Source organism: Acinetobacter sp. M5A5_2a, from assembly GCF_053345265.1.
In genome coordinates this window covers 173,015-230,685 of record NZ_JBKEZV010000003.1, presented here as the reverse complement: position 1 = coordinate 230,685, position 57,671 = coordinate 173,015, and the positions used below count along the sequence as shown (strand labels likewise).

52 protein-coding genes, 1 tRNA gene and 2 pseudogenes (1 of these 55 cut by a window edge) are annotated in these 57,671 nt (G+C 37.9%); 23 read left to right on the top strand and 32 right to left on the bottom strand.

What is annotated here, in order from left to right; all coding sequences use genetic code 11:
- Positions 1 to 32 precede the first annotated feature (32 nt).
- A complete protein-coding gene (locus ACLBWE_RS05645; RefSeq protein WP_017390055.1) occupies positions 33 to 416 on the bottom strand; it encodes a DUF962 domain-containing protein in 384 nt (127 codons plus the stop codon).
- A gap of 165 nt (positions 417 to 581) precedes the next feature.
- On the opposite strand from ACLBWE_RS05645, the gene ACLBWE_RS05640 reads away from it, so the two are divergent.
- The gene (locus ACLBWE_RS05640; protein ID WP_198495347.1) at positions 582 to 2,045 is read left to right on the top strand and encodes a CYTH and CHAD domain-containing protein; all 1,464 of its coding nucleotides are present in this window, start codon (positions 582 to 584) and stop codon (positions 2,043 to 2,045) included.
- 35 nt (positions 2,046 to 2,080) lie between these two features.
- On the opposite strand, the gene ACLBWE_RS05635 is transcribed toward ACLBWE_RS05640, so the two are convergent.
- The gene (locus ACLBWE_RS05635; protein WP_005038977.1) at positions 2,081 to 2,713 is read right to left on the bottom strand and encodes a hypothetical protein; all 633 of its coding nucleotides are present in this window, start codon (positions 2,711 to 2,713) and stop codon (positions 2,081 to 2,083) included.
- 103 nt (positions 2,714 to 2,816) lie between these two features.
- On the opposite strand from ACLBWE_RS05635, the gene ACLBWE_RS05630 reads away from it, so the two are divergent.
- The gene (locus ACLBWE_RS05630) at positions 2,817 to 3,200 is read left to right on the top strand and encodes a DUF3144 domain-containing protein (RefSeq protein ID WP_004643612.1); all 384 of its coding nucleotides are present in this window, start codon (positions 2,817 to 2,819) and stop codon (positions 3,198 to 3,200) included.
- Between the two features lie 61 nt (positions 3,201 to 3,261).
- Here the strand turns inward: ACLBWE_RS05630 and ACLBWE_RS05625 are convergent, their stop codons facing one another.
- The 4 genes from ACLBWE_RS05625 to ACLBWE_RS05610 all read right to left on the bottom strand — a co-directional run bounded on the left by ACLBWE_RS05625 (position 3,262) and on the right by ACLBWE_RS05610 (position 9,594).
- A complete protein-coding gene (locus ACLBWE_RS05625; RefSeq protein ID WP_447601645.1) occupies positions 3,262 to 6,024 on the bottom strand; it encodes a M16 family metallopeptidase in 2,763 nt (920 codons plus the stop codon).
- A gap of 122 nt (positions 6,025 to 6,146) precedes the next feature.
- Positions 6,147 to 6,965 carry a PhzF family phenazine biosynthesis protein gene (locus tag ACLBWE_RS05620; RefSeq protein ID WP_447601643.1) on the bottom strand — a complete coding sequence of 273 codons (819 nt, stop codon included), beginning with the start codon at positions 6,963 to 6,965 and terminating at the stop codon, positions 6,147 to 6,149.
- A gap of 147 nt (positions 6,966 to 7,112) precedes the next feature.
- Positions 7,113 to 8,504: an L-cystine transporter gene (locus ACLBWE_RS05615; RefSeq protein WP_004643616.1), complete on the bottom strand. Its 1,392-nt coding sequence runs from the start codon at positions 8,502 to 8,504 to the stop codon at positions 7,113 to 7,115.
- A 208-nt stretch (positions 8,505 to 8,712) separates the two neighbouring features.
- On the bottom strand, positions 8,713 to 9,594 hold the full coding sequence (locus tag ACLBWE_RS05610) for a LysR family transcriptional regulator (protein WP_447601640.1): 882 nt from the start codon (positions 9,592 to 9,594) through the stop codon (positions 8,713 to 8,715).
- 48 nt (positions 9,595 to 9,642) lie between these two features.
- Between ACLBWE_RS05610 and ACLBWE_RS05605 the strand changes: the two genes are divergently transcribed.
- Both ACLBWE_RS05605 and ACLBWE_RS05600 read left to right on the top strand, forming a co-directional pair.
- On the top strand, positions 9,643 to 10,869 hold the full coding sequence (locus ACLBWE_RS05605) for a YbfB/YjiJ family MFS transporter (protein WP_447601638.1): 1,227 nt from the start codon (positions 9,643 to 9,645) through the stop codon (positions 10,867 to 10,869).
- On the top strand, positions 10,866 to 10,991 hold the full coding sequence (locus tag ACLBWE_RS05600) for a hypothetical protein (RefSeq protein WP_080758342.1): 126 nt from the start codon (positions 10,866 to 10,868) through the stop codon (positions 10,989 to 10,991). The genes ACLBWE_RS05605 and ACLBWE_RS05600 overlap by 4 nt, the downstream gene beginning before the upstream one ends.
- Before the next feature lie 43 nt (positions 10,992 to 11,034).
- On the opposite strand, the gene ACLBWE_RS05595 is transcribed toward ACLBWE_RS05600, so the two are convergent.
- The gene (locus ACLBWE_RS05595; protein WP_424614144.1) at positions 11,035 to 11,571 is read right to left on the bottom strand and encodes a hypothetical protein; all 537 of its coding nucleotides are present in this window, start codon (positions 11,569 to 11,571) and stop codon (positions 11,035 to 11,037) included.
- A 326-nt stretch (positions 11,572 to 11,897) separates the two neighbouring features.
- Positions 11,898 to 13,154 (bottom strand): NADP-dependent isocitrate dehydrogenase, encoded by a 1,257-nt coding sequence (gene icd / locus ACLBWE_RS05590; RefSeq protein ID WP_042898072.1) that lies wholly within the window; start codon positions 13,152 to 13,154, stop codon positions 11,898 to 11,900.
- Positions 13,155 to 13,350: 196 nt separating this feature from the next.
- Between icd and ACLBWE_RS05585 the strand changes: the two genes are divergently transcribed.
- Complete coding sequence (locus ACLBWE_RS05585) at positions 13,351 to 14,139, top strand: rRNA large subunit pseudouridine synthase E (protein ID WP_003650388.1); 789 nt, start codon at positions 13,351 to 13,353, stop codon at positions 14,137 to 14,139.
- A gap of 117 nt (positions 14,140 to 14,256) precedes the next feature.
- Here ACLBWE_RS05585 and ACLBWE_RS05580 read toward each other — a convergent pair whose 3' ends face one another.
- Both ACLBWE_RS05580 and ACLBWE_RS05575 read right to left on the bottom strand, forming a co-directional pair.
- The gene (locus tag ACLBWE_RS05580) at positions 14,257 to 16,494 is read right to left on the bottom strand and encodes an NADP-dependent isocitrate dehydrogenase (RefSeq protein ID WP_017391874.1); all 2,238 of its coding nucleotides are present in this window, start codon (positions 16,492 to 16,494) and stop codon (positions 14,257 to 14,259) included.
- Positions 16,495 to 16,892: 398 nt separating this feature from the next.
- A complete protein-coding gene (locus ACLBWE_RS05575) occupies positions 16,893 to 18,596 on the bottom strand; it encodes a M61 family metallopeptidase (RefSeq protein ID WP_447601634.1) in 1,704 nt (567 codons plus the stop codon).
- Between the two features lie 171 nt (positions 18,597 to 18,767).
- Here ACLBWE_RS05575 and ACLBWE_RS05570 point away from each other — a divergent pair, with 171 nt between their 5' ends.
- The 9 genes from ACLBWE_RS05570 to ACLBWE_RS05530 all read left to right on the top strand — a co-directional run bounded on the left by ACLBWE_RS05570 (position 18,768) and on the right by ACLBWE_RS05530 (position 29,464).
- The gene (locus tag ACLBWE_RS05570) at positions 18,768 to 20,087 is read left to right on the top strand and encodes a D-alanyl-D-alanine carboxypeptidase PBP6B (protein WP_447601632.1); all 1,320 of its coding nucleotides are present in this window, start codon (positions 18,768 to 18,770) and stop codon (positions 20,085 to 20,087) included.
- A 99-nt stretch (positions 20,088 to 20,186) separates the two neighbouring features.
- Positions 20,187 to 21,473: an NAD(P)/FAD-dependent oxidoreductase gene (locus ACLBWE_RS05565; protein WP_447601630.1), complete on the top strand. Its 1,287-nt coding sequence runs from the start codon at positions 20,187 to 20,189 to the stop codon at positions 21,471 to 21,473.
- Positions 21,474 to 21,609: 136 nt separating this feature from the next.
- A complete protein-coding gene (locus ACLBWE_RS05560) occupies positions 21,610 to 22,092 on the top strand; it encodes an FKBP-type peptidyl-prolyl cis-trans isomerase (protein ID WP_003650377.1) in 483 nt (160 codons plus the stop codon).
- Positions 22,093 to 22,209: 117 nt separating this feature from the next.
- A complete protein-coding gene (locus tag ACLBWE_RS05555) occupies positions 22,210 to 23,652 on the top strand; it encodes a cryptochrome/photolyase family protein (RefSeq protein WP_348949028.1) in 1,443 nt (480 codons plus the stop codon).
- 192 nt (positions 23,653 to 23,844) lie between these two features.
- Complete coding sequence (locus ACLBWE_RS05550; protein ID WP_151744638.1) at positions 23,845 to 24,588, top strand: hypothetical protein; 744 nt, start codon at positions 23,845 to 23,847, stop codon at positions 24,586 to 24,588.
- A complete protein-coding gene (locus ACLBWE_RS05545; RefSeq protein WP_151744637.1) occupies positions 24,588 to 25,484 on the top strand; it encodes a hypothetical protein in 897 nt (298 codons plus the stop codon). The genes ACLBWE_RS05550 and ACLBWE_RS05545 overlap by 1 nt, the downstream gene beginning before the upstream one ends.
- A complete protein-coding gene (locus ACLBWE_RS05540) occupies positions 25,471 to 26,721 on the top strand; it encodes a glycosyltransferase family 2 protein (RefSeq protein WP_045429674.1) in 1,251 nt (416 codons plus the stop codon). Before ACLBWE_RS05545 ends, ACLBWE_RS05540 begins: the two co-directional genes overlap by 14 nt.
- Complete coding sequence (locus ACLBWE_RS05535) at positions 26,722 to 28,566, top strand: hypothetical protein (RefSeq protein WP_347019672.1); 1,845 nt, start codon at positions 26,722 to 26,724, stop codon at positions 28,564 to 28,566.
- Complete coding sequence (locus tag ACLBWE_RS05530) at positions 28,544 to 29,464, top strand: hypothetical protein (protein ID WP_447601626.1); 921 nt, start codon at positions 28,544 to 28,546, stop codon at positions 29,462 to 29,464. Before ACLBWE_RS05535 ends, ACLBWE_RS05530 begins: the two co-directional genes overlap by 23 nt.
- Here ACLBWE_RS05530 and wecB read toward each other — a convergent pair.
- Positions 29,449 to 30,591: a non-hydrolyzing UDP-N-acetylglucosamine 2-epimerase gene (gene wecB, locus ACLBWE_RS05525; RefSeq protein ID WP_198495334.1), complete on the bottom strand. Its 1,143-nt coding sequence runs from the start codon at positions 30,589 to 30,591 to the stop codon at positions 29,449 to 29,451. The two genes, ACLBWE_RS05530 and wecB, sit on opposite strands and share 16 nt — an antisense overlap.
- A gap of 1 nt (position 30,592) precedes the next feature.
- Positions 30,593 to 31,813, bottom strand: coding sequence for a tetratricopeptide repeat protein (locus ACLBWE_RS05520; RefSeq protein ID WP_198495333.1), 1,221 nt, complete (start codon positions 31,811 to 31,813; stop codon positions 30,593 to 30,595).
- A gap of 249 nt (positions 31,814 to 32,062) precedes the next feature.
- Here ACLBWE_RS05520 and ACLBWE_RS05515 point away from each other — a divergent pair, with 249 nt between their 5' ends.
- Entirely contained in the window at positions 32,063 to 32,764 is a 702-nt protein-coding gene (locus tag ACLBWE_RS05515) for a VIT1/CCC1 transporter family protein (RefSeq protein ID WP_133747112.1), read from the top strand.
- Positions 32,765 to 32,881: 117 nt separating this feature from the next.
- Positions 32,882 to 33,928, top strand: coding sequence for an NAD(P)H-dependent flavin oxidoreductase (locus tag ACLBWE_RS05510; RefSeq protein ID WP_447601623.1), 1,047 nt, complete (start codon positions 32,882 to 32,884; stop codon positions 33,926 to 33,928).
- 36 nt (positions 33,929 to 33,964) lie between these two features.
- Here ACLBWE_RS05510 and dusB read toward each other — a convergent pair whose 3' ends face one another.
- Positions 33,965 to 34,990, bottom strand: a complete 1,026-nt coding sequence (gene dusB / locus ACLBWE_RS05505; protein WP_017387890.1) for a tRNA dihydrouridine synthase DusB — start codon at positions 34,988 to 34,990, stop codon at positions 33,965 to 33,967.
- 83 nt (positions 34,991 to 35,073) lie between these two features.
- Between dusB and ACLBWE_RS05500 the strand changes: the two genes are divergently transcribed.
- Together ACLBWE_RS05500 and ACLBWE_RS05495 are read left to right on the top strand one after the other, a co-directional pair.
- Positions 35,074 to 36,282: a DUF1615 domain-containing protein gene (locus tag ACLBWE_RS05500; protein ID WP_198495331.1), complete on the top strand. Its 1,209-nt coding sequence runs from the start codon at positions 35,074 to 35,076 to the stop codon at positions 36,280 to 36,282.
- Complete coding sequence (locus tag ACLBWE_RS05495) at positions 36,249 to 36,905, top strand: HAD-IB family hydrolase (RefSeq protein ID WP_005038925.1); 657 nt, start codon at positions 36,249 to 36,251, stop codon at positions 36,903 to 36,905. Before ACLBWE_RS05500 ends, ACLBWE_RS05495 begins: the two co-directional genes overlap by 34 nt.
- Positions 36,906 to 36,931: 26 nt before the next feature.
- Here ACLBWE_RS05495 and proB read toward each other — a convergent pair whose 3' ends face one another.
- The 8 genes from proB to uvrB all read right to left on the bottom strand — a co-directional run bounded on the left by proB (position 36,932) and on the right by uvrB (position 46,482).
- Positions 36,932 to 38,065 carry a glutamate 5-kinase gene (proB, locus tag ACLBWE_RS05490; RefSeq protein ID WP_004643640.1) on the bottom strand — a complete coding sequence of 378 codons (1,134 nt, stop codon included), beginning with the start codon at positions 38,063 to 38,065 and terminating at the stop codon, positions 36,932 to 36,934.
- Positions 38,066 to 38,080: 15 nt separating this feature from the next.
- Positions 38,081 to 39,304, bottom strand: coding sequence for an Obg family GTPase CgtA (gene cgtA / locus ACLBWE_RS05485; RefSeq protein WP_004643642.1), 1,224 nt, complete (start codon positions 39,302 to 39,304; stop codon positions 38,081 to 38,083).
- A 182-nt stretch (positions 39,305 to 39,486) separates the two neighbouring features.
- On the bottom strand, positions 39,487 to 40,161 hold the full coding sequence (locus tag ACLBWE_RS05480; protein ID WP_447601618.1) for a hypothetical protein: 675 nt from the start codon (positions 40,159 to 40,161) through the stop codon (positions 39,487 to 39,489).
- 11 nt (positions 40,162 to 40,172) lie between these two features.
- On the bottom strand, positions 40,173 to 40,898 hold the full coding sequence (locus ACLBWE_RS05475; RefSeq protein ID WP_004643644.1) for a hypothetical protein: 726 nt from the start codon (positions 40,896 to 40,898) through the stop codon (positions 40,173 to 40,175).
- A gap of 149 nt (positions 40,899 to 41,047) precedes the next feature.
- Complete coding sequence (locus ACLBWE_RS05470) at positions 41,048 to 42,505, bottom strand: glyceraldehyde-3-phosphate dehydrogenase (RefSeq protein ID WP_003650341.1); 1,458 nt, start codon at positions 42,503 to 42,505, stop codon at positions 41,048 to 41,050.
- A 216-nt stretch (positions 42,506 to 42,721) separates the two neighbouring features.
- On the bottom strand, positions 42,722 to 43,669 hold the full coding sequence (rarD, locus tag ACLBWE_RS05465; RefSeq protein ID WP_080027583.1) for an EamA family transporter RarD: 948 nt from the start codon (positions 43,667 to 43,669) through the stop codon (positions 42,722 to 42,724).
- Between the two features lie 110 nt (positions 43,670 to 43,779).
- The gene (locus tag ACLBWE_RS05460; protein ID WP_005038917.1) at positions 43,780 to 44,367 is read right to left on the bottom strand and encodes a lipocalin family protein; all 588 of its coding nucleotides are present in this window, start codon (positions 44,365 to 44,367) and stop codon (positions 43,780 to 43,782) included.
- Between the two features lie 93 nt (positions 44,368 to 44,460).
- On the bottom strand, positions 44,461 to 46,482 hold the full coding sequence (uvrB, locus tag ACLBWE_RS05455; protein WP_005038916.1) for an excinuclease ABC subunit UvrB: 2,022 nt from the start codon (positions 46,480 to 46,482) through the stop codon (positions 44,461 to 44,463).
- 180 nt (positions 46,483 to 46,662) lie between these two features.
- Between uvrB and ACLBWE_RS05450 the strand changes: the two genes are divergently transcribed.
- Entirely contained in the window at positions 46,663 to 47,454 is a 792-nt protein-coding gene (locus ACLBWE_RS05450; protein WP_005038915.1) for an A1S_2505 family phage non-structural protein, read from the top strand.
- A 175-nt stretch (positions 47,455 to 47,629) separates the two neighbouring features.
- Positions 47,630 to 49,066 (top strand): annotated as a pseudogene (locus tag ACLBWE_RS05445) (diguanylate cyclase domain-containing protein); the annotation flags it as partial.
- 32 nt (positions 49,067 to 49,098) lie between these two features.
- Here ACLBWE_RS05445 and ACLBWE_RS05440 read toward each other — a convergent pair.
- Positions 49,099 to 49,278, bottom strand: a complete 180-nt coding sequence (locus ACLBWE_RS05440; protein ID WP_005038911.1) for a hypothetical protein — start codon at positions 49,276 to 49,278, stop codon at positions 49,099 to 49,101.
- A 207-nt stretch (positions 49,279 to 49,485) separates the two neighbouring features.
- Here ACLBWE_RS05440 and ACLBWE_RS05435 point away from each other — a divergent pair, with 207 nt between their 5' ends.
- On the top strand, positions 49,486 to 50,721 hold the full coding sequence (locus tag ACLBWE_RS05435) for a pyridoxal phosphate-dependent aminotransferase (RefSeq protein ID WP_056481413.1): 1,236 nt from the start codon (positions 49,486 to 49,488) through the stop codon (positions 50,719 to 50,721).
- Between the two features lie 86 nt (positions 50,722 to 50,807).
- On the opposite strand, the gene ACLBWE_RS05430 is transcribed toward ACLBWE_RS05435, so the two are convergent.
- Positions 50,808 to 51,224 carry a GFA family protein gene (locus ACLBWE_RS05430; RefSeq protein WP_447601613.1) on the bottom strand — a complete coding sequence of 139 codons (417 nt, stop codon included), beginning with the start codon at positions 51,222 to 51,224 and terminating at the stop codon, positions 50,808 to 50,810.
- A gap of 186 nt (positions 51,225 to 51,410) precedes the next feature.
- Here ACLBWE_RS05430 and ACLBWE_RS05425 point away from each other — a divergent pair, with 186 nt between their 5' ends.
- Entirely contained in the window at positions 51,411 to 51,848 is a 438-nt protein-coding gene (locus tag ACLBWE_RS05425; protein WP_004643655.1) for a PaaI family thioesterase, read from the top strand.
- 15 nt (positions 51,849 to 51,863) lie between these two features.
- Here ACLBWE_RS05425 and ACLBWE_RS05420 read toward each other — a convergent pair whose 3' ends face one another.
- Together ACLBWE_RS05420 and ACLBWE_RS05415 are read right to left on the bottom strand one after the other, a co-directional pair.
- On the bottom strand, positions 51,864 to 52,295 hold the full coding sequence (locus ACLBWE_RS05420; protein WP_348949007.1) for a hypothetical protein: 432 nt from the start codon (positions 52,293 to 52,295) through the stop codon (positions 51,864 to 51,866).
- 41 nt (positions 52,296 to 52,336) lie between these two features.
- A pseudogene (locus ACLBWE_RS05415) lies at positions 52,337 to 52,477 on the bottom strand (hypothetical protein); the annotation flags it as partial.
- A gap of 52 nt (positions 52,478 to 52,529) precedes the next feature.
- Between ACLBWE_RS05415 and ACLBWE_RS05410 the strand changes: the two are divergent.
- Positions 52,530 to 52,605, top strand: a tRNA-Asn gene (locus ACLBWE_RS05410).
- A gap of 187 nt (positions 52,606 to 52,792) precedes the next feature.
- Here the strand turns inward: ACLBWE_RS05410 and ACLBWE_RS05405 are convergent.
- From ACLBWE_RS05405 to rnc, 7 genes are all read right to left on the bottom strand, one after another.
- Positions 52,793 to 53,551 carry an SDR family oxidoreductase gene (locus ACLBWE_RS05405; protein ID WP_151743905.1) on the bottom strand — a complete coding sequence of 253 codons (759 nt, stop codon included), beginning with the start codon at positions 53,549 to 53,551 and terminating at the stop codon, positions 52,793 to 52,795.
- Between the two features lie 298 nt (positions 53,552 to 53,849).
- Positions 53,850 to 54,494 (bottom strand): tRNA-(ms[2]io[6]A)-hydroxylase, encoded by a 645-nt coding sequence (gene miaE / locus ACLBWE_RS05400; RefSeq protein WP_004643658.1) that lies wholly within the window; start codon positions 54,492 to 54,494, stop codon positions 53,850 to 53,852.
- A gap of 6 nt (positions 54,495 to 54,500) precedes the next feature.
- A complete protein-coding gene (pdxJ, locus tag ACLBWE_RS05395) occupies positions 54,501 to 55,226 on the bottom strand; it encodes a pyridoxine 5'-phosphate synthase (protein WP_348949003.1) in 726 nt (241 codons plus the stop codon).
- A gap of 13 nt (positions 55,227 to 55,239) precedes the next feature.
- Positions 55,240 to 55,953 carry a DNA repair protein RecO gene (gene recO / locus ACLBWE_RS05390; protein ID WP_348949001.1) on the bottom strand — a complete coding sequence of 238 codons (714 nt, stop codon included), beginning with the start codon at positions 55,951 to 55,953 and terminating at the stop codon, positions 55,240 to 55,242.
- A gap of 9 nt (positions 55,954 to 55,962) precedes the next feature.
- On the bottom strand, positions 55,963 to 56,160 hold the full coding sequence (locus ACLBWE_RS05385) for an NF038104 family lipoprotein (RefSeq protein WP_004643661.1): 198 nt from the start codon (positions 56,158 to 56,160) through the stop codon (positions 55,963 to 55,965).
- Positions 56,161 to 56,177: 17 nt separating this feature from the next.
- The gene (gene era, locus ACLBWE_RS05380) at positions 56,178 to 57,200 is read right to left on the bottom strand and encodes a GTPase Era (protein ID WP_092706634.1); all 1,023 of its coding nucleotides are present in this window, start codon (positions 57,198 to 57,200) and stop codon (positions 56,178 to 56,180) included.
- A gap of 11 nt (positions 57,201 to 57,211) precedes the next feature.
- On the bottom strand, positions 57,212 to 57,671 hold the 3' portion of the coding sequence (gene rnc / locus ACLBWE_RS05375) for a ribonuclease III (RefSeq protein ID WP_004643662.1). 233 nt of this gene lie beyond the right edge of the window; only the last 460 of its 693 coding nucleotides appear in the window; the start codon falls outside the window, past its right edge — the gene reads right to left on this strand; it ends in the stop codon at positions 57,212 to 57,214.

Below are 57,671 nucleotides of genomic sequence, written 5' to 3'. Positions count from 1 at the left end.
CCAATCGGTCTATTAAAAATAGAAATAAAAAATTAACTCGGGATCTTATCGTGTTTGCGATCAGTCAAACTCAAACGACCACGTGCAACATCAGATAACATTCGCCAATCAGAAATAAAGCTATAAAAAGGTTGCTTAAAACTCGCAGGTTTATTTTTTTCAAATACAAAATGTCCAACCCAAGCGTTTGCGTAACCCGCTACCAAACCATAGAGTACATATTTGGCTTGTTTTTTACGAATGGCTTTTGAAAAAAAGTATATGCCAATACTGCTACCCACCACATGTAAGCGTCTGCTCATAATATTACGGTGTTCAGTTAAGTAAAAACGATAAAATTCCTGATAGTTTTTAATCGGCAATTCAAACTCTGGCTGAGCTTCATGATTAAAGTTTATGGGTGCATTCACGATCATCTTCCTGATTTTTATTTGATCAAAACGTCACCTGATTGTACACCGAAATAAAAGCATAGCGTCATATGTTTGATTGTAACTTTCTCTATCAAAACCATTACTTTTAGTACTAAGCTATTATACTCATTCAAGATAGTTTAAATAACTGATTCAGGGAGATACATTATGGTTGAAGTTGAGCTTAAGTTTCAGTTACCTGAATCGAAGAAAAAATCTGTTCAACAATACTTAAAAAAGCATAAAGCACAGCAGATTCATCTACAGGCAAAATATTACGACACCCCCGATCGATTACTCGCAAAAAATGGCATGGCGCTACGTTTGCGTAAAGAAAATGATCTTTGGGTCCAAACCTTTAAAGCTGCTGGTCAAAGCCATTTACACCGCGTTGAAGAAGAAGTTTTTTTAGGCAAATGTGTCCAAGAACCTGATTTAAACCTTGAGTTATATCAAGACAATAAAGTAGTGACTGATTTACTTAATACAGCCCTAGGCAAAGAAGCTAAAAAATTAAGTTTGCAATTTGAAACGGATGTACAGCGTACTTATCATGTGTTTGAAGCAGACAATACAGCGATTGAAGTTTGCCTTGATGACGGTGTCGTAAAAACTGCAACTGCTCAAAGCATAATTTGCGAAGTTGAATTTGAACTTAAACAAGGCGCAGTTAAAACACTTATTCAGTTTGCACAGCAATGGATTAATCGTTATACCCTTTGGCTCGATGTAAGAAGTAAAGCCGAGCGTGGTAATTTATTAGCGCTGGGGCAAGCGGCTTCACCCGCTGTTCATGCCAAAGCGCTAACATTAAATAAAGATATTACTGCTGAACAGGCCCTCAAAAAGATTGTAGAAAACTGTTTAGGACAATTTTTACCAAATATGGCTGCAATTGCCGATGGCATTGCCGAAGCTGAACATATTCATCAGGCACGTGTAAGTTTGCGCCGTTTACGTAGCGCACTTAAACATTTTTCTAGCTGGTCAAACGAGGTAAATCCTCTTTGGGAAGAACAAATTGCTGAGCTTTTCCGCCAGCTTGGAGACACTCGTGATGAAGATGCTATTCGCACCGAGGTGTTACCAATCATTAAGCAACATGGCTCACCTGAGCTTTTACTACCCGTTTCGGCACAGCCATTAAAAGAGCTCTCAATACTCTTTACATCTTCGGACACGATTAAACTATTACTCGATTTATTAGCATTTGCGTATTCAGAAGAAGATTCAAAGAACAAAAGAGGTGGGTTAAAAAAACATATTAAAAAGAGTTTAGATAAGCTACATCATAAAGTGATCAGCAATGCTGAACATTTCTCTGAGCTTGAAGTCACCCAGCAGCATAAAATACGCAAGACAGCTAAGCAGTTACGTTATTGTGTTGAGTTTATTTCAAGTCTTTATTCTGACCAAAAAGTACAGCAATATTTAAAACAGCTACAACCTGTACAAAATACTTTAGGTCAATATAACGATTTGTTTATTGCTGAAGGTATTTTCAATAAAGCTGTAGAAAATGACTCGTCTTTCTGGTTTGCACTAGGATGGGTAAAAGCCAAACAGCCTCACTTACAAAAGCGGTCCGCCAAAGCTTTACAAACTTTTAGTCAGGCTGAAACGTTCTGGTAATTTATAAAAAGTCGCTGTAAACGTGCAGCGACTTTTTATCGGTACTTACCAAATACTTTCCATACACCGTTATCTGCTAACGGGTCATTATAGCTATCACTACGTTGCTTTCTTGGCTTATCACGGGCATCGACTAATTTAAAATGCGGCTCAACCCCTAACACAATACCATTGGTATAAAAACGTGAACGGGTATATTCACTTTGGCCATGTTGGAATACATAGGTTCTTAAGTCGATAAATTCACGATGAGCCACCAGTGCAGCAGTATCGTCACTCTGCAACCATTCTTGCATTGTAAAAATCTGATCTGTTTCGAACTGCCCACATTTTTCAATAAGACTTGCAACGCCGCGGAAAGTTTTAGACTCTTTCGCACGTGTTTTATTAATCCGAATTCGGTCTACATGAAAAAAGAACAAGGGTAAATTTAAATGACTTGGCAAATGAATGGCATCTGGTAATTCATCTTCCATAAAAGGCTGAAAAAGTTCTTGTGCCCTTTCAATTAAACTTTGCCATTGTTGGTAATAGATTTCGACTTCTTGTTGTAAACCATAATAGATCGGCAGCCCTTCCACATGTTCTAAATATTGAGGCGGGAAAATATGCTGTCGTAATAAAGCGATATCCGTTTTTAAACTTTGAATAGCAATTGCATCTTGCATATTAAACCTCCCGATACTTAGGCTATTTACAGACTAAGGCAAAGGTTTTGTTTCCGCAAGGCTTTGCCTATAATAAGCAGCTCTATTTTTGCGGGAATAAGTCATGTCTCAAAAGATCAATGCAACAGATGTTACTGAAGAAGAAGCTTTAAATGCGGTTTTCTTTGAGCGTGCGGATGAATTTATCAAACAAGCGAATGATTTTTGTCGCCCGCCAAAAGGTGAAAAACCAGATCCAGCCGAGCTGCGTGGTCAAGTGAGTGCAGCAATGTTATTTGCTAGTGCCCGTTTTAACACATGGGTAGCAGCAAATAATTTTAAAGATGGCGATGAAATGCGTGATGCTAAAGATCAAGTCATGTCTTATCTTGTGCAACAATTTCAAATGATGCTTGAAGATAACTTTGATGAGTACTGTGAACAGTTCGAAAATTATTTACGTTTCCGTAAAAATGAAGATTTTCACGCGCATAAACATGATCATTAAAATGATTTAACAACCCAAATAAAAAGCCACAATTGAGTGGCTTTTTATTTAAAAGAAGACTTTATTTTTTTGCTGCCTGACCATATTGATCAGCCATTACCTCAACTAAATGTTCAGGTTTAATATATTTTTTAATTGCTGCATTTACATCAGCAACAGTCAGTTTAGTCAGATTTTGATCGTGTTTTACACGGTCCATTAATGTTTTACCTGACTCAAGCTGGAGATTTAACATCCCATGAATATTACGTTCATCTTCTAATGCCGTAACACGTTTTTTCATGATATCTGCTTTTGCAGCTTCAAGCTCTTGCTCTGTCACACCATTTTTCAACAAGTCATTCAACACTTTATGTATTGATGCAGAAACCTGCGCTGAGCGGCCCGAAGTATAATTAGCGCTAATACTTAAAGCACCTACGTTAGTATCACGATCAAGCTGTAATCCACTTCCAAAACCATACACTAATGCATTTTTCTCACGAAGCTCTTGAGCCAAACGTGATGAAATTTGAGACTCACCTAAAATATAGTTAAGCAAAATGAGAGCAGATGCATCTGGATGGTTTTTCCCAACGGGCAGTGAAAGCACGCTTTGGTAGCTACCAAATTCGCGCTGCTCAGATAAAACATGCACTTGCTGTGCTGGAAAATCGACATGATTAATCAAGATTTTTTGATAAGGCTGTTTACCATTCCAACGACCAAATTCCTGATTAAGTAATTTCTGCATTTTTTTCGCATCAAACTTGCCCGTAATCGCGATTTGAGCATGGTTCATTGCAAAGAAATGCTCGTACAATTCTTTCACTTGTTCTTGAGTGGCATTTTTCAATTGCTGTTTTGCCAACTCTGGTTCAAAGTGGTAACGCAAATCTCCCGGTTGATATTCTTCGAGTAAACGGGAAAGTGTTAAACCTGCTACAACATCCGGTTCAGTATACGGACGATCTAAACTAGATAAGCTCTGCGATTTAATCAAATCAAATTGAGATTGCTCAAATTTCGGATTTTTCATCACATCAAGAACAAACTCGAAAAATTCATCAAATTTTTCTGATTTAGACTGAATATTAATGGTCATGCCATTGCCGTCAGCACTTGCATAAGCCGCGCCGCCCGCATCAATCGATTTATCAGCAATATCTTGCAAACTGTATTTATCGGAACCACGTAGTAATAAATATGAGGTTAAATCGACTACCGTACCTTTATTAAATAAAGATTTCTCTGTTCCGAAATCCATCGTAATTGTGGCATAAGTACGATCATCACGTGTTTCAACTGGGAATAAAGCATACTTCATTCCATTTTTCAGCTTTCCACGAATAATCTTTTTCTCATTACTTTCTACATACTGTTTTGAAGTTTTTAAAAACTCAGTAACTTCTTGTTGATAGGCTTTCGGGTCTTTTAAAGGTTCTGCCTTTGCTTCCACCTGATCTAAGGTTTTAGGCGCATCTTTTGAGTTTTGTTGTTGAGCTTTTTTCTGATCTTCAGGTGTTGGCAAAATATCACCGTCAATACGATGCTCAGCAACAAGGAACTGTTTTAAAGTTTGATTTACTTCATCTAGCTTAACGTTTTCTACTGAATCTAAGTCTTTAAAATATTGATCCCATTGCCCACCAGCGACCGTGTAATCACTCAAACGTGAACCAAGTGCTACCGCATCTTTAGTGATTAAGTCGCCTTGAGTTTTCATTAAACTCTTAACACGATTTAATTCCACTTCAGTAAAAGGCTTTCCTTTTTCAATACCCGCTAGCAAAGAGCTTTCAACTTTTTTAGGGTCATTACTTGGTGCATAAATAGCGCCTAGAAATACCACATTAAAATCTTGGTCTAACCACGTACTCGCATCAACATTTGTGGTAATACCAGTTTCAACCATGTTCTGATATAGATGACCACTTGGTTGCATGGTATATAACAAAGGAGCTAAAGCGAGTGTCGGCTGAATTTTGGTGTTTTTTCCATTCATATAGATATGGAACTTCGCCAGATCGCTCCCCTTTTTCACCACAAACTGACGATTTTTTATTTTTGTAGAATCGAGTACAGGAATCTGTACAGCTTTAGGAACATCACGCGCCGCGATTGGACTAAAATATTGATCAATTGTTTTTAAGACATCTGTTTTATCGAATTTACCCGAAACAACCATGACGGCATTATTCGGTGCATACCAACTACGATAAAAACGGTCTAGCTCAGGCATTTTAATAGATTTAAGCTCAGGTAAATCACCAATCGGTAAACGACCTAAATATTGATTGCCATAAGCCGATTTCCACATTTGATCCATCAGGACAGCAAAAGGCTGATCCATACGAACTTCACGTTCACGCTTTACGATTTCAATTTCGGAAGGAACAAATTTTTCTTGTAGAACCAATTTATCCATACGTTCAGATTCAAGATACAACACTTCATTGAGTGCAGTCTTTTCTGGACGAACGATATTGGTATACTTGGTCGAATAATAATCCGTACTCGCATTCGTCATTAACGTATATTGATCTAAACGGCGCTGGAATTCTTCCCCTTTAACATTTTTTGTCCCCTTAAAAGCCAAGTGCTCAAGCAAATGAGCTAAGCCGCTTTTGCCTTGCGGATCATTTAATGAACCTGTTAAATAAATGGTATTAATAAAGATTTTATTTTCTTTGTCATTCGGTGCAAGTACAACCCGAAAACCGTTATCTAATTTATATTCCTCAATATTTTGCTTGCTTTTTACTAGTGTGGTTTGTGCCCAAGACGCAGCACTTAAACTAAGGATACATAGGGAGAGAGTCAGTTGTTTAAACTGCATAAACATATAAATACCAATTAATTTGAATAATAAAAAATCAATAGTTGTGGGACTATAGTAGGAAATTTAAGCTGACATTAATAGTAAAGTTTTGAAAAAAAAGCCGTTTATTTAAACGGCCTTATATTTTAAAGAAAAATTTCAGCTTGCATATAAAGTTTCCCATATCCTGAAATTTCAATACGTTCTTCAGACAGAATATTGCAATATAAAATGCCTCCGCGGCTAGAAGCCTGATAAGCCACAATATTATTTTTCCCAAGCTTTTCTGCCCATAACGGTGCTATAGCAGTATGAATTGAACCTGTTACGGGGTCTTCATCAATACCCGCGACAGGTGCAAAATAGCGAGAGACACAATCATATTGCTGGTCGGCTTTTGATGTTATTGCAACATCCACATCATTTGCTGTAACAGCAGTACGTAACTTACCTAATTTTTTTAGCAAATTCATGTCTGGTTTTTCATCCAATACATCTTGAACTGACTCATATTCAACGACGTAGGCATAAGGATTTTGATAAACCGCTTTAAAAGGTTTGCTTAAAGCTTGACGTAAAATAGCCGGATAATCTTCAACTTGATGAGCTTTACAAATTGGAAAATTCATTCTAATTTTGCCGTCTTCATCTTGATGAACCACAAAAAGTCCTAAGTTTCGTACATGAAAATTAATCGTCTTTTTCTTAGTAAAATCTTTAAATATTACAAAAGCACTGGCAAGGGTGGCATGCCCACAAAAATCAGCTTCAACTGTTGGAGTAAACCAACGGATTTCATAATTTTCAGAGTCTATGATTTTTACAAAAGCAGTTTCAGACAAGTTATTTTCAAATGCTATCTTCTGCATTAAATCTGCATCTAGCCATTCTTTTTCAACAACAACAGCGGCGGGATTTCCACGAAATAACTCTTTTGTAAAAGCATCGACTTGATACATTTTCATGATATTCAACTCTTTTAAATTAACTCATTGTCTTCAATTTTTTTAAATATAAACAGACACAGATTTTTAAAAATTAGCATTACAGCAATCATTCACACATAAAAAAACGACCCAATCCAATGAGATTGAGTCGTCTCTTACAGTTTATTAGTGATGTGTTAGTTCAATTTCATCTTCACTGTTTAATATTTCTTTATCTGTCTGGCCCATAAATTGACTAGTAACAACACCCGCAGTCATTGAACCATTTACGTTTAACGCAGTACGTCCCATATCAATTAATGGTTCAATTGAAATAAGAAGCGCAACCAAAGTTACAGGTAAGCCCATTGCAGGAAGTACGATCAGTGCAGCGAAAGTTGCACCACCGCCAACACCAGCCACACCAATTGAACTTAAGGTCACAATACCGACTAACGATGCAATCCACATTGGATCTAGCGTGTTAATTCCCATCGTTGGCGCAACCATTACCGCTAGCATTGCTGGATATAAACCAGCACAACCATTTTGGCCAATTGTCGCACCAAAAGAAGCAGAGAAACTTGCAATAGATTCAGGAATACCTAAACGACGAGTTTGCGCTTCGATACTTAGTGGAATGCTGGCAGCACTTGAACGGCTGGTAAATGCAAACGTTAAAACTGGAGCAACTTTCTTAAAGAATTTAAGTGGAGAAACACCGGTAAGCGTCAAAATAATCGCATGTACGACAAACATAATCGCCAAGCCTAAATAAGACGCCACCAAGAAACCGCCTAAGTTTAAGATATCTGCTACGTTAGAACTTGCCACAACTTTGGTCATGAGTGCAAAAACACCATAGGGTGTAAGCGTCATCACTAAACGAACAAGCTTCATTACCCAAGACTGTAAAGTCTGGATTGCAGTTAAAATACGCTGACCTTTTTCTTCATCATCTTTCATTAGGTTGAGCGCTGCTATACCTAAGAAGACGGCAAAGATAACCACACTAATAATTGAAGTTGGGTTGGCACCAGTTAATTCAGCAAATGGATTACTTGGAATAAAGGAAAGAATAAATTGCGGCACACTTAAATCGGTAACTTTGCCTACATAATCTGTATTAATGGCAGTTAAGCGTGCAGTTTCAGCAGCACCTTGCACCAAGCCTTTTGCAGTTAAGCCAAACAGGTTAGTAACAAATACCCCTACGAGTGCAGCAATCAGCGTTGTAAATAGTAAAGTACCAATCGTGTAAAAACTGATTTTGCCTAAAGACGATGCTTGGTGTAATTTTGCAACCGCTCCCAAAATAGACACAAATACCAAAGGCATGACGACCATTTGTAAAAGTTTTACATAGCCATTTCCAACGATATTAAACCAGCTAATAGATTCAGCAAGAATCGGATGGCCACCGCCATAAATCAAATGTAGTCCTAAGCCAAACACCACACCTAGAATTAAGCCAGCCAGAACTTTTTTTGATAAGCTCCAGTCCGTTTTACGTGTTTGGGCGAGTAAAAATATTAACCCGACAAAAACCACAATATTGATGATTAAGGGTATATTCATTCCCAAACTCCAAATTATTGCTTGTGTCATCTTTCAAGAGGGCATATTTGACCATAGCCGGCCTATATAAACTACCCTTTTCAACAATTTTATAGCATCAAGATGATTACAAACCTGCGTGAGAATATAAAATGACTTTTAAATACATATATATCACTTTTAATTTATAAATTACGTAAGATATTTATGTATAAAAATCAGCCTCCACCTAAGCAACCTTTAATTCAAATTGTTGCTCAATAAAATAAATAAATTGCTTTAAATTGGTTCCCCATGTTTCGGGTAACTGGGCAACTAAATATGTAGTGAAAAAAGCAGATTCCGTATTTAGTCCAAAACAATTGACGGACACTTTATCTGCAACTTTTGCCAGATAAGACTTAGGTAATAAAGCAAAACCAACACCCAATTCTACACAACTCACAATACCGTCCAGACTTCCCATTTCCATAATTTGCGAAGGTGGAATACTAAAGTCATTCAAGAAAAGCTCTATTGCATGTCGATATGAACAACCTTGCCGAAATGCTATAAACCTTGTTTTTGCAAGGGTTGCCATATCTGGAAAGCTCTCTTGTTGCTTAGGGCAAACCAGAACCAGCTCTTCATGCCACACTGGAAAACTATATAACTCAGGGATGGAATATTTAGATGCCACAAAAGCACAATCCAATTCCCCCTGATGTACAGCATTTAATAAATAACGTGTCGGATGAGTTTGGAGCTCAATAGGCAAAGTAGGATATTGCTGCATACATTGATTGAGTAACTGTGGCAAACGTATTGCAGCAGTGGTCTCCATACTTCCAAGTCGGATTGATTCAGCAGGATCAATTCCACCGTCTTGAAAGATTTTTTTAGCTTTATGGTGTAGTGCAAGCATTTGAACAGCATAACTATGTAGCTGTTGTCCTGCATTGGTTAGCGTCACTGGGTTATGGCGATTTAATAAAATCACCCCCAACTCTTCTTCAAGTTTTTTTATATGGCTCGTGATATTCGATTGAACGGTATACATTTTTTGTGCAGCCAATGAAAAACTTCCACTCTCTGCGACCGCCAAGAAAAACTCTAGTGACTTTAATAACATTTCACTATCTCAAAATAAGATAACTATCATCTTATTAAATCATTTTTAATGATCACAAAACTAGCTTTTAATAATAAAAAAATTGAGAGCCTTCTCATGTCTACGTTTTATCGAATGAGCTTACTTGTCTTTTTGGCAACTTGTTTGGGTATTGGAGTGTTCAGATTTTCCTATACTGCGCTCATGCCCATCCTGATTGAGCAATATCACTGGACCCATGATTTTGCCAGCTTCTTAGGAAGTGCAAATTTATTGGGATATCTCATTGGTGCCTTATTGGCGTTATTGGGTATTAAAGAAAAGTACATCCCATCCATGATCGTACTCTCAACTATTGCCGGTAGCCTCAGCCTACTATGCTGCTCATTCATGGATATGCCTCTGGCATGGTTCATTTTCTGGCGTACGATTTCTGGTATTGCTGGCGGCTTACTTATGATTTTAGCCCCAAGCTTTGCCATGAAATACATTCCCACCACGCAAAGATTAAAAGTTAATTTTTTAGGATTTAGCGGGATTGGCGTGGGTGTGTTATCTGCCACCATTATTATTCCTGTACTTAAAAATATACCTGTGCATTATGTTTGGGATATTTTTGCGGGCATCTCCATATTAGGAAGCGTACTGCTTTATCAATTATTAAGTCGTAATACGGCTCAGATGATTAAGCCGTATTCTACAAACCTGCAAGCCTCACAAAAATCACGTTTAGGTCTTGTCATTATTATTGCCTATATGTGCAGTGCATTTGCTTATATTCCTCACTCTCTATTCTGGATGGATTATTTATCTGGAACTTTGCATTTTTCATTAGAGCAAAGGAATTTATTTTGGGTTCTCTATGGAGCAGGAAGCTGCATTGGTGCATTTGTCGCTTATTGCTTAAGCAGAATAATGGGATATTTACAAACCATTAAATGGTTATATGCCATTTACTGTCTAGCTGTTGTTTTACCTTTCTTTTCCCAGACCACTTCTTTGCTCGCTTTATCTTCCGTTCTTACAGGATTACTTACTCCCGCAACGGTGTTTATTAGCTCTTATAGTCTGCTACAGATTTATGAACAGCGTTATCAAAAGCTATGGAGTCTGGCCACGATTGGGTTTGCTAGCACTCAGCTTTTAGGTGGTGTCGTCATTAGTACTTTGCATCATTTGCATTGGTCTTATGCACATCTCTTTCTTCTGGGTGGAATCATTCTACTCTTTGCAGTTTGCCTTTTACTTCCTGTACGTCCTACTTACATCTCAACTCTCGGAGAAACCGAATCATGAAATCTCTGTTCTTCCCGCTATTTTTAATTGCCTTTGTTCTTTTTATTCAGGCCCTAGATCAGAGTTATCAAAAGAAAGTCGGCATCACGAATACCACTAAACACCCTGAATTTTTGCAATAAAAAAAGCCCTCAACAGGGCCTTTCTAAACTTGTTTACTAAGGATTAGTTTTCTTTTAAATCATAACCAGCACGGCTTTTATCATAACTAGAACCACAAGGATCACCATTTGAGTTTTTACAAGTAGGTTCTGTATATGTTTTTGTTCCCATGCAGAATGCATAATCTTTAGGTTTGCCTTTCAAATCTGCACATATTTCTTCGCGTGTTGGTGGGTTTTTAAATGTGAAATTGAATTGTATTTTATCTTTTGGATCAACAATAGATTTAGAAGCCTCATCAATCTTTAAAGAATTAGATATTTCTTCAAATTCTTTTCGTTTTTCTCCACTAGAATAATGTGCTTTCTCAATAATTTTACTAGTTACACACATACGGAGAGAAGAAAAATTATCACCTGATTTTGAATGAAAAAATTCAATTCTATAACCTTCAGAATTAAACATCCTTCCACCGTCGTTGTTAGGGTAATAACCATGTGACATTGCACAAGATTCGACTAAACGATCTATATTGGCTGAAGATGTTGTACTAAATGCTAGGCATAAGGTGCTCAGGAGAATGCTAAATATTACCTTCATTAATTATCCTTAATAAGTTTTAAAAATATATTGTTATTGAAACTTTGCCGAAACATAAAATAAGCGACCTAGGTTAACTAAAGGTGCCCCTTTCTATATACAGAAAGTTCTGTATGGAGAATAGTGAGCTAAGAAATTGCAATCAAGGCAAAAAGTGACAAATTGAACACCCGCTAGTTAATGAAATTAATACCCCATATCAGCTCAAAATAACCTTTAGACTAGGCGTTATTCCAGAAGCTGGATTGCCAGATAGTTTTTTTAATAAGTAAGTCATAAAAAATACTAAGCCCTCTTTAAGAGGGCTTTTTTAATAGAGGAATTATTTAATCTTCCATGTGCTTAATAATCGCATCACCAAATTCAGAACAACGTAATAAGGTTGCGCCCGGCATTAAACGCTCAAAATCGTAAGTTACGGTTTTAGCGGCAATCGCTCCTGAAATTCCTTTAATAATCAGATCAGCAGCTTCTGTCCAGCCCATATCACGTAGCATCATTTCCGCAGACAAAATAATAGAACCTGGGTTTACTTTATCTTGACCAGCATATTTAGGCGCAGTGCCGTGAGTTGCTTCATAAACTGCAATTGCACCACCAATATTTGCACCCGGTGCAATACCAATGCCGCCTACTTCTGCTGCGAGCGCATCGGAAATATAGTCACCATTTAAATTAAGCGTTGCAATAACAGAGTAATCAGCTGGGCGCATTAAAATTTGTTGTAAGAAAGCATCTGCAATCACATCTTTAATGATGATATCTTTACCAGTTCTTGGGTTTTTAATTTTAACCCATGGACCACCATCAATCAGTTCTCCACCAAAACGATCTAGAGCCAGCTCATAGCCCCACTCTTTGAACGCCCCTTCGGTATATTTCATGATATTACCCTTGTGAACAAGCGTCACCGAAGGTTTATCATTTTCGATTGCAAACTGAATGGCTTTGCGTACTAAACGCTGTGAACCTTCTTTCGATACAGGTTTAATTCCAATACCACAGCCTTCTGGGAAACGGATTTTTGTCACACCCATTTCTTCTTGAAGGAATCTAATGACTTTCTTAGCCTCTTCAGAATCGGCTTTCCATTCAATCCCTGCATAGATATCTTCAGAATTCTCACGGAAAATGACCATGTCTGTTAATTCAGGATGTTGAACTGGTGAAGGTACGCCTTCAAACCAACGCACTGGGCGTACGCAAACATATAAATCTAATTCTTGGCGTAAGGCAACGTTAAGTGAACGAATACCACCACCCACTGGTGTCGTTAAAGGACCTTTGATTGAGACAACGAACTCACGAAGTGCTTCAAAAGTTTCTTCCGGCATATAGCTGCCATAAATTTTATTGGCTTTTTCACCGCAATAGACTTCCATCCATTCGATTGAGCGCTTGCCACCATAAGCTTTTAAAATAGCAGCATCTACGACTGCTTTCATGGTTGGTGTAATATCCACACCAATACCATCACCTTCAATGAAAGGAATAATTGGATGATTTGGTACATTCAGTGACAGGTCTGCATTTACTTTAATTTTGTCGCCATCTGCAGGAACCACGATCTTCTGATAACCCATTATGTGAATTCTCCCTTTTATAATACTTAATTAACTAAAAATAATTATCGATACACAATACTTTCAACTCTTCTTAACGCATAATAGCTTAATTGAAATTAATCATTTTTGGGATTTATATGAGAAATAATAAGATTTCTCACTTAAATAAACCTCAATGTTTTCTCTAGTTATTTGAAAGAAGAAGTCATTTTTTATGAAAATTGTCATTCTCAACAAACCATATGACGTTCTCTCCCAGTTTCGTAAAGACGAAGCGCATATGACCGTCTCTGACTTTGTTGATGACCCGACTTTGCGTTTGGCAGGCCGTCTTGATATGGACTCTGAGGGTTTAGTTTTTTTAACTGATCATGGTGGTCTGAATCAGTTCATTACTAACCCTGCAAATAAAAAATACAAAACGTATTTAGTTCAAGTTGATGGCGATGTAACTGAAGAAGCGCTTGAGCAACTTCGTAAAGGTGTAGAACTTAATGATGGCATGACGCTTCCTGCCACAGCCATTAAAGTTAGTGAACCTGAATGGTTATGGGAACGTAACCCGCCTGTACGTTTTCGTGCAAATATTCCAACATCTTGGATCGAAATTTCAATTTGCGAAGGCCGTAACCGCCAAGTTCGTCGTATGACTTCTGCGGTAGGTTTTCCAACTTTACGTTTAATTCGTACGAAAATTGGTTCAATTGATTTAGTTCAACTCGGTTTAAAACCTGGTGATGTTAAAGAAATTGAGCCTTTGCTTTACCCTGACTTTAAAGATGTTCCAGCTGAAGAACCTTATCGTTCACGTTCATATGTGAAAAAACCAGGTGGTACTGGCGGTAAACCAATGGTTCGTAAGAATAAAGACGGTTCTACGAAAAAGTCTGGTACAAAACGTATTTGGCAAATGGATGAAGGTGAAAAACCTCGTCGTAAAACTAATGGTACAACTCGTCCAAATGCTAAAGCACCACGTGGTCGTGGTCGCAATGATCGATAAGATGTAAATTTTCAAAGCTCACCTAGGTGGGCTTTTTTAATGCCTTTTATTTTTCTAAAAATAAAAAAACCGGTGCATATGCACCGGCCCTTAAGCTATTTACTAACGAGTTAGTAATTAAGCCTCAACAGTTGCAAGAGCTGCATTGAATGTAGCACTTGGACGCATTACAGCATCTACTTTTGCTTTATCAATTGCATAGTAACCACCGATGTCAGCTGGTTTACCTTGCACTTGAGCAAGTTCAGCAACAATCTTCGGTTCTTCTTCAGCTAAAGTTTTTGCAAGAGGAGCAAATTTAGCTTTCAACTCAGCATCTTCGTCCTGTGCAGCAAGCGCTTGAGCCCAGTAAAGTGATAAGTAGAAATGGCTACCACGGTTGTCAATCTCACCCGTACGGCGTGATGGTGACTTACCATTGTCAAGTAACTTGTCAGTCGCTTCATCAAGAGTCTTCGCAAGTAACTTAGCACGAGCATTATTTTCTTTAATACCCATCTCTTCTAAAGAAGCTGCTAAAGCAAGGAACTCACCAAGCGAATCCCAACGCAAGTGGTTTTCTTCAACAAGTTGCTGTACGTGTTTTGGCGCTGAACCACCCGCACCAGTTTCGTACATACCACCACCCGCCATAAGCGGAACGATAGACAACATTTTCGCAGAAGTACCAAGTTCCATAATTGGGAACAAGTCTGTTAAGTAGTCACGTAAGATGTTACCAGTCACAGAAATAGTATCTAGACCACGTACTACACGCTCAAGTGTGTAACGCATTGCACGAACTTGAGACATGATCTCAATATCCAAACCATTCGTGTCATGATCTTTTAAGTACTTTTGTACTTTCTTGATCAATTCATTTTCGTGTGGACGGTATGGGTCAAGCCAGAAGATCGCAGGCATGCCTGAGTTACGTGCACGAGTTACTGCAAGTTTTACCCAGTCACGAATCGGAGCATCTTTAACCTGACACATACGCCAGATATCGCCTTCTTCAACATTTTGAGTCAATAACACTTCGCCAGTGTCAAGATCGGTAATGTTTGCAATACCAGCTTCTGAAATTTCAAAAGTCTTGTCGTGAGAACCGTATTCTTCAGCTTTTTGAGCCATCAAACCAACGTTCGGTACAGTACCCATAGTCTTCGGATCGAAGTTACCATGCCACTTACAGAAGTTGATCATTTCTTGGTAAATACGAGCAAATGTTGATTCTGGCATAACAGCTTTAGCATCATATTGCTTACCATCAGCACCCCACATTTTACCACCAGCACGGATCATAGCTGGCATAGAAGCATCAACGATGATGTCGTTTGGTGAATGGAAGTTTGTGATGCCTTTTGCCGAGTCAACCATTGCAAGTGCAGGACGGTGTTCTTGACAAGCATGTAAATCTTCAATGATTTCTTCACGTAATGATGTTGGAAGAGTTTCGATTTTCTCGTATAACCCAGCCATACCGTTATTGACGTTAATACCTAATTCGTCAAATAACTTACCGTGTTTTTCGAAAGCTTCTTTGTAATAGATTTTCACACAGTGACCGAAAACGATCGGGTGTGAAACTTTCATCATTGTCGCTTTTACGTGTAGCGAGAACAAAATACCCGCTTCTTTACAATCATCAAGTTCTTTTTCATAGAAATCACAAAGTGCTTTCTTGCTCATGAACATTGAATCAATAATTTCGCCGTCTTGTAGCGCAACTTTTGGCTTAAGAACAATGCTCTTACCACTGTTCGTGATAAGTTCCATTTTCACGTTACGTGCGCGATCAAGTGTCATTGATTTTTCACCATGGTAGAAGTCACCTTCTTCCATATGTGAAACATGAGTTTGTGACCACTGTTTCCACTCGCTCATTGAATGAGGGTGTTTTTTTGCGTAATTTTTAACTGCTGCTGGAGCACGACGGTCAGAGTTACCTTCACGAAGGACAGGGTTTACTGCTGAACCAAGGCACTTGCCATAACGAGCTTTGATTGATTTTTCTTCTTCGGTTGCAGGATTTTCCGGATAATCAGGAATTGCATAACCTTTTGATTGAAGCTCTTTGATACATGCAGTTAATTGCGCAACAGACGCACTGATATTCGGGAGTTTGATAATGTTAGTATCTGGATCTTGTGTAAGACGACCTAGCTCTGCAAGGTTGTCGGATACCTTTTGCTCTTCACTTAGGTATTCAGCGAATTCTGCGAGCACACGTGCAGCTACAGAGATGTCACTTTTAATAATCTCGATGCCAGCTGGCTTAGTAAAGGTCTCAATGATCGGCAGTAGCGAATAGGTCGCCAATAGTGGCGCCTCGTCAGTCAGTGTGTAAATAATAGTTGACTTTTCACCAGCCATATATAGCCCCTTCCGTTTGATTGAGTGTTGAGGACCGAGCTTTTGGCCCAGTGCCTACGAACCGATATGCTTAAATAAAACCCTGAGAGTATCGGCTCTCATTGCCTTCCAGTCAACGAAATATCCAGTGATAACGACATTTCGTAGCGAAATAATACATAATTCAAATATATAGATAATTTTCTGATATCTAAGTCATTGTAATACGCATATTCAGATCACTTTTCAGGCATTAAACATTATTAAATTACATGAGATATCTTTCAGTGTTCTGACAATTATTATACTTTTCATTCAAAATAAACTCAAAGGTAAAACGGATTTCACCATTTGGACGTACTTAAAAGTAAAAACCGATGTGCAAAACATCGGTTTTTTATAAACTATTTAGCTTTAATCTATGCTTTTAACCATTTTTCAGTTTTAGCTTGATCTTCAACGACAAGTTCAACTTCGGTTAAATCAGATGTAGCACAATCGACTGTAAAAGATATTAACTCATCACGACGGAAAGCAAATACAGTATAAGTACCACCCTGTTTTGCATACTTCTCGATAAGCTTAGTGGATGCTTTTAAACCATCAATTGCAATAATCACATCATTGGCAGAAATACCGGCTTTTGCTCCAGCGCTCTCACGGCGAGCACTTTGCACGAGCACACCTTCTGGCTTATCGACAAGTTTCAAGCCTAATGGCAAAGATTTGTCAGTTTTAACTCTATAGCTTAAGCCAAATTCAGGAAGCAATTGATCAAGTGGTAATTCATCAGTCGTGTTAATCAAATGATTAATCTGTTCAATCCAGTTATCACCCGTCAGTTCTTTACATAAATCAAAAATGGTTCGCTCATTTACTTGCATACCATTTTGAGTATTTTCATATAACCGACGCATTAAAGCATCAAGACTAGAACCACGTAGGCGTAAACCTAAATCTAGGCACAATGCAACCAAAGCACCTTTATTGTAATAACTGGTACCCGCATTATTTGAGTTTTCATCTTGACGATAAAATTTGATCCAAGCATCAAAACTTGATTCGGCAACTGTTTGAACAAAACGGCCTGGGTTTTGCAAATAGCGATCAATTTGTGCTTTGAGTAAATCAAGATAAGACTTCTGAGAAATTACACCACTACGCAATAAAATCAGGTCATCGTAATATGAAGTAAAACCTTCAAATATCCAAAGTAAAGAGGTGTAGCCTTCTTGGTGCAAATTATAATTTGCAAAGTTTTCAGGACGGATAAACTTTACTAACCATGAATGAAAATATTCATGACTACATAAGCCTAAAAAGCGTTGATAATCTTTAGAAGGTTCAGTTGGTTCATTCGATTTTGGTAAATCGTCGCGTGGTGTAATCAGACTTGTACTATTGCAATGTTCTAATCCACCATAACTATTCCCTGTTGCCATCGTCATAAAGGTATAGTTTTTAAATGGCGCTGAACCAAACATATTTATTTCAGCTGCACAAATCTTTTCAATATCGGCTTTTAAGCGATCAACATTGGCATTATGTGGGCCAGAAATTACAAACTCATGTTCAATGCCATGTGTTTCGAAGCCAAAGCGCGTTTGATCAGCCAATTCAAATGGACTATCAATCAATTGATCATAATGGTCGGCTTTTAAAGTAAAGCGCCCTTTGACTAAACTTTTTGAAGCTAAGCCGGTTGCTAACTGAAAATGCTTTAACTCATCTGGCAAGAAAACTTCGACTTCACAAGCAGACTGTTCTTGACCTTCCAAAGCTAAACATACACACGCTGGATTAATATATAGACGCGTCTGGTCTACGTATGCGCCACGTACAGACAAATCATATGCATAGACATCATATTCAATCGTCATTAATTCGTGATCTGTATTAAATAAACGCCAGCGATTCTTGCTCGTTTTTTTAATGTCCAGCATACGTCCAGCTTCATCATAAGCTTTAACGGATTCAATATGTTTTGAGAACTCTCGAATTAGATAACTACCCGGAATCCACGTTGGTAGCCAAAGTTCCTGATTCGGATTGGCTAAAAAACGAATTGTCACGTGAACAAGGTGTTGTTTGTAATCATCGAACTCAATTTGATAATGCAACATAAATTCTTCAATTTAAAAATAAGAACGGCTTCACATTAGATTATCACTTTTTTGTATCGTCTTGCGTACATGTATTTTTTGGCAACAATTTCCACTAGCCTTCAATTAAAAAAAGGCATAGCATGCTGTGCATCTGTGTCCCGTATTTGCCAGTAAAAGTTAAGGTCATCCGTGAAATTTTTTCTATCTCTTTTTACCCTCTTCAGTATTTTCTGCACTACCCTAACCAATGCTGCGTTACTCAATATTGCACCTGAAAGTGTTGAGGCCGCCGCATGGACTATCGTAGATACTCAATCGGGTCAAATTATTGCTGAGCACAATAGCCATGTGCAGCGCGCACCAGCATCTTTAACCAAAATGATGGTTGCTTATATTGCCTTAAAAGAGATTAAAGCTGGAAAGCTGAAAAAAGAAGAAATCATTACTGCAACACCGGTAGTAAGTGTCGTGCAGTGGGATGAATCACAAATGTATCTTAAAGCTGGTGAACAAATTTCAGTTGATCAGTTATTGGCAGGTTTAATTGTGATGTCTGCGAATGATGCAGCCGTGACTTTAGCTGAAAAAATTTCTGGTGATGTGCCTCACTTTGTACAACGTATGAATCAGGAAGCTCAAGCTTTGGGCATGAAAGATACTCACTTTAGTAATCCTCCCGGAATTACGATGCCTGATCATTACACTACGGCTCATGATTTAAGCTTATTAGGTCAGGCTTTAATTAAACAAACTCCTGAATATTTACATTATTCAAAAATGCCAAGCTTTAGCTACAACCAACGCTTCCATCATGCAACAAACCTTGCACTGAAATATGACCCATCTGTTGACGGTCTAAAAACTGGTTATACTAAAGCCGCTGGTTATAATTTGGCATTAACGGCATCTCGCCCTTCATTTTCATCTGACTTAGCTCAAAGACGTTTATTGGTCATTGTTTTAGGTACACCAAGTGCGGTAAAACGAGCTGAGATTGCAGATAAGTTAATGAACCTTGCTTATGCTTATACACGCGATGAAGTCATTATTCCTGAGCACAAATTAATTGCCGAACTGCCTGTTGTAAAATCGACTCTAAAAATGTTTAAGGTCGCAACAAAGCAGCCGACGATTGTAACAACGTCGCTATATGCAGACCCAGCACCAATTGACTTAAATACTTTTGACAATGTGACTCAACGCATTCAAGTACTTGATAGCAATTTACAGCCAAAAGTGATTGCTCCACTCGAAAAGACTCAAACACATGTAAACATTGAACTAAATGAAAAACAATTAACCGCGCCATTAATGAAAGTCATGAGTTTGGCAACAGTATCTATTTATCAAAACAACCAGCTGATCCGTAGTCTTCAAATTGAAGATAACGTACATATTGAAGAAGCCAATATTTTCCAAAGAATCATGATGTGGTTTTCTAGCCTCTTCTCTATTTTTTCATCGAGTGAACATAGTGCCGCAAAACTCTATCCTGTAGATTCGCACTAAAAACATCAAATTGTGCACAGATGCACAATAAATTTTATAAATAAAAGATGGCATAATTCAGCCATCTTTTTTTTATAGAAAAATAATTAGGTGATAAAAATGACCCAAAATTTACATCATATTGTAATTGTTGGTGGTGGTGCTGGAGGCTTAGAGCTTGCGACACAACTCGGTGAAACTTTTGGGAAAACTCATAAAGCGAAGATTACGTTAATTGACCAAAACCTGACGCACATCTGGAAACCTTTGCTTCATGAAATTGCTGCCGGATCTTTAAATCCACACGAAGAACAAACTAACTATTTTGCCCATGCAGAAAAGCATCACTATGAATTTGTACTAGGTACATTAGTTGGGGTCAATAAAGATAAAAAATTAATTGAGTTAATTCCCCCTCAAGTTTCTAAGGATCAACAAACTCATCCACAAGAGCTGAGTTATGACACGCTTATTTTAGCACTTGGTTCTGTGTCAAATGACTTTAATACAGCGGGCGTACGTGAAAACTGTCATTTCCTCGACAGCAGAAAACAAGCCGATATTTTTCAGCAAGATTTATTACATCTGTATATTGAAGCTCAAAATCAGCCAAATCAGCGGACTTTAAATATTGGGATTGTGGGTGCTGGTGCAACAGGTGTAGAACTTGCTGCCGAGTTAATTGAAACTACTAAAAACTTTTATCGATATGGTTTAAAAAAGATTCATCCCAACCAAGTTAAAATTACACTCATTGAAGCTTCTGAGCGTATCTTACCTGCTCTAAGTGAAAAAACGGCTGAGCATAGTGCAAAACAGCTCAAAAAAATGGGCATTGAAGTTTTAACAAAACATCGCGTTGAAAAAATTGATGAGCATTCCATCTATTTTAGTAATGGTGATCAATTAAAAAGTGATATTACCGTCTGGGCTGCTGGTGTAAAAGCACCTAAAGTTTTAGAAAGCTTTACTGATTTTGAACGCGATAATATTAACCGCCTGATGGTCTACGCAACATTACAAACCTATTCCGACCCAAATGTATTTGCTTTTGGTGATTGCGCCCGTTGCCAACTTGATGCAAGACACCCTCCACTTGGCCCGCGTGCTCAAGTTGCAAGCCAACAAGCGAGCTTTTTAGTCGATGCTATGGCTGCTCGACTTAATGGCCGATCACAACCCATGTTTAGCTTTAACGACAAAGGTTCGCTTGTGTCTTTAAGCCGTAATAAAGCCGTTGGAGAATTACTTGGCGATGTAAGTGTGCAAGGTTATATTGCCAAAACCATGTACGTATCTTTATATCGTTTACATCAAGCAACGATTCACGGATACACACAGGCTGGACTACTCACAATGAAAGATTTACTTACAAGACGTGTACGTCCAAAAATTAAACTATATTGAGTTGAATTTTTTAAGTTCATCCCTATTTAGATAAAAACGCATTATATAAAAGTGTTAAAGATTCAAATTTTGTAGTCTACAAAATTTATTTTTCACTTTATGATGTACGCTTTAATTGATTGAATGGATCAAAAACATGACTGCTATTGCAAATAACCACGTGGTTTCATTCCACTACAAATTAACAAACGCTGAGGGTGAAACACTTGATCAATCTCAAGGTGAACCACTTGCCTATTTGCACGGTGCAGGCAATATCATTCCTGGTTTAGAAAATGCATTAACAGGTAAAACTGTTGGTGAAAAATTTACTGTTAATGTACCAGCAGCTGAAGGTTATGGCGAATACAACCCAGACCTAGTTCAAGAAGTTCCAGCTCAAATGTTCCAAGGTGTTGAGAACATTCAACCTGGCATGCAATTCCAAGCGCAAACAGACGACGGCGTACAGATCGTAACTGTTAAAGCGGTTGAAGGTGACAACATTGTTGTTGATGCTAACTTCCCACTTGCTGGTCAAGATTTAACTTTTGAAGTTGAAATCGTAGAAATCCGTGAAGCTTCTGAAGAAGAATTAGATCACGGTCACGTACACGGTGCTGGTGGTCATCACCACTAATTCATCTTTAGAGATGATAAGAGCAAAGCTTCGGCTTTGCTTTTTTTATGTGTTTATTTTTATATAATATCTGGATAACAAACCTCTAACTCACTCAACTTTATAAGGGTATCTTTCATGTCAAACGTAAATCAGCTTATTTGGTTTCGTCAGGATTTGAGAGTTCGGGATCATGCTGCATTATGGCATGCCTGCCAGCAAGGCCCCTCGATTGGGTTAATTATTTTGTCGCCTGAGCAATGGAAAATACATCACGATGCGCCTATAAAAATTAATTTCTATTTACGTCAGCTTCAAAAACTTAAAAAAGAATTAGAACAGCTTAATATTCCACTTATCATTCAAGTCATTCCCTACTGGAAAGATATTGCAGACTATATTTCTAAACTCGCTCAACAACTCAATATCGAAAATGTTTACTCAAATATAGAAGTAGGTGTGAATGAGTTGAAAAGAGATAAAACTGTACAACAAGCTTTAAATCAGCAGAGTAAAGAGCTTTTTTTATTTCATGATCGTACGATTTTCCCTTTACGTTCCATTCGCAATCAGTCACAGCAACCTTATCAAGTTTTCAGTGCATTCAAAAAAGCTTGTTATTCAAAACTAGATATAAGTGGTTTGCCCCAGTGCTATCCAATTCCTGAAAAGCAAAAAGCCAAACCGGAATCTGATTTAAATATAAAAAGTTTAAGTCTAGATGATATCAAAGCTTTTTTTGACTCATCTATTTCTAAAGACCAACAAGATTTATGGCCGACTGGAGAAGATTTTGCTCTGGAGCAGCTCGATTTATTTATTGAGGATCATTTATCTCATTATAAATTAGAACGTGACTTTCCAAATGTAAAAGGAACTAGCCAACTTTCTCCGTATTTAAATCTTGGAATTTTATCTATCCGTCAATGCTTACAAGCCCTTTTTCGAGCTGAACATGGCAACTTTCATCTATCAAATGAAGGCCAACAAACATGGTTAGATGAGCTTCTTTGGCGTGAATTTTATCAACATATTTTATTTGATTTTCCGCACGTCTCTAAACACTATCCTTTTAAGAAAAATACTCAAAATATTAAGTGGGAAAATAATCAAGAGCATTTGGTCGCATGGCAAAATGGTCAAACAGGCATACCGATTATTGATGCAGGCATGCGCCAGCTACAAAAAACAGGATGGATGCATAATCGTGTCCGCATGATTACCGCTATGTTTTTGTGTAAAAACCTACTCATCGATTGGCGAGTTGGTGAACAATGGTTTATGGAACACTTAATCGATGGTGATTTAGCTGCGAATAATGGTGGCTGGCAATGGTGTGCATCGACTGGAACTGATGCTGTACCGTATTTCCGAATTTTTAACCCTATTGCTCAATCTAAGAAATTTGACCCAAATGGAGATTATATTCGTCAATGGGTGAATGAATTAGCTCATCTAGACAATAAAATAATTCATGAACCCTACTCAACTAAAACTAATCTTCAATTGAATTATCCAAAACCAATTGTTGACTTAAAAGAAACTCGTATTAAAGCAATTGAAACATTCAAGAGTATTTAGATAAGAATTAGGTCTTATCTGTTTATTTTTAATTAAAAATAATAACAATATTTGACTATATTGTGACTTTACTCTAAAAATAATACTAAAGGGATTTATAAAAGGATAAACACAACAATAACCTCAAAAAAGATCACAGTTCATTAGAAAAGTATAAAAATTAACATTACAAAAAAGGTAGCCAGAGAGCGCATGCAACAAAAGAACCCTGGAAGAACACTCGTCTTATGGATTATCGCAGCTCACCTCTTTATGGGAATGGTGGCGTATGAGTGGCTGCCTGTAAGTTTTAGAGGAAGCTGGATTTTTATCCTTATTCTTTTAATTTCTGGTGCTTTTTTAGAAGTCGGCGCATCTTTAATTGTTGGCTTACTCGCTTTCGTAGGCGTTGCAGTATATTTTTTACTCGACCTAGGGGCACAAACACATATTGAGCGTCAGCTCCTTTTACTTTTTATTATTCCCCTAATTCCTCTTTTCCTTAGTGCTGTACGCCACAATATTGAAATTAACGTTCAAAAATATCGTGACATACAGAGTTATGATCGAAATTATCGCCGTGATATTTTCCCGCTTAGCGCACTCAAGTATTTTCAACGTAGTTTCTTTAAACTTCTTGATCATCATCACATACAAGACTATGAAGTCTTTGAAATTAGAATTCTCAACCGAAGCTTAATTAAAGAAATGTTAGGCGATGATGTATGGAAAACCACTCAAAATGAAATGATTAAAATTTTGAGCCAGCATCATCCCCAAGAAATTGTTTTCCAGTTTGCAGATGATGATCTAGAAACGATATACAGCATTGTTATTCGTAAACAAAAAACAGAAGAAGAACCTGAATTTATTAAAAAGCTAAAAGAAATTATGACTTTGCGGCTTGAAGTCGAATATAAAGTTATTCAGATTCCACCTGAAGAGGAGATTACTTAATGTCTAATCTTCTTAATATTTGTGGAATTATTATTGCATCTAGCCAATATCCAGATGGCACTTTGCAGCAGTTCTATCGTCAATATTATCATTGTGAAATTAAAGCTGAACAAACAAAAACTGAAGTTCAGCGTATTAATGACCTTTCCATGTTTTTCCCATCACAGGATACATGGTGGCCTGTCTTTACAATTGACCAGATTAGTTCGGATAGTTTTCAAAGGCTTATTCATACAGGTATAAAGCCCGGCATCATATTACCGGATGAGGTTTTTAGCTTTTCTCATTACTTCTTATTAAAAGAAGCTGTCACCCAAGGTGCAATTCCTATTGTACTTTTCAAACCTGAACAACCTAAATATTTTCCAGCAAAAGCGACATTTTCAACCGCAATTGGATTACGACCAATGGCTGCGTTTGTTTCTACAGGTTGGGATGAAAACCTAATTTCACAAACTGCGGGCAGCTATATTGTTCAGTTCAATCCTTCGATACTTCCCCTACCCTCTAGAGAGATTAGACAAAAACAGCACTTATTTTATTCGGCTAAAAGTTTTGATGGTCATGTTTCGGGTTATGAAATTATTATCAATCCTCCTGCTGATTTACCAACCACAAATATTCGATACCCTCAACTGGGAATATCATGGCGATTTAATCATATCAATTACATAAGTACGCCCGAACATGTAAAAACTAGTTTTATTGGATACATTTTTATTGGTTTAAGCACAGTCGTAGTTCCACTCGATTTGATTTTAACCAGTACCTATCCTGACCTTCTTGGTACCTTCGGCAGCTATATTTCATGGATCTCCTTGGTAATCGGGGTGATTTTATTGTTATTGCTGATCTCGTCTATTATTAGGAGGGTTAAATCAAATGGCTCCCATTGATATTCTCTTCCTATTTGGTTTTTTGGGAATCTGGATTCCGCAAGCGTTTTGGGCATGGTTAAGCTATCAGGCTTGGAAATATTCAAAAACGGCAGAAAAAGAGTTACAGAATCTTCCCATACCAGACAGATGGCCTGTTTTGAGTGTTTTGATTCCTGCCTACAATGAAGGCGTAGTGATTGAAGATACGTTACATGCAATCGCTCAACAGGATTATCCAGCCGAAGCATATGAAGTTTTGCTCATTAATGACGGTTCTAAAGATAACACCTTAGAAATTGCCGAAAATCTAGCACAGATTTATCCGTGCATAAAAATTGTCAACGTTCCCAAAGGAATGGGAGGCAAAGGTAAATCTAGAACGCTTAATAATGGCTTACCCCATGCCAAGGGTGAACTCATTGTTGTTTATGATGCAGATAGCACACCTGAACCCGATTGCGTACGGTTATTAGCTCAAACCTTACTTGCCGATAAAAAATTAGTGGCTGTAAATGGCAAAGTAAGAACCCGTAATTGGCAAGATAGTATTTTGACTCGCTTTATTGCCATTGAGTTCATCTTTTTCCAATGGATTTTTCAAGGCGGACGTTGGCAACGCTTTGAGCTATCGACTTTAATGGGTACGAACTATGTCATTTGGCGTGATGCATTAGAAACCTTGGGTGGTTTTGATGAAAAGTCATTGGTCGATGACACTGAAATGAGTTTTAGGATTTTTATCGGCCAAAAAAGAATTAAATGGGTACCCTACGCAATTGGTTGGCAGCAAGATCCACCATCTTTGAGTGTATTTATTAAACAGCGCTCACGTTGGACTCAAGGTAATTTTTATGTGACTCGTAAATATTTACCTGTAGCGTTAAGAACACCTTTTCCTATCGGAATTGAAATTCTGAATAACATTATGTGCTACGTACTTTTCGTACCCGCGTTATTCTGGAGTCATATTACTTTAGCCCTTGGGTTACTAGGTATTGCAGGTATTTCAGTTCCTGGTCCATTCACATTACTGTGGGGCCTCTCGTTTTGCCTGTACGTTGCACAAATGTGGTTTACCTTATCTTTAGAAAGGGCCAAACCAGAACTCTATTTTTACTCGGTTTTATCTTATGTAACTTACTCACAAATATTTCTATTTATTGTATTTAAAGCCGCATATGACATGCTTAAAAATAAAATACAGGGCAACTCCCTTCAATGGTACAAAACGGAACGTAGCAAGGAGAAAAAATAAATGAAAAAGACTTTTGATCTTTACCAAACTGCACAAGTGCTCCTTGCCAGCACCAGCCTTATGCTAGCCATGTCTGTTCATGCAAATACATGGAAGTTTGATGACATTAGCACATCCACAAAATATACAGTGGAACCTCATTTTTTCTATATTGGAAAAGGTGCAGATTGGAAAAACATGCAGTTTTCAAGTGATTATTCTACTGAAAGCGATACAACCCTATTAGTAAAATATGATGATAAACTCATCTATAACGCGACACTTAATGGCGATGGACAATTAAAATTTGATATTCCACCAAGTCAAAGCGGTTTCCATCGCTTAGATTTCATTATTCAGCAATATTCTAAGCCCACTTCTTTGAATCAAACCAAAGAAACGTTCTGTACCGAAGACATTGATCATTTAACTTATTTAAGTAATTCTCAGCTCGACTTTACATCAATCAGAAATAACTATCAGCTTAATTACTTACCTGATGCCTTATTTAACCCGCAAGCTAGACGACCTACACCGTTTGTTGGAATTTTAAAATATAACCGTAAAGAAATTACAGAAGCTTCTATGCTCGCTAGATTAGCAAGCTCATGGGGCTCTATAACACCAGTTGAATGGGTTGATTCAGGTCAAATAAACTTAAACCCTGAAACAAATTTTATTATTGAAGTGATTCGCTCAGCTACGCCACTCAAAGGGGGTGCCTTAGTACAAATTGCAAAACCAGCAGAAGGCGTGCCGACTCTTTCAATTACCTATCACACCCCACAAGAACTCACTGCGGCCATCAATGGACTCATTAATCCATCTTATATACAGCAACTGAATACAGGAAGTGCAATTTTCCCAACTACGATCTCTAATCCACCTTGGGCCCAATTTAAAAAAATTAATACACTCGCAGACTTAGGCATTGAAGATTTCAGATTGAATCATGCTGAAAAAAACTTATTTCTTGATTTCCCAGCTGTATGGCAACCCACTGATATTTTGCAAGGACAGATCGCTCTTCGCATTCAAAGTGGTTTATTACAAGGTTCAAATATTACAGCCTGGATTGATGGAGGACTCGCAGGAAGTATGAAAACAGCTGACCTTGCTTCAGATCCAGTAAACCGACAATTCAATATTTTTGCAAAAGCGATTTCAAATACAACCAATTTCAGCCTAAAACTTGAAAACTCAGTGATCGCAAGTTCTCAGTGTTTACCCAATGCCCATGGTTCACTCTGGATCGATACAGCCAAATCTACTGTAAAACTGCCACATAAACTCAAAAATGGCGTAGCCGCAATTTCCATGACTTTAGCAACGACCCCAACCATTGCTATTGATGATCAATCTGGTGCTTTAAATATTGCTATTATTATGGGTCAAGTTGCTAAAAAAATGTTGTTAACACAAGCCCCTATCCCTCTAAACCTAGTTCGCTATACACCGAGTGCACCTCAATCAATAAATGTTCGTGTGAATAAAGATATTTATCGACAACAGGTATTAATGCATCAAGATATTATTTATGCACCTGCTGCTGTTAATGGTTTTATTGTGAGCTATAACAATAACCGTTTTGATGTGATTACCGACTCAGAAGGTGGTGCACAAAGCTTTATGCATCTTTGGGAAAAAATACAGCATAAAATTCCAAATAACGTGACAAAAATGCTGGTTTCAGAAAATGGAAATATTTATGTTTTACAAAAGCTCATTGTCGGAAATCAAAAAGCACCTTTAGTCCAACAATCTTCTTTCTTCTTATTAGTTGTGATTATATCTGCAATTATGATAATAATTATCTTTTTGTGGTACTGGTTAAGACGAAATAATGAAAAAACAGATACCAATTAAAATAGCTGCTTTTATTATTTTAATTATATGTAGCGTTATAGCTTATGCGGGGTTGTTCAAACATCAAGGACAAGCCCCACATATTGAAGGAATTTTCTGGCAGCCCGACAATAACACGACCCCACCAGAGGGAAACTGGCACTATTTGGGTGTTAACACATTTGTCCCTCAATGGTCTGTTGTTGAGTCTAAATCATGGTGGAAAGAATCAAACTTTCCTCAATGGGAAAAAGCAATTAATTTAGAAAAAATTAAACAAGAGCCATGGGCTAAAAATCTAATATTGGGCTTAGCAGGTGAATATAATGAACCTAAAGCTCGGGCAAATGTAACTGAGTTAGGGGAAAAATCTGCCGAAATTATAAAAGAGCAAAAAACGGTGCCTAAAGGTTATTATTTTCCCGTGGAAGCAGATCCAACATGGTTGAGAGTAAGTGCTTTAGGTCAGGTTTTAACTAAACTTCCAGTACCAGTCTGGGTGAGTATTTATAGTGGTGAACGCGAACCCGAACATTATGATTTATGGGTTAAAAGCTGGTTACCAGAACATAACGGTGTTTTCTTCCAAGACGGGGTTGGCGTAGGTGTAAGGTCCCCTCAGCAAGCCAAACATATTTTAGACCAACTTGAACAAAAGCTTGGAAAAGATAAAGTAATTATAGTGCTAGAAGCCTTTAGAGTTAAAAAAAATGGACAATTTAGAGCTGCCTATCCTTGGGAAATTATTTCTCAACTGAAAGCATATGAAGGAAAAACTGTCTATATTTTTGATGGTCCTCACTATATGAACCGCTGGTGCGTCAATATTGTGAGCTTGTGGTATCGCCTCACTTATGGTGGTAAGAATACCTCCGTAAGTGAGAATAAACCTTTAACTCATAATTATGCTAACTCATAAGATTGCGCAATTTGATCGAGAATACGTTGAGCTGCTTGCCCGTCACCAAATGGATTTTCTACATGCGCCATTTTTTCATAGTGCTGTTGGTCGGTGAGTAGCTTTTCAGCTTCTTCAATAATTCTTTGTTGGCTGGTCCCGACCAAAACACCTGCTCCAACTTCAACAACTTCAGGTCTTTCTGTGGTGTCTCGCAAGATTAAAACGGGCTTATTAAATGATGGGCTCTCTTCTTGCAAGCCACCCGAATCGGTCAAAATAAAAGTAGATCGGTCTATAACTGCCAATAAACTTGGATAATCTAGCGGCTTAACAAGATGGATTTGAGCATGGTCTTTAAATTTATCATGTACTACATCATGTACGGCAGGGTTTAAATGAACTGGCCAAATAAAATGTAAGTCAGGGTGCCCCTTCGCTAAATGCTCAACTGCATTACAAATATTTTGAATTCCTTCACCAAAGTTTTCACGGCGATGAGCCGTAATAAGCACAACTTTGTCATCTTGCTTTAATTGAATTCCATAAGGTTCAAGCTGATTTTTCAAACCCGATTTTTCAGAAATTAATTTACGTCCTAAATACACAGCATCTACAACCGTATTGCCTGTAACAGTAATGAGTTCTGGCGATATTTGTTCATTGAGTAAGTTCCGTCTTGATTGTTCAGTAGGAGCAAAATGCCATTTTGTAATACGAGAAACTAACTGACGGTTTCCTTCTTCTGGAAAAGGATGGTCTAAATCATAAGAACGTAAACCAGCCTCGACATGTGCAACTGGAATCTTCATAGAGAACGCGACTAAGCCTGCCGCTAAAACAGTCGTTGTATCGCCCTGAATAACAATTGCATCTCTTTTCTGACCATCTGTATATACCTGTTCAATTTGACTCAAACCATGTATTAATAACTGATTAAGACTTTGTCCAGCATTCATAATTTTAAGACGATGATCAATTTCAACCCCAAAGAAATCTATTGCATCCCTTACCAACTCATCATGCTGCCCCGTAAAAATAACCTCAACTTGAAAGCGCGAATCTTTTTTTGCCAATAAAATAACAGGGGCAAGTTTGATTAATTCAGGACGGGTTCCAAATACAATAGATATAAAAATTTTCTTCATTTTAAAAATCCTTATAAAAGACGAGTTCTACTCGAGTATTGTTGTAATGATCTTTTGTATCTATTGGCACATCTTTAAAATAATTGCCATATAGCCGTTCGATCCGTAATTTTATAGGTTGATAATTAAAAGGCTGCCACGAAATACCGGGGCCATATTCAAATAAATTATTGTAATATTCATCCTTACTATCGGCTAAGCCATGCAATTTCACATAAGCTTGGACAGTTCCATTCTCGCCTTTATAGACATTCAACCCCGTACGTAATCGTAAATCCCCAATAACGTTATAATCTTCTCTAGAATAAGTTGCCGCGTTACCATACAAGTCGGTGAAATAATCATTAAAGCAAAGTGAATTATTACAATTATTTTGAGAATTCCACTCTTGGTAACCCGTAACGCCACCCACTACACTTTCACGAAATTTATCTCTATTACGGTCAATCAGATCGTAACTTCCGCCAACTTCTAGATATACACGCACAGGGATTGAAGTCCAAGGTTGATAATTAGCCCCTATTCCTAGCGTCACTGCATTTTCATCAATAATTTCAGGACGTACCCCGCCTTGAGATTGAGTGTCACGGTTTAAGTTTAAAAAGCCATACACTTGTGCTCGACCATTATCAAAGTTCTTACCATAACGAGCTTTGAGTGGGAAAATTACATCGTCATAACGTGACTCATATGAAGGCGCAAAATAAACATCGCGGAAATAAGTTTTCACCTCTCCTCCACTCAGGTTTTTTACAGCTTGTGTGGCTTTATTGGCAATATCAGCATCTTTAGATTGTGTAAGTTCTTTGAAAACTACCAAAGCTTCTTTATTATTTTTCTGAGAATTAAGCAGATAAGCTTCTTGTAATTTTAAAGTGTCATCTGCTGGATCTAATGCCTCTGCTTTTCTTAGACTTTGTAAAGCAGCCTCTTGCTTACCTAATCTAATCTGTAAATAGGTTAAACTTTTCCATACCTTAATATCTTGTGGTGTCATCTCTCCGAGTTCTAATAATAACTTCTCCGCATTTTCAGGTTGAGTCTTCTCAATTTTATAAAATTGGTCCCATTTATCATAAATCGGGTTACCAGGTTTATATTCTTGATTAACGATTTCTTGGGCAAATGTAGTTTCAATAGTTAAGAAGCCTAAAGTTGGACAAAGCGAACCGATAACGATAAAGGAACGGGTTAGAGATTTTATTGTTTTGCTATTTTTCATTTCCACCTCTACAGTAAATTAGAGTTATTAGGGGTCAATTTTTTTAAATGGTCAATAAATATCATAATTAAAAATAATGAGTTACATCGTTAATTTAGGTTAACGATGTTTTATATAAATAATTTAGTCTCCGTTTTTATTATTGATCTATTCTGTCTTATCGCTAAACTCTCTATAATAATGACATATTTTTTGATCAATAAATTGTAAAATTTCATAGCATCTATAAAGAATTTATAAGGAAAAATTATGGCTTTTCCACATCATGTAGAACATCATGCTATTCACCGTTCAGGCTGGTTAAGAGCTTCCGTATTAGGGGCCAATGATGGAATTATTTCCGTCACTAGCTTAATTATGGGCATGGCAGCTAGTGGAGCCAACTCACACACTCTATTAATTACATGTATTGCCGGATTAATTTCTGGTGCAACCTCAATGGCTGCCGGAGAATATATTTCCGTTAAATCTCAAGAAGATATTGAAAAATCAGATTTAGCAATTGAAGAAAAAGAATTAAAAAAATATCCTCAGAAAGAATTAGATGAGTTAACTCAAATTTATATCTCTAGAGGGCTTTCAAGTGAGTTAGCAAAAGAAGTTGCGATACAGCTCACAACACATGATGCTTTAGGTGCGCATGCCCGTGATGAAATAGGTATTCATGAAAATACGGCTGCAAACCCAGTTCAAGCCGCTCTTTCATCCGCCGCATCGTTTTCTTTTGGCGCTTTTTTTCCGATGCTCGCAATCTTATTTACTCCTGAACATTTAATTATGCAAAGTGTTCTCGTTACAGGGATTATTGCTTTAGCTATCTTAGGCGCCCTTTCAAGTTATTTTGCAGGTACTTCTAAACTTAAAGGCAGTTTACGCATTACATTGTGGGGTATTCTAGCAATGGCTTTTTCAAGTTGGATTGGCTCATTATTTAACGTTACTCCACTTTAAAAAAATAGAACTTATGAACATTCAATAATTAAATATTTAAAAACTAAATAGCCAATATTATTTGCTCTTGATTCAAATTCCACGTTATGGTGAACATAAAGAAATGAGGTGAATAAAATGACCCTGTTACAACAACTTGAAATTAAACATCCAATTTTTCTTGCGCCCATGGCAGGTGTATCTACCCCCGAACTTGCCGCGGAAGTTTCTAATCAAGGTGGACTTGGGTCATTAGGACTCGGAGCAAACACGGCACAAAGTGCGCGCGAACAGATTTTAAAAACCCAAACACTTACAGAGAAATCTTTTCAGGTTAATTTTTTCTGCCATCAACCAGAGCAACTTAATCCTCAAACTTCAGCACAATGGATTGAATATTTACGTCCTCAATTTGAAAAGTTTGGTGAGCAACCTCCTCAAAATTTAAACTGCATTTATCCAAGTTTTCTTGATAATGATGACTTTTTAAATATCGTATTAGAAACAAAACCTAAAGCTGTTAGTTTCCATTTTGGCATTCCCTATTCTCATCAAATTCAGGCTTTAAAAAATGCAGGAATTTTAACAATGGTTTCTGCTACGAATTTAGTTGAAGCGCAAGCCATTGAAGCTGCTGGCATAGATATTATTATTGCTCAAGGTATTGAAGCAGGTGGTCATCGTGGAATCTTTAATAAAACCTTTGATGCAGCAATTAAAACTAGCGATTTAGTACAGCTTATTGTAAAACACTGCAAGTTGCCTGTCGTGGCCGCCGGTGGGATTATGAATGGAGCACAAGCGCGGCATATGTTGAGCTTAGGTGCTGCGGCTGTTCAACTGGGGACCGCTTTTGTTCAATGTCGATCATCCAATGCATCTGTTGAATATCGTAAAGCTTTATTTAATGAACCAGTAACACAAATCAGTGCGAGTCTTTCCGGTCGTCCAGCCCGTGGTCTATTGAACCACTGGCATACACAAATTGATTTACCAAATCGCCCACCTCAACCAGAATATCCATATGCCTATGATTTAGCGAAACAGTTAAATGCGATTGCAAGCAAACATCAAGACTATGGATATGGTGCTTTTTGGGCAGGTAGTAATGTATCGCAGATAAGAGAACTAGATGCTGCTGATCTAATTAATCAGTTAGTAGTAGAAATATTAGAAGATGAGTAAGACCTTAAAAAGCCAGTGAAGATACTGGCTTTTTATTTAATGAGTTTGCAATAAATTAATTTGCTCGACTTGGACATCGCTCATCAAATCACCTTGAGCCAATAACTGATTAAAATAGTTTTCAACCACTATTGCTTGCTCGGCAGTACTTTCAACTTTATACATATTTTGGCGGAATTCGTTACTTGAACGTAATCCTTTTGTGTACCAAGCAATGTGTTTACGGGCAATACGGCAGCCAGAATATTCACCATAAAATTGATAAAGTTCTGATAAATGCCCCAATAACACCTGCTTCACTTCTTCAATATTAGGTGCCGCTAAATGCTCTCCAGTTTTCAAATAATGAGCAATTTCACGAAAAATCCATGGTCGGCCTTGAGCAGCACGACCAATCATAATCGCGTCAGCACCAGTGTAATCGAGTACATATTTAGCTTTTTCAGGGCTATCAATATCCCCATTCGCAATAAGTGGGATATTGATTAATTCTTTGACATGTTTTATCAAATCATAACGTGCTGTATTTAAATACATATCTTCACGTGTACGACCATGTAAGGCTAGTGCAGCAATTCCCGCCTCTTCTGCTCTTTTTGCTACCCTTAAAATATTTTCTTGACCATTTAAAAAGCCCAATCGGGTTTTTAAGGTAACAGGAACATCAACAGCAGCGACCACCGTATCAAGAATTCGTGCCACCAAATCTTCATCTTGTAATAAAGCCGAACCTGCGAGTTTATTACATACTTTTTTGGCAGGACATCCCATATTAATATCAACAATTTGGGCACCATTTGCCACTTGATGACGTGCAGCCTCAGCTAACTGCTCAGGATCAGAACCGGCAATTTGTGCAGAAATCGGTGCGAGTTCCCCATCAAAATTTGCGCGGTAGAGGCTTTTTTTGCTCATCTGCAAAGTCTTATCGGCAGTCATCATTTCACTGACTGCATGGCCTGCGCCAAAATACTTACAGAGCGTTCTAAATGGGCGGTCAGTGACCCCAGCCATAGGAGCAACGATTAAATTATTTGACAGTTGATAGGGACCAATATACATATATATTCATACAATTGATGATCAACATAGTATACTTCATCCGCTTAATCGGCTCATCTTTTTATGCAGGTGCTTTCCTCGCCATGAACAAACCGTTGTCTTCCCGTTTTTTATTAAAATCATTCGGTATGGTCGCCGTGTGCATGAGTTTAGCTGCTTGTGGTGATAAAGCTTGGTGGTCAAACAATGATGAGCCTGAACTAGAAAGCAAACAGATTAAACGTCTAATTCCATCACGTGTGCATGACCGTGAATCGTGGGCTAAAGATATCGACGACATTATGAAAGACTTGGATATTCCTAAAACCAAGACAAATGTCTGTAGTATTGTGGCAGTAGTTGATCAGGAATCTAACTTTGTAGCCAACCCTCAAGTGCCGGGATTAGGGCAAAAAGCAGTTGAAGAAGTTAGTACACGTTTAAATGAAAAATTTGAAGATAAGCTTGGCAAAACCATTGGTGGAACAATTGCTGGTTATTTTGAAGAAGTGCTAAAAACTCAGCCTTCTCCTGATAACAACTATATGAGCCAAATGCGTAAAGTTAAAACCGAAAAAGACCTCGACTTACTTTATCGAGAAATTTTTGATTTTATGGCTAAGCATTACCATGTCAGTGCATTAACAGGTGCGGCCAAATTGGTTGGTCAAGATATTGGCGAGAAAATGAACCCTATTACGACCTTGGGTTCTATGCAAGTCCATATTAACTATGCAAAAGCCAATAAACGTTCAAGCATGAGTACCGCTGCACTTCGTGATGACTTATATACTGAATATGGCGGTTTATATTATGGCATTCATCGTTTAATGGTTTATCCAGCAGACTATGATAAAGCCATTTATCGATTTGCAGACTACAACTCAGGCATGTATTCTAGCCGTAATGCTGCTTTTCAAAGCATGCTAAATGACCTAACAGATACAGAAATAAGCCTTGATGGTGATCTACTTCTTTACACAAAAGATGGTGATCCGCGCCCGACTCAGAGCCAGTCAGAAAAAGAACTGATTACCGTATTTGCAAAAAATAATGTATTAGTTACGCCAAGACAAATTCGTGATGATCTTAAATTAGAAAAAGAGAAAAAGTTTGAAAGTACACAAACCTATATTGCCCTAACTAAACTTTATAAAGCGAAGACAGGTAAAGATCCTATCTATGCAATTATGCCGCAAGTCGTTATTTCTGGGCCAAAATTAAGTCGTGACTATAATACCAACTGGTATGCAACCCGCGTAAACGGACGATATGAATCATGTATGCAACGAGCGAAACGAATAAGACTATAAAGAGTCTCGCCCTGTTCGATTTTGATGGAACCTTGTGTAGCAAAGACAGTTTTACAGGGTTCATCTTTTATGCTTTATCTAAGCGCCACATTGTTAAGCAAGGCTTGAAAATTCTGCCATGGATTCAAGCCTACTATCTTAACTTTTATCCAGCCCATGCGATGCGCGCCAAGTTATTTCGCAGCATGTTCAAAGATACCTCCGCAATTGAACTGCAAAGATTAGGTGAAGAATACGCACAAGAGCTAGTCTCTGCACTCTCACCTGAACTTTTCGCACAGTTACAACACCACCAGTTACGTGGTGATCGGGTCGTACTGGTTTCGGCTTCAATTGATGTCTACCTTGCCCCACTGTGCAAGTTACTAGATATCGAATTAATTTGTACTGAAACTCAAATTAAAAACGGCATAGTGACAGGTTACTACTCCACCCCAGATTGTAGTAGTGAACAAAAGAAATTAAGAGTACATCAGCAATATACGCTACAGCATTATCATCAAATTTATGCTTACGGTAATAGCTCGGAAGACCTAGATATGTTGAGTCTCGCCACACATCCGTACATGGTGGGTGAAGACCGTGTGCTACCTCGTTTAACACCAGAAAAAAAGCTCGCATAAAGCGAGCTTTTTTATTTAAACATAACTTAATAAATTGCCATATGATCACGATGAATCATTTCAAGTGAACGGGCTTCACCAAGCACTTGATAAACCTTATCAGAGGCTAAGCCTTTAATAATTTCAGCAGATCGCGAGCTAAAATTAACTCGACCCACTGCAATACGTTTACCTTGTTTATCGACACATTCAACCACATCACCACGATCAAAATGCCCTTCAACAGTTTTAACCCCGACAGGGAGTAGACTGCGATGTTTCAATTTAATCGCTTCAATAGCACCATCATCAATTACTAGACGGCCTGCTGTCTGTAAATGAGCAGCGAGCCACTGTTGATGAGCAGTCATACGGTCTTTATCTGTCGTAAACAACGTACCTAGCATTTCACCCGACATCGCACGTGATAAGACATTATCACTTTCACCGCTTGCGATGAGCGTTGGACAACCCGACTTAGCAGCTAAACGTGCGGCACGAACCTTAGTCACCATACCACCTCTGCCAAGCACACCGCCACCGCCAGCCATTTCGAATAAAACATCGTCCATGGCACGAACAGTAGAGAGTAGTTTAGCATCAGGGTTATGACGTGGGTCTGAGTCAAACATACCCTGCTGATCCGTTAAAATGATCAACAATTCTGCATGAACCTGACCTGCAACCATCGCAGCTAAAGTATCGTTATCACCAAAACGGATCTCATCGGTAGATACCGTATCATTTTCATTAATGACCGGAATCACACGCCAATCAATCAAGTTTTGCAAAGCATCACATGAATTTAAATAACGACGGCGGTCCGCCAGATCATCATGTGTCAGTAAAACCTGAGCAGTACGAATACCATGTTCTTCAAGCACACTAGACCAAGTATGAATTAAACCCATCTGCCCAATCGCAGCACAGGCTTGTAGACTGGGTAGATCGGTGGGTCGACTCGCAAGCTTCATACGAACCATACCTTCTGCCACAGCTCCAGAAGACACTAAAATAATTTCGTGTCCGGCATTGTGTAGATCTGCAATCTGTTTCGCCCAATGCGAAATAGCATCCAAATCTAAACCTTGCCCATTGGCTGTGAGTAAAGATGATCCGATTTTAACAACGATTCGTTTACACTCACTGAGCTGACGTTGCCCATCGACCACTTCTATCATGTTTTCCTCGGTTTTCTAGTCACGAACGTAGACGCTTTCTACATCATTGTCGTCTTCATCATCGTCAAAATCATCATCATCATCGCCTAACATGCCTTCAAGACGTTGTGCTCGACGCATAGCGCGATATGCTTCTTTTGCCGCAATGGTTTGTTCACGTGTTTCAACTTCTAGTTGTTCACGGAAAGCTTTTACTTCTGCTGCATATTCAGGATCTTCAACTTCGCGTTCACGTTGTTGTTCAAGCTGATCCATTAGGTAATACACAACCTCTTTCGTTCCTTCACTTAATAAGCCCGATGTCTTAAAGACAGGTCCAGTCCACTCTAGTTCATCTAGAATATGCTGACACCACTCTTCACGACTTTCTTCAGCAATCTGATCAAGTTTATTCAGTACTAAAACAACCGGTAGTTTAGCCAAAGTAGGTGAAAACTTAACTAACTCGTTCATAATTGCTTTTGCATTATGCGCCGGATCTGAACCATCAATTGGCTGCACATCAATAATGTGTAAAAGGATACGCGTACGTGCCAGATGTTTAAGGAAACGAATTCCCAAACCTGCACCTTCTGCTGCACCTTCAATCAACCCAGGAATATCGGCCATTACAAATGAACGATGACGGTCAGCATCTACTACACCTAGGTTTGGAACCATGGTTGTAAATGGATAGTCTGCCACTTTTGGTTTTGCAGCACTTACAGCACGAATAAAGGTTGATTTACCAGCATTTGGCATGCCCAATAAACCAACATCTGCCAATACTTTTAATTCAAGGCGAATTTCACGAAACTCACCTTTTATACCAGTCGTACATTTACGCGGAGCACGGTTAGTTGATGATTTAAAGTGGGTATTCCCCAAACCACCGTCACCACCACCTGCAACCAGAATTCTTTGGCCATCTTCAACCAAATCGCCAATAATATCGCCTGAATCTGTATCAACAATTGTTGTACCAACGGGTACTTTTAAAACCACATCTTCACCACCACGTCCGGTACAGTTAGCGCCTGCACCATTCTTTCCGCGCTCAGCACGGAACTTACGTGTGTAACGGTAATCGACTAGCGTACTCGTATCATCATCAGCTTGAATATAGATACTTCCACCACGTCCGCCATCACCACCATCTGGGCCACCAAATGGGACAAATTTTTCACGGCGAAAACTGGCTACGCCATTGCCACCGTCGCCAGCCTCTACGGTAATGACTGCTTCATCAACAAAGCGCATCTGCCAATCCTCTAAAAACTCTAAAACCGCCTATTCTGCCATATTTTCATAAAATTCTCGAATATAAAATGGGACAATTCCTATTTATAACGATCTGTTTTTATATTTAAGTCATCAGAAGCATTTTAGATCCACAAATACAGCCGATATTGAAAATAAAATGCAGGATGACTATTTAATTTTTAAGGATGAACATTCCGTAGAGGTAAGGTCATTTGCATATCAAGATTTGCTTTTGTTTTTGGAACCGAATTATACATAATGGCATTAAATGAAGAGACATTCCCCATTTCCATAGGATCATTCACTTCTAGACTTGGTTTAAACTGATGTTTAACCGATAAATTTACTGGCTCATCGAATTCAAAATAAACAGGACCATCAAAAACAATTTTAATCGGAATGGTATAACTACGCTTTAACTGAAAAGGCACATCTAACTTTATGGGAATATCAAGTTTAAGTGGAAATTTAGGCAAAAACTTATTTTGATAAATTAAATCTGTCGTTGTTTCGAGAGGCATAACTTGATCAATTTTTAGAGTTGTTGTGTAATCAACATTTACTGTAACAGGTGTCTCTATAGCAAAACTGATATCTGCTAAATATTTCCCTTTCAGCGGTAGAGTCAGTTGACGGTCTATATCCAATGTTGTATCAAGTTTACCAATAGATTGGACTTGCAAAGTGTTGCCAACTTGAATCTTTGTTTCTAAAGAGTCAGGTAAACTAATATCTGCGTTATGAGCCGAAACCACTACATTTGCCTGAATATTGAGATATACCCAAAACATAACAGCGGCAAGTATCATCATTAAAATGAAACTGATGAGCATACTCTTGAGTGAACGAAACATTACCATCCACCCTATTGATCAGCTGTCGTCTGCGACGTTTCTGAACCTAATACCCGATTTAATCGCATACTGGACAAAGGAATTTTTAACTCACCATTTGCGATCTTCACAGGCAATGTGTTTTTAACATCAACTGAAGCATTTAGCGCTGTTTTAACAGGGACACTCAGATTACCCTCAATTGGAATATTTGTATCTAATCTTGCTTTTAGAGGAATATGTAAATTTTCTTTTAATACTGTCCGCACTGGCGCATCGAATTTCAAATGAACCTTTTGCTCAAGCGGAACATTAATATCAATCGGAACATCAAGTTTTAATGGAATTGATCCCTTTAACGGTAAGGTAATATCACGCCCCAAAACTCTGACTTGAACCTTCGTATCAATTGGCAAATTTTGCTCAACTTTTAATACTTCTTTGACAGGAATTGTTGTGCTAATGGGCACCATATTATCGAAATAAACGCGCGGAGTTAACGTTTGTGTTAATGGAATATTTAATTGCTCATCAATTGGAATACTGGCATTTACCCGCCCTTTTACATCCACATTTAAAGCATCTTGTACTTTAACCTTAACCTGTAGGGGTTCTTGCAAGTCAATAGCAACTGCCTGATTCTTCAGTGGAATATAAATATTAAAATGCTTAAACACCCATATTGCAATGAGTACACCACATAAATTGGCAATAATAATGAATATAAAAACGACCAACAAACGTTTAAACTGCGACAATTCCAATCCCTTACTATTTTCTTTTTTTCCTTAATTCATATTCTCATTTATTTACAAAAAATAGTCAGCATATATTTTGTACGGTTGTAAAAAAACCCAGTCTAAACTGGGTCTTTTTGTGAAAATCTTTTATAGATCGTTAAATGATCTTAAGCATTCAATTCTGCTGGGATTTTTTTGTAGCTTACGCCGCACATTTGTTCAGCGATACGTAATACCTGACAGCTATAACCTACTTCGTTATCGTACCAAACATAAGCAGTTAAACGGTTACCAGAAGTAATCGTTGCTTGAGCGTCATATACACCAGCAGTACGAGAACCGATAAAGTCACTCGATACAACTTCAGTCGAGTTGGTATAACCAATTTGACCTTGAAGGCTAGAGTTAATTGAAATTTGACGAATGTACTCGTTCACTTCTTCACGATCAATTTCTTTATCAAGCGTTAAGTTCAAGATAGCAAGAGATACGTTTGGTGTAGGAACACGTACAGAGTTACCAGTTAACTTACCTTTTAATGCAGGCAATGCTTTAGCAACTGCTTTAGCTGCACCAGTTTCTGTAATTACCATGTTTAAAGTAGCAGCACGACCACGACGATCTGCTTTATGGTAGTTGTCGATCAAGTTCTGGTCATTTGTAAATGAGTGAACAGTTTCAACATGTCCATTAAGAACTTTATATTTGTCATCCAATACTTTAAGAATTGGAGTAATTGCATTTGTTGTACAACTTGCAGCAGAGATGATTTTGTCTTCATCTAAGATGTCTGTGTTGTTTACGCCAAATACAACGTTTTTCATTTCGCCTTTACTTGGTGCAGTCAATACAACACGTGCAACGCCTGGGCATTTCAAGTGTTGGCTTAGACCTTCAGCATCACGCCATTTACCAGTATTGTCGATTAAAAGTGCGTTTGAAATACCATATTCAGTATAGTCAACTTCACTTGGGCTAGACGCATAAATCACTTTAATGAAGTTACCATTAGCAATGATTGCTTCGTTTTCTTCATCAACAGCGATTGTGCCAGCGAAAGTACCGTGAATAGAGTCACGACGAAGTAAAGAAGCACGTTTTGCTAAATCACCATCAGAAGATTTACGCACAACAATTGCTTTAAGGCTTAAACCACGACCTAGACCTGATTGGCTAATAATTAAACGAGCTAAGATACGGCCAATACGACCAAAACCATAAAGAACGACATCTTTAGGTTGTTCAGAAGTTGCGCTACCTTTGATTGACTCAACTGCTTGAGCAACAAAAGCATCAACATCACCGCCTTTTTCTTTATATTCAACAGCAAGTTTACCGATATCAACTTCTGCAGAACCAATATTTTCAAGCTTAGCTAAAGCTTCTAAAATTGGGAATGTATTTACAACAGAAAGCTCAACGTCTACAACACGTGTACGACGGTGAGTTTTCAAAATTTGGATAACAGAACGGTTAATTAAAGAGCGACCGTAAACAGATACGACAATATTTTTTTCACGGTATAATTGTCCGATTAATGCAATCATACGTTCCGCGATTTCTTCACGGTTTTTCCAACGGCCTTGGTGTTCAGCATGCAGGGCGATGATAGTGTCTTTGCTCACAGATACGTCCTCTAATTAATTATATCTAGGCGTGATTTTTTAAACCCCGTAATTGTAATGGAATTATTAGCAAGAATGAATCAAAAGCTGACGATAGTGATTAGATTTTCCTAAAATTCATCATAAATTCATAAAATACCTATAATTATTTTTTATTATTTTATTGTTTAAAGCAGCTAAATTTTTGCTTTTTCTTACTTTTTAGATTCTTACCCTCTAATCAAACTCATCATTTTTTAATCTTTTTTGATATTTCGCGATGTTAAGCTGCAAATTTTTGGCTTTTTGACGTTGCTGATAAAGGTGAACTGCACCTTCTAAAACTAACACAAATACTGCGCACCAAATCGGAATATAAGTGAACCATTCTTCTTGGCCAATACTCTCCCCTAAAACTAAAGAAGCTAAAGCAAGTAATACCGGTTCCAAATATCCTAAAAGTCCAAACACGACTAATGGTAAAAAGCGACTAGCCAGAATATAACTTCCTAAACCAATAGCACTTAAAATTCCAAGCCCAACAATGACCAAAGCAAGACTCGGTTGGTCTATAAATTTGCTATAAGGGAGTAAACCTGTATGAGTTAAATAAATTGCAATCGGTAGAATAATAACTAAATCCCACCAGAAGCCGCCTAAATTATCTGTTTTAATGGTCTTACGTAATAAAAAGTAGGCAGAATAGCCAACTGCAACTAGTGCAGTTTCCCAAGCAATACTTCCTAAACGCCAGATCTCATGGCCCACTCCAATGACTGCAAGAATAATTGCGACCCATTGAAATTTTGATATTTTTTCGCCATACAGCACACTTCCAGCCAAGACAAGAACAAGCGGCAATAGAAAATACCCTAAAGATACTTGTAGGCCTCGACCATGCATTGGCCCCCATAAAAACAGCCAAAGTTGTACTGAAGTTAAAATGGAGGTTGTAATTAACAACAATAATAAAGACGGCTTTGCCAAAATACGCTGGTAGATATTTTTTATATACCCTAAATCACCGCTCCACCACATAAACAAAGTGAGAACTGGTAGTGTTGCAATAATCCGCCATCCAAAAGTCTGTTCACTATCAAGCTGACTTAACAACTGAGTATAAAAATAAAGTACACCAAAAGTGATAGATGCCATGACAGACAAGCTCACGCCCTTAAACATCATCACCCTCTTATACTTTAGTAAAAACAGCTCACCACAATACTTGATTTATCCACTATAAAAAAGAAAAAACCATGTAAAAACATGGTTTTTTATTAATCAGACATCTACAGCTATTCTTTATGTTCTGTATGAATAATATCGCGAATATCAAAACCTAATGTTTTTGCATAATTTAGATATTCATCAACCACTTCTTGTTCAGGATGAGGTGTTCTTGATAACACCCAAAGATATTTACGAGAAGGTTCTCCCACTAAAACAGTTTGATAGTCTTCATCTATTTTTAAAATCCAGTAATCTCCACGAATGACTGGAATCCATCTCACAGCTTCCGGTAAGAAACTCACCTTCAATTTCGTGTTATATGGCGGATTTACGACAAAGGCTTCACCAATAGATTGCTGTAATTGTTTTCTATTGTCATAACAGCGATTATCTACAACTACATTTCCATTTTCATTTAAGGTGTAAGTTGCAGATACGTTGTAAGCACATTTTTTTTGAAAAAAAGCAGGCTTACGGGCGACTTCATACCAGACACCTAAATATCGGTCCAGTTCAACTTTATAAACGGTTTGCAAAGGTTTCGGCTGAGCATAGACATACGTTCCAACAGCTAAACCAGCCAAAACAACACCGCCCAACGCAATTTTAGCCAAACGCCAACTGGCTTGCGGAACATTATTTCGAAATGCCATTGTTGCCCTCAACGATTAGTTGTGAATACAAAAGAACTCAAACATCTACAGTAGCTTGTTTTTTAAACACATTATGTAGCGTTATGTATTCGTTTATTGCAACATTTGCGCTTTTAATCGAATGATTTCATCACGTATCCGCGCTGCTTGCTCGAACTGCAAATCTTTCGAGGCCTTTAACATATCTTTTTCAAGCTTAGTAATATGCTTACTAAACAGTTTAGGATCTGAAAGAATATGTCTTTCATCGGCACTCAATGCTTGTGCTTGTTCAAGTACTTTTTCATCAATCTCGTCGTCTGAAAGTACCTCACCCGAGTCAATTTCTTTGACAACCTGACGCACAGCACTACGTGGTGTAATACCATGCAGCTCATTAAATTCAATTTGTTTGGCTCTACGGCGATCAGTCTCATCTATCGCTTTTTGCATAGAATCGGTAATTCGGTCAGCATATAAAATTGCTTTACCTTTCACATTACGCGCAGCACGACCAATCGTCTGAATGAGTGAGCGCTCTGAACGTAAAAAGCCTTCTTTATCTGCATCTAAAATAGCAACCAAAGAAACTTCAGGCATATCCAGACCTTCACGTAGCAGGTTAATGCCGACTAAAACATCAAATACACCTGTACGTAGTTCATGAATAATTTTGACACGTTCAACCGTATCAATATCTGAGTGGAGATAAGCGACCTTAACACCATATTCTTTTAAATAAGAAGTCAGGTCTTCTGCCATACGCTTTGTTAAAGTGGTAATTAATACCCGTTCATTCAAGTTTTTACGAATATTAATTTCAGAAAGAACATCATCTACTTGGGTTAAGACAGGACGAATCTCAATTTCAGGATCGATTAGACCTGTTGGACGTACCACCTGTTCAACGATTTGATCTGACTTTTCTAATTCATATTTAGCAGGTGTTGCACTTACAAAAATGGTCGTCGGTACAATACGCTCCCACTCTTCAAATTTCATCGGACGGTTATCAAGCGCACTTGGCAAACGGAACCCATAATTCACTAAGTTTTCTTTACGTGACCGGTCACCTTTATACATCGCTCCAATTTGCGGAACGGTAACGTGTGATTCGTCAATAATGAGCAAAGCATCTTCTGGAATATAGTCGAATAAAGTCGGCGGTGCTTCACCAGACGGGCGTCCTGACAAATGACGCGAATAGTTTTCGATACCATTGGTATAACCCAACTGTTGCATCATTTCCAGATCGTAACGTGTCCGTTGCTCAATACGTTGTGCTTCAAGCAATTTGTCATGTTCACGGAAGAATTTGAGCTGATCTTGTAATTCATCTTTAATTGTATCGATAGCACGGGTCAAATGATCTTTTGGTGTTACATAGTGGCTTTTCGGATAAATCGTTATCCGAGAAACTTTACGAACCATTTTACCAGTTAGCGGGTCAAACCAACGGATTGAATCGACCTCATCATCAAATAGTTCAATACGAATCGCGTGTTGATCAGATTCCGCTGGGAAAATATCAATAATTTCGCCGCGAATACGATAAGTACCACGTAAAAATTCAAGTTCATTACGCGTATATTGCATTTCAACCAATCGGCGGATGATTTCATCGCGGCTTACTCGGTCGCCCTCAACCACATGCAGCAACATTTGCATATAAGCATTCGGATCACCCAAACCATAAATTGCAGAAACCGATGCCACAATAATTGCATCACGACGTTCTAATAAAGCCCGTGTTGCTGATAACCGCATCTGATCAATGTGATCATTAATGGCTGAATCTTTTTCAATAAACGTATCCGAAGATGGAACGTAAGCTTCTGGTTGGTAGTAATCGTAATAACTTACAAAATATTCAACCGCATTATTAGGGAAGAAAGATTTAAACTCACCATAAAGCTGGGCAGCCAAAGTTTTGTTGTGGGCCATCACAATTGTAGGTCGCTGCGTTTGGGCGATCACATTTGCCATGGTATAGGTCTTACCTGAGCCCGTTACCCCTAGCAATAACTGATTACGAAAACCATGCTCGATACCATTGACCAGCTTTTCAATTGCCTGTGGCTGATCACCTGCTGGCTGATAATGAGTGACCAAATCGAAAGGTTGATTTTCGTTCAAAGTTATCTCTCTTTATGAAAAAATTGAATTTAACGTCTCCCCCATTAATGGGGATTTTTATCTTAATTTAAAGTGCAAATTGAGTTGGAAATTCAATGTAAAAGATTAAGCATCTTAACACTTGACCAATACCATAATCAGTTGCAACATGAAGCTATCCATTAAATAAAAAGCATAACCATGACCTATCAATATCATGATGAAAGTATTGTAACCGAACTTCCCGAAGATACAGTTTTTGTATTTGGAAGTAACCTTGCTGGACAGCACGGTAGCGGTGCAGCACGCGTTGCCAGTCAACACTTCGGAGCAGTTGAAGGTGTTGGTCGCGGCTGGGCTGGTCAAAGCTTTGCAATTCCCACCTTAAATGAACATATTCAACAAATGCCTCTTTCACAAATTGAGCACTATGTTGAAGATTTTAAGATATATGCAAAAAATCATCCTAAAATGAAATATTTTGTCACGGCTTTAGGTTGTGGCATCGCAGGTTATAAAGTTTCTGAAATTGCACCACTGTTCAAAGATATCCATCACAACGTTATCTTTCCAGAATCTTTCAAACCGTATGTTGAAGATAATGCAGTTTCTGAATTTCCGACATTAACCCAAAAGATGGTGAAAAGTTTCATTAATGATGATGTTATTTTTTACTTTAATCATGGAAGTGAATCTTTTGAAGAAGCCTTAGATAAAACAGATTTATCAAGTGCCGAAAAAGCCATTGCTCTTATTGTTTTAAATGAAGAACTGTACCCTCGGGATCGTTATGGCCGAGGCCGTGATCATGAGCTGAGTGATATTTTAGGAAAGCTCAATGGTAAAATTTTTGACCTGCACGGAAACTCTGAGGGTGCCATGATTTTTGTAAGTGCTGTGGTTGCACTCATGGAACTTTATGATTTTGATGAGCAAGACTTTATCAAACTCTGGCGTGGTGAAAAGAATATTGACCACCCTATTAATCGTTAATTTTTCTTATAAATTTATGAGCTAAGCAGATAATATCTGCTTTCTCATTATTTTATTTTTACTTACATTTAATCTTTATATTTTTAATTATTCTAATAGATTTAAGTTCTTTAGCTTCCCAAATCCTAATTTTTCTCATTATACTTTAAGGCAAACTGAATACTTAAAGAAACATATGGAAACTTTAGATTCTTCAATTTTTGACCTTAGCCCAATTCCAATGTGGATTGAGGATTTCAGTGAAGTTAAACAACAATTTGATTTATGGAGAAATCAAGGTATTGAAAACCTCCATGAATTTTTAAGTCAAAATAAAAACTTAATCAGTGAATGCGCACATAAAATTAAAATTGTTCGTGTTAATCAAAAAACATTAGAACTTTTTGAAGCAAGAACTCACGAAGAGCTATATTCGAATTTAAATCTTATTTTTAAAAAAGAAATGTTCGAATCTCATATTTTTGAGCTTGAAGAACTATGGAATGGTAAAACTCACTTTTCAAGTACGACCATAAATTACACCTTATCAGGCAAACGTATTGATGTTCAGCTAAGAGGCTCAATTTTACCTGGCTCTGAATCGACCTTTGAGCGTGTATTAATTACCACTGAAGACATTACTCCTTATCAAAATGCACTTCGTGAGGAAGCAAAAAATCGTCGATTAGCTGAGTCTATGTTTATCTATTCACCCACTTCTCTTTGGGTCGAAGATTTCAGCCGTATAAAAAATAGAATTGATCAACTCAGGTTATTAGGTATTGAAGATTTTAGAACTTTTCTAGATGTCCATCCTGAATTTGTTCGTCAGTGTGTAGAAGATATTCTGATTTTAGATGTTAATCAGGCAACTCTTGATTTATTTAAAGCTCCTGATAAATCGACCCTTTTAAGAAATACACATAAGATTTTTGCTGAAGAGATGATTGAAACCTTTCGGGAACAACTCATCGAATTATGGCAAGGTAATATTCATCATAAGCGTGAAGCGATTAACTATGCCTTAGATGGGCAAATAAGAAATGTATTGCTTCAATTTACCGTTTTTCCCGGTTATGAAGACACTTGGGGACTGGTACAGGTTGCACTTACCGATATTACCGCGCGAAAAAAAGCGGAAAACTATCTTGAATATTTGGGGCAACACGATGTCCTGACCAAACTATATAATCGCGCTTTTTTTACAGAGGAACTTAATCGTCTAAACCGAAGTATTATCCGACCTGTTTCTTCAATTTTCTTAGATATGAACGGATTAAAAGAAACAAATGATCAGTTTGGTCATGATATTGGGGATGGCTTATTGCGCCGCGTCGGAAATATTTTAAGTCAGGCTATTTTAAATACAGCATATACGGCTTCTAGAATAGGTGGTGATGAATTCGTGATTTTAATGCCGGGGGCAGATGAGGCGAATGTTCTAATTATGCTTCAAACCATTCAAGAGCTTTTTAATATCGACAATCAATATTATTCAAGCCACCCAATTAGCATTGCAATTGGACATGCAACAACTCAAGCAAATGAACAAATTGAGGACATGTTAAAGCGAGCTGACCATCACATGTACCAAAAGAAAAAAAGCTATTATCAGGAAATTTTATTTAATCAATAAAAAAACAGGCATATTGCCTGTTTTCGAGATTAGCGTTTTCCCATAGAACGACGAGTACCACGCGGAGGCATCCACGTTCTATCTGCGTATTGCTCTGGTTTTGGACGCACTTGGTTGTGTACCGCGTCGTCGGCTTCATTGCTATCATTCGGCATTGGGAATGGCAATTTCACCAAAGCCTTTTTCTGTTTTGGCTGTTGCTCAGTCATGATTCATTCTCGAAATTTCGATTGCGACCTATTATAAATGATTTTCTCATTTCTTTCTAAAAAAGCTTCAATTGAATAAATATTGCTTAAGATGATTACTAAACTAAACTTTTTTACATCTGAAAAGGTTCACATCCGCAAATTACTTAATTTTTGCGATAAGATAGTATGCTTTTTATTTTTTAATCCCATAAGAGGAATATTGCCGTGGACGTACGTCTTTCTGATCGTGTCAATGCTATCAAACCGTCCCCTACACTTGCTGTAACCAACAAAGCTGCTGAACTTAAAGCTGCTGGCAAGAACGTGATTGGTTTAGGTGCTGGCGAACCAGACTTTGATACCCCTCAACACATCAAAGATGCTGCAATTGAAGCGATTAATAATGGTTTCACCAAATATACGGCTGTAGATGGTACTCCTGGATTAAAAAAAGCAATTATTGCTAAATTTAAACGCGATAATAATCTTGATTATCAAGCGAATCAGATTTTGGTTTCATGTGGTGGTAAGCAAAGCTTCTTTAACTTGGCACTTGCTCTATTAAACAAAGGCGATGAAGTTATCATTCCAGCACCGTTCTGGGTAAGCTATCCAGATATGGTCATTATTGCTGAAGGTACTCCAGTCATTGTGAAATGTGGTGAAGACCAACGTTTCAAAATTACTCCTGAACAATTAGAAGCGGCTATTACTCCTAACACTCGTTTAGTTGTATTAAACAGCCCATCTAACCCGACAGGTATGATCTATAGCAAAGCTGAATTAGAAGCTTTAGCTGAAGTATTACGTCGCCATCCACAAGTGTTTGTTGCATCTGACGATATGTATGAACCAATTCGTTGGGAAGATGAGTTCTACAACATCGCAACTGTTGCTCCAGATTTATATGATCGTACGATTGTTTTAAATGGTGTTTCTAAAGCATATGCGATGACAGGTTGGCGTATTGGCTATGCAGCCGGCCCAGCAAAAATCATTGGCGCAATGAAAAAAATCCAGTCTCAATCAACTTCAAACCCAACTTCTATTTCACAAGTTGCTGCTGAAGCTGCATTGAATGGTCCTCAAGACGTACTTCAACCAATGATTAAAGCGTTCAAACGCCGTCATGACTTAGTTGTTAATGGCTTGAATGAAATCAAAGGTATTTCTTGCTTGCCTGCTGACGGTGCTTTCTATGCCTATGCAAACATTCGCCCTCTTATTCGTGCAAAAGGCTTAAAATCTTGCACAGAATTCTCTGAATGGTTATTAGAAGAGACTGGTGTAGCAGTAGTTCCTGGTGATGCATTTGGTTTAGGCGGTTTTATGCGTATTTCATATGCAACAGCTGACGAAGTGCTCGTTGATGCGTTAGCACGTATCAAAAAAGCTGCTGACTCAATTGAAGGCGTAGATGCTGCAATAGCTTCTATTGAAGCTGAAAAAACAGCTAAGTAATTTATAATTTTAAAAAGAGGCTTCAACTTCAAGTTGAGGCCTCTTTTTTATGAATAGAAGATTAAAATTTTATTCGTAGCTACTATTTATGACTCAGCAGAATTAAATAAAGCCATGACCTCGGCTTCAGTCATTTTTTTTGTATTATTTTTAAAGGCATAAAAACCGGGTTTTGAATCAATAAAAATTTCCAGATCTAACTTTAAGTCATCTACGGGTTCATCTAAAGAAAATGCATTAATGTTGCAGTAGCCTTGATCCTTAGTTCTCCAAAAAATTGTAGTTCCACAAGCGTTGCAAAAGCCTCTTTCTCCCCATTCGGAAGAGTTAAAAATACTCAGATGCTCTTGTTGAATAAACTTTAGACTGCCTTGTACAACATCAATCGTCATAATAACACCACTAGTTTGTCGGCGACACATCGAACAATGACAAACATGCACATCATGATTTTTTAGCTCTACCGCAAATGCAGTCTTACCACATAAACATTGACCGTTCATTATTATTTCCCATTGATAAGTTTTATCTTTTTAATTTCATAAAATATTCTGTCTAATTAAAATTTACAAGTTTGTAAACTATAACTGAACTTATCACTTCATTTTTCTAACTTGACAATAGTACTTTTACATCATAATTTAAACTTAAGTTCCATTTAAGAACTTATAAAATTAAAGGACTCAAAAATGAAAAATCCCATGGAAATGACTGGTCTTGAATTTTTACAAGCGATGATTGATGGCCATATTCCAGCAGCAAGTATTAGTAAAACCATACCCATGCAACCTACTGAAATTTCAGAAGGTTCTGTTACTTTTAAAGCGCAAGCAGATCATAATCACCTAAATCCGTTAGGGGGCGTACATGGTGGTTTTGCGGCTACAGTTTTAGACTCTGTGACTGGCTGTGCAGTACATACGATGTTACCTGCTGGCGTAGGTTACGGAACAATCGATCTTAACGTAAAAATGTGCCGTCCTATTCCAAAGAACCATCCTTTAATTGCAACAGGCAAAGTCATTAACTTAAGTAAAAACTTAGGAATTTCCGAAGGAAAGATTATTGATGAGGAAGGTAAACTTTATGCCTATGCAACAGCAACCTGCATGATTATTCGTTCATAGTCATAAAAGGCAGCCTTAAACCGCTGCCTTTTTTATTGAGTAATCTGGATTATCTGGACGATCACAAGTTTGAGCCACTACATAAGGTGCCCAAATATTTTTAAGTTGAAGTTCTATAACTTCTTGATGTTCAGTAGACCAAGCTAGAACTTTATTTTTGCCTAGCAGTAACTCCCCTTCTAATTGAAAAATATATAGGGGTTTAGATTGATCTAATGCTTTTGAACTTTTTAAAACTTTTAGTGAACTATGTACATTCCATTTAGAACTGAACCAAAGCTGCAATAAATCACCTAAGTACAAGTCCTTCTTTTTAAAAAGATAAGCATCAATCGACGCACCCTCTACAGGTGTGTAATAAGATTCTGGTCGACTTAAGATATTGAGATAATTGCGTTGATAAAAATCAAAATTAGAAAAAATAGAAGCAATAGTAAGTGTTTTCATACTTATCTCCGATTTAGCCATTTTAGTGCTGGCAAGTTGGTTTAAATCCACACTGTTTGAATTTCTTCAAACGCTTGTTCTGTTTTGAATCTAGCAATTGAATTTTTAAAGCGCAAGTAATTTCTCAGCTCAGCGCTCAACTGATCAAATAAAAAGCATACAACACAAAAATGAAGGAAACATGGCGATTTTCACTTGACCCTTCTCAAAATCCCCTTATAATCGCATGCAGATTCTCCCATAGCTCAGTCGGTAGAGCGACGGACTGTTAATCCGCAGGTCCCTGGTTCGAGCCCAGGTGGGAGAGCCAAATACTAAAAAGCCCGCAGCATTAAAGCGGGCTTTTTTTTGCTATAAATTTACCCATAACTATAAAAAAATCCCCTATCACAACATAGAGGATTTAATTATTAATCTACTAGTTTTATTCAATGACCTAATCCAAATCAAAAAGAGATATCACCTTCAATCCTCTTCTTAGGTCATTTTTAAACTTATTATTCTACTTCAACAACTTTTAAAGGATTAAAAGACTGAGAAGTCGGCATAATTTCAATACGGTTAATATTAATATGTGGAGGCTGTGATGCGACCCACGCTACCGTATTTGCAATATCATCAGGCAAGATTGGGTTCTTTTTATCATACAGACTATTTACCTTATCCTGATCGCCCTTAAAACGCACCAAAGAAAATTCTGTACCACCACAAAGACCTGGCTCAATATTAGTCACTCGAATACCAGTACCTGACAGGTCAGCTCGAAGATTTAAACTAAATTGCTCTACAAATGCTTTGGTTGCACCATAAACATTACCACCCGGATATGGGTATGTACCTGCAATTGATCCCATATTGATGATTAAACCGGACTTTTTCTTCACCATATTCGGTAAAATTAACCGCGTAACAGTGATCAATCCTTTAATATTGGTATCTACCATGGTGTACCAATCATCCAAATCTGATTTATCTGCTGGCTCTAGGCCTAATGCTAATCCGGCATTGTTAACTAATAAATCAATTTGACTGATTTGGAATTCGGCTGGTAAATCAACCAATGCTTTATTTATATTTTCTACTGTATCTGTCATATCAAATACGAGTGGATAGAATTTTTCACCGAGCTCTTGTTGTAATTCTTTTAGCTTTTCTGCCCGTCTTCCACATCCAATAACTTTATAACCTAACTCAATCAGTTTTTTTGAAATACTATAACCAAAACCCGCAGAAGCGCCTGTAACTAATGCTAACATTCTTATATCCTTAAAATATTCGACTACTTTAGTTGAACCGATTATGAACAAACCTATCTTTATATTTACATAATATTCGTTATTACTTTAAAAAATAAAAGATTTTTCTAAAAAATTTAATTATGGATAACAATATTTAAGAAAATTAATTATATAGATATGATTTTATCAGGAGTATCAGGTAATAAATACCGCATCCCCAGATGCTAACCACTTATAAAAATAATTAAAAATTTAAAGGTTAAAATAAAAAAAGTTTACCTAGAAAGATAAACTTTTTTATTTACAACTTTTTTGATTATGCAGGTACGCCGCTGTGAAAACGGAAGGTATCATCAGGCGTTAAAATCAGGTTCTTTTCAACCTCACGAATATGCTCAATGCGCTGCTGAATATCCTCTTTAGGATTTTTCATTTTTGCAGTGTTTGCCACATCAAGCGCAAGTGCCAAATAGTCTTCAAAATGACGAGACTCTGACTTAAGCAAATAGCGATAGTAGCGTCCTAACTCTTCATCTACACGTGGAGCAAGTGCATGAAAACGTTCGCATGAGCGAGCCTCAACAAAAGCACCTACCACAAGTACATCAATTAAAGCTTCTGGCTCATAAGTACGAATCTCTTTACGCAACCCACCTGCATAGCGCCCTGCACTTAAGCCATCCCATTTCTGACCACGCTTGGCCATTAGCTCAAGCACCTGTTCATAATGGAGCATTTCTTCCCGCACCAGTTGTGCAAGCTTCACTTGCAAATCAGGGAAAAAGCTATAGCGGAACATTAAGTTCATTGCTGTACTAGCTGCTTTTTTTTCGCAGTTAGCATGATCTTGCATCAATATATCTAAATTATTGATCGCTTCATCTAACCATGCCTTTGGCGTTTGACATCCTAAAAAGGCTAAAACAGGTTGCATTAGTTCATCGTAATTGATACTCGACATAACCAATTATCCTGCCACCTGAATTGCTGCTTTCATATCTTTGACAGCTTGAACAAGACCTACAAAAATGCTATCAGCAATAATTGAGTGCCCAATGTTTAACTCGTGAATTTGCGAAATAGCAGCAATTGGAGCAATATTTTTAAGGTTAAGTCCGTGACCCGCATTTACCACCAAACCTTTTGAAGCTGCGTATTCAACACCTTTAATAATACGCGCCAACTCAGCCTGTTGATCTTGCTCCGTTGCCGCATCTGCATATGCACCCGTGTGCAACTCAATCGTAGGTGCGCCACATGCAACTGCTGCATCAATTTGAGCTAGATCAGCATCAATAAATAATGATACATCACAACCAATAGCAGCTAAGGCCTGAGTTGCAGCTTTAACCTTGTCAAAGTTACCGACTACATCTAAACCACCTTCAGTGGTTACTTCTTGGCGTCTTTCAGGAACGAAGCATACATGCTGTGGCTGAATTTCTTTCGCAAACTCGACCATTTCATCAGTAACAGCCAACTCTAGATTCATGCGTGTTTTTAATAATGGACGCATGCGGCGTACGTCATCATCCTGAATATGGCGACGATCTTCACGCAAATGCAAGGTAATTCCCTCTGCACCAGCTTGTTCACAAATGAGAGCAGCTTCTACAGGGTCTGGGTAAGTAGTACCGCGCGCCTGTCTTAAAGTAGCAACATGGTCTATGTTTACACCAAGCAATGCAGCCATAAAAAAATCCTAATTACGATTGAGTTTGAGTATTTTGAATCCACAATTGTCGACTTTTTAGGGGACGATCTCCTAAAAGCGATGTAATCATTTGACGGTATAGTTTACCTAATAATTGCAGTTGTTCGTGAGAAAAATCCTGCCCTTGCTCATAGTCCACCATAGACAAAATCGCTTTTCCTGACAAAGAAGAACGACTCGCCTGCGCAACGAGAGCAAAACCTTCGGTCACTTGAAATTGATAAAACTGATGAGATTGAATCGGCTGCTGCTGAGTATCAATTGAGAAATCAAGCGCGTACCCTAGTTCAGGTAGAAGCACATGTTCGAACTGACGCAATATCTGTCTTAAAAAAAGATCGGGCTGGTCATTAGAAGCAAGCTGCTGTAACTGCAATAAAGTTAACTGATATTGCTCAAAAGATTGAGGCATTGCCTCTTCTAGTGGACATAGCCGAAGAATGATTTCACTTAAATAAAATCCGGCAAAAAAGGCGTCACCAAAAAAGAAAACAGGCTGATTTAATATTTCTAACTTAGTAAAGTTCTTCAGCTCACTTTTACCAGTTGCTTGTAATCGGATAGGTTGATACTGAGGGGGCGGAGTCTGTCTTAAAATACCATCGACTCGCCCATACTCCTGAGTAAAAAGATGCACAATATGACTTTTTTCACGGTACTTACGGTGATGAATCATATATCCATGGAGGACTTCATTGCGCATCATAAAAAGAAACTATTCCTCAGATTCTTTTTCTTTTTTGTCATCATCACCATCAGGGATCACCGCACCTACAACAGCCGCTGTACCTTTGACAACACCTTTTGTAGTTTTATAAGCGATACCTACTGGTACGGTTACAAGCTTATATACACAACCTTGTAACATCAATGTACATCCAATTATAGCGACCAATGATGTAATTGTTTTCATACCAGTATCCTTATCCTTTAGATATCACTATATCCTAAGCTTTTTAAGGCACGCTCATCATCAGACCAGCCACCCTTCACTTTTACCCAAAGTGTAAGCATAATTTTTTGCTCAAACATCTTTTCCATGTCTTTTCGAGCGTCCATACCGATTGTTTTAAGCTTGGCACCTTTTTCACCAATCACAATCGCTTTTTGGCCGGCACGATCTACAAAAATCGTTGCATCAATATAGGTACAAGCTGGTTTTAAACGACCAGTTTTCTCATTAACAGCAGCCTCTTCCGTTTTGAAAGATTCAATTTGTACTGTTAAATCATAAGGAAGCTCTTCACCTAACTGACGCATGATTTTTTCACGAATAATTTCGCTAGCTAAAAAGCGTTCAGAACGGTCAGTAATCTGATCAAATGAATACAAAGGTGCTTGATAAGGAAGATACTTCTCAATTGTTTCACTCAAATGTTCCAGATTTGCTCCGCGTAATGCAGATACAGGAACAATCTCGGCAAAATTCATAAGCTTGGCACGCTCTTGAATTAAAGGAAGAATATCTCTTTTATCTTCAAAAGTATCAGCCTTGTTAATCACTAAAATAACTGGCATTTCAGCATTCTTGAGTTTTTCAAGCACTAAGTCGTCATTTGGGGTCCACTTATAAGCATCAATAACAAATAAGACCAAATTGACATCACGTAATGCAGAATGCGCTGCACGATTCATCATTTTATTAATAGCGCGTACTTCTTTTTTATGCATACCTGGGGTATCTACATACACCGCCTGCATTTTTTCACGCGAATCAATACCAATAATTTTATGACGTGTTGTTTGAGGTTTACGCGAAGTAATCGAGAGCTTTTGACCTAATAAATGGTTCATGAGGGTAGATTTACCCACATTTGGACGTCCTACAATCGCCACAAATCCGCTCTTAAAATCCGAAGGAATTGTTACGCCTTTGGAACTAAAAAATTGATCAATCAGATTATTAGGATCTTGGTTCTCATTTGAATCTGGATTGATTTGATCAGAATGCATCGACATGCAGGTTATTGCTCCAATAACTTTAAAATTTCCGCCGCTGCTGCCTGCTCGGCAAAACGACGACTTGAACCCTCACCATAAATCTTTGATAAACCATCTATCAAACATTCAACTTTAAAGTGCTGGTGAGGTGCATCACCCTGAATATCTACAACCTCGTAAACAGGGAGAGGTTTTTTACGTGCTTGTAGATACTCTTGTAAACGTGATTTCGGGTCTTTAAGTTGATCCGTAGGTTCAATATGGTCTAAATAGGGTACATACCATTTTAGCACAATATCTGTAAGTAAGTTGAGATCACCACTATCAATATAAATTGCACCAATAATGGCCTCTACCGTGTCAGCTAATATTGACTCACGATGATGACCACCAGATTTCAACTCACCCGTACTTAATATTAAACACCGACTAAGTTGCAAATCGGTTGCAATCTTACCTAAAGCTTCCTGACGGACTAAAGTC

What these genes read in the sequence shown, in the direction of transcription:
- ACLBWE_RS05645 (WP_017390055.1), bottom strand. Translation starts at nt 416, where the DNA reads ATGATCGTGAATGCACCCATAAACTTTAATCATGAAGCTCAGCCAGAG.
- ACLBWE_RS05640 (WP_198495347.1), top strand. Translation starts at nt 582, where the DNA reads ATGGTTGAAGTTGAGCTTAAGTTTCAGTTACCTGAATCGAAGAAAAAA.
- ACLBWE_RS05635 (WP_005038977.1), bottom strand. Translation starts at nt 2,713, where the DNA reads ATGCAAGATGCAATTGCTATTCAAAGTTTAAAAACGGATATCGCTTTA.
- ACLBWE_RS05630 (WP_004643612.1), top strand. Translation starts at nt 2,817, where the DNA reads ATGTCTCAAAAGATCAATGCAACAGATGTTACTGAAGAAGAAGCTTTA.
- ACLBWE_RS05625 (WP_447601645.1), bottom strand. Translation starts at nt 6,024, where the DNA reads ATGTTTATGCAGTTTAAACAACTGACTCTCTCCCTATGTATCCTTAGT.
- ACLBWE_RS05620 (WP_447601643.1), bottom strand. Translation starts at nt 6,965, where the DNA reads ATGAAAATGTATCAAGTCGATGCTTTTACAAAAGAGTTATTTCGTGGA.
- ACLBWE_RS05615 (WP_004643616.1), bottom strand. Translation starts at nt 8,504, where the DNA reads ATGAATATACCCTTAATCATCAATATTGTGGTTTTTGTCGGGTTAATA.
- ACLBWE_RS05610 (WP_447601640.1), bottom strand. Translation starts at nt 9,594, where the DNA reads ATGTTATTAAAGTCACTAGAGTTTTTCTTGGCGGTCGCAGAGAGTGGA.
- ACLBWE_RS05605 (WP_447601638.1), top strand. Translation starts at nt 9,643, where the DNA reads ATGATCACAAAACTAGCTTTTAATAATAAAAAAATTGAGAGCCTTCTC.
- ACLBWE_RS05600 (WP_080758342.1), top strand. Translation starts at nt 10,866, where the DNA reads ATGAAATCTCTGTTCTTCCCGCTATTTTTAATTGCCTTTGTTCTTTTT.
- ACLBWE_RS05595 (WP_424614144.1), bottom strand. Translation starts at nt 11,571, where the DNA reads ATGAAGGTAATATTTAGCATTCTCCTGAGCACCTTATGCCTAGCATTT.
- icd (WP_042898072.1), bottom strand. Translation starts at nt 13,154, where the DNA reads ATGGGTTATCAGAAGATCGTGGTTCCTGCAGATGGCGACAAAATTAAA.
- ACLBWE_RS05585 (WP_003650388.1), top strand. Translation starts at nt 13,351, where the DNA reads ATGAAAATTGTCATTCTCAACAAACCATATGACGTTCTCTCCCAGTTT.
- ACLBWE_RS05580 (WP_017391874.1), bottom strand. Translation starts at nt 16,494, where the DNA reads ATGGCTGGTGAAAAGTCAACTATTATTTACACACTGACTGACGAGGCG.
- ACLBWE_RS05575 (WP_447601634.1), bottom strand. Translation starts at nt 18,596, where the DNA reads ATGTTGCATTATCAAATTGAGTTCGATGATTACAAACAACACCTTGTT.
- ACLBWE_RS05565 (WP_447601630.1), top strand. Translation starts at nt 20,187, where the DNA reads ATGACCCAAAATTTACATCATATTGTAATTGTTGGTGGTGGTGCTGGA.
- ACLBWE_RS05560 (WP_003650377.1), top strand. Translation starts at nt 21,610, where the DNA reads ATGACTGCTATTGCAAATAACCACGTGGTTTCATTCCACTACAAATTA.
- ACLBWE_RS05555 (WP_348949028.1), top strand. Translation starts at nt 22,210, where the DNA reads ATGTCAAACGTAAATCAGCTTATTTGGTTTCGTCAGGATTTGAGAGTT.
- ACLBWE_RS05550 (WP_151744638.1), top strand. Translation starts at nt 23,845, where the DNA reads ATGCAACAAAAGAACCCTGGAAGAACACTCGTCTTATGGATTATCGCA.
- ACLBWE_RS05545 (WP_151744637.1), top strand. Translation starts at nt 24,588, where the DNA reads ATGTCTAATCTTCTTAATATTTGTGGAATTATTATTGCATCTAGCCAA.
- ACLBWE_RS05540 (WP_045429674.1), top strand. Translation starts at nt 25,471, where the DNA reads ATGGCTCCCATTGATATTCTCTTCCTATTTGGTTTTTTGGGAATCTGG.
- ACLBWE_RS05535 (WP_347019672.1), top strand. Translation starts at nt 26,722, where the DNA reads ATGAAAAAGACTTTTGATCTTTACCAAACTGCACAAGTGCTCCTTGCC.
- ACLBWE_RS05530 (WP_447601626.1), top strand. Translation starts at nt 28,544, where the DNA reads ATGAAAAAACAGATACCAATTAAAATAGCTGCTTTTATTATTTTAATT.
- wecB (WP_198495334.1), bottom strand. Translation starts at nt 30,591, where the DNA reads ATGAAGAAAATTTTTATATCTATTGTATTTGGAACCCGTCCTGAATTA.
- ACLBWE_RS05520 (WP_198495333.1), bottom strand. Translation starts at nt 31,813, where the DNA reads ATGAAAAATAGCAAAACAATAAAATCTCTAACCCGTTCCTTTATCGTT.
- ACLBWE_RS05515 (WP_133747112.1), top strand. Translation starts at nt 32,063, where the DNA reads ATGGCTTTTCCACATCATGTAGAACATCATGCTATTCACCGTTCAGGC.
- ACLBWE_RS05510 (WP_447601623.1), top strand. Translation starts at nt 32,882, where the DNA reads ATGACCCTGTTACAACAACTTGAAATTAAACATCCAATTTTTCTTGCG.
- dusB (WP_017387890.1), bottom strand. Translation starts at nt 34,990, where the DNA reads ATGTATATTGGTCCCTATCAACTGTCAAATAATTTAATCGTTGCTCCT.
- ACLBWE_RS05500 (WP_198495331.1), top strand. Translation starts at nt 35,074, where the DNA reads ATGAACAAACCGTTGTCTTCCCGTTTTTTATTAAAATCATTCGGTATG.
- ACLBWE_RS05495 (WP_005038925.1), top strand. Translation starts at nt 36,249, where the DNA reads ATGTATGCAACGAGCGAAACGAATAAGACTATAAAGAGTCTCGCCCTG.
- proB (WP_004643640.1), bottom strand. Translation starts at nt 38,065, where the DNA reads ATGATAGAAGTGGTCGATGGGCAACGTCAGCTCAGTGAGTGTAAACGA.
- cgtA (WP_004643642.1), bottom strand. Translation starts at nt 39,304, where the DNA reads ATGCGCTTTGTTGATGAAGCAGTCATTACCGTAGAGGCTGGCGACGGT.
- ACLBWE_RS05480 (WP_447601618.1), bottom strand. Translation starts at nt 40,161, where the DNA reads ATGTTTCGTTCACTCAAGAGTATGCTCATCAGTTTCATTTTAATGATG.
- rarD (WP_080027583.1), bottom strand. Translation starts at nt 43,669, where the DNA reads ATGATGTTTAAGGGCGTGAGCTTGTCTGTCATGGCATCTATCACTTTT.
- ACLBWE_RS05460 (WP_005038917.1), bottom strand. Translation starts at nt 44,367, where the DNA reads ATGGCATTTCGAAATAATGTTCCGCAAGCCAGTTGGCGTTTGGCTAAA.
- ACLBWE_RS05450 (WP_005038915.1), top strand. Translation starts at nt 46,663, where the DNA reads ATGACCTATCAATATCATGATGAAAGTATTGTAACCGAACTTCCCGAA.
- ACLBWE_RS05440 (WP_005038911.1), bottom strand. Translation starts at nt 49,278, where the DNA reads ATGACTGAGCAACAGCCAAAACAGAAAAAGGCTTTGGTGAAATTGCCA.
- ACLBWE_RS05430 (WP_447601613.1), bottom strand. Translation starts at nt 51,224, where the DNA reads ATGAACGGTCAATGTTTATGTGGTAAGACTGCATTTGCGGTAGAGCTA.
- ACLBWE_RS05425 (WP_004643655.1), top strand. Translation starts at nt 51,411, where the DNA reads ATGAAAAATCCCATGGAAATGACTGGTCTTGAATTTTTACAAGCGATG.
- ACLBWE_RS05420 (WP_348949007.1), bottom strand. Translation starts at nt 52,295, where the DNA reads ATGAAAACACTTACTATTGCTTCTATTTTTTCTAATTTTGATTTTTAT.
- ACLBWE_RS05405 (WP_151743905.1), bottom strand. Translation starts at nt 53,551, where the DNA reads ATGTTAGCATTAGTTACAGGCGCTTCTGCGGGTTTTGGTTATAGTATT.
- miaE (WP_004643658.1), bottom strand. Translation starts at nt 54,494, where the DNA reads ATGTCGAGTATCAATTACGATGAACTAATGCAACCTGTTTTAGCCTTT.
- pdxJ (WP_348949003.1), bottom strand. Translation starts at nt 55,226, where the DNA reads ATGGCTGCATTGCTTGGTGTAAACATAGACCATGTTGCTACTTTAAGA.
- recO (WP_348949001.1), bottom strand. Translation starts at nt 55,953, where the DNA reads ATGATGCGCAATGAAGTCCTCCATGGATATATGATTCATCACCGTAAG.
- ACLBWE_RS05385 (WP_004643661.1), bottom strand. Translation starts at nt 56,160, where the DNA reads ATGAAAACAATTACATCATTGGTCGCTATAATTGGATGTACATTGATG.
- era (WP_092706634.1), bottom strand. Translation starts at nt 57,200, where the DNA reads ATGCATTCTGATCAAATCAATCCAGATTCAAATGAGAACCAAGATCCT.